Genomic DNA, 57,671 nt, shown 5'->3' on the forward strand with positions numbered 1-57,671 from the left:
CTGGCGCAGCCAGGACCGGACGAGGCGAGCACCACCCTGCCTGGGCCGCCACCCCCGCGCCTTAAGAACGCATATCATGCCACCAGCATTGGCGACGGCCATTGGCCCCCCACCCTCGCCTCTTAAGAACACGGATGAACACGGATAGTCGCGATAAGACAGCCCCCTAGGCAACCACCTCTACAAAAGCCTACAAAAGAAACCCCCGCCGACTACACACCCTCGACGATATACATGGTCATGACGGCGGCGCCCTCGCGCACATTGCGGGCGCGGCGATACTGGGCCGAGTTGTAGAACGTTCTGGCCGCGGCAATGGAAGGAAATTCCAGCACTACCGTGCGGCTGGGAGTGTCGCCTTCCAGCCCTTCTGTTTTCCCGCCGCGCACCAGAACCTTGGCGTTGTGCGCCTGCATCGCAAGCGACGAAAAACGCTTGTATTCTTCGTATTTCTCGGGCTTGGTGACATGGATATTGGCGATAAGATAGGCAGTCATGTGTGTCTCATGGAATATGATTGAACCAGGCCTGGGCGGTGCGCAAGCACGCGCGACCCGGCGCTGCGATGCCTATATTCTAACGGGTCTCGTCGACACCCTGCGTTCGGCGCCGGCAGGCTGCTTCAATTGAACTGATCTTCAATAAACCCGTTCTGTTTGACGCTGCGATCTATTTGAATCAGGGATTCCAGCAATGCCGCCATATGATGCAGAGGCACGGCATTGGGGCCATCGGACAAGGCCTCGTCGGGCCTGGGATGCGTTTCCATGAACACACCCGCCACACCCACCGCCACGGCGGCGCGCGCCAGCACCGGTACGAACTCGCGCTGTCCGCCCGACGAAGTGCCTTGCCCGCCCGGCAACTGCACCGAATGAGTCGCGTCGAAAACGACCGGGCAACCGGTTTCGCGCATGATAGCCAGCGAGCGCATATCGGACACCAGATTGTTGTAGCCGAACGATGCGCCCCGCTCGCACGCCATGATCGTATTGCCGTCGCCGCCGGCCGCGATGGCCGCCGCGCGCGCCTTGGCCACTACCTGCACCATATCGTGCGGGGCCAGAAACTGGCCCTTCTTGATGTTGACCGGCTTCAGGCTGGCAGCGCAAGCCTGAATGAAATCGGTCTGGCGACACAGGAAAGCGGGCGTCTGCAATACATCGACCACGGCAGCCACCTCGGGCACCTGCCCGATATCATGCACATCGGTCAGTATGGGCACGCCCAGTTCGGCGCGCACATCGGCAAGAATCTTCAAGCCTTCGTCCATGCCGGGGCCGCGGTACGAACGGCCCGAGCTGCGATTGGCCTTGTCGAACGAGCTTTTGTATATAAACGGAATACCCAGCTTGTGCGTGATTTCCTTCAGTTGCCCCGCCGTGTCGAAAGCCATTTGACGAGACTCGATCACGCAAGGGCCCGCTATCAGGAAAAAGGGCTGATCGAGGCCGACTTCAAAGCTGCATAGTTTCATACCGATGCCTTTGTGCAATGCCGCCCCCGGTGCTGAATGGCCAGCGGGCGGGGCTAATGAGGATTAAGGCCAGGGCCCGGCGTATGCCCTTCTGTTCCAGGGGGCTCCGGACGTCAAGCGCCGGAATGCTCGACGCGCTGTTCCTGGTGTTTGATCGCCGCTTGAATATAGCTCGAAAACAGAGGGTGCCCATCGCGGGGGGTCGAGGTGAACTCGGGATGGAACTGCACCCCCATGAACCAGGGATGGCCGGGCAGCTCCATGATTTCCGGCAGATTCTCGGTCGGCGTGCGGGCGCTGATCACCAGGCCGGCCTCTTCGAGGCGCGACACATACACGTTATTGACTTCGTAGCGATGGCGGTGGCGTTCGTTGACCTCGCTGCCATAGATTTCATAGGCGCGCGTCCCCGGCTTGACCGGGCAGCGCTGCGCACCCTTGCGCATTGTGCCGCCCAGATCGGAAGACGAATCGCGCTTTTCGATTTTGCCTTCACGATCCTGCCATTCGGTAATCAGCGCAACGACCGGATGAGGCGCCGCCGGATCGAATTCGGTGCTGTTGGCCCCGCCCAGCATGGCCACATCGCGTGAGAATTCGATAACGGCCAACTGCATTCCCAGGCAAATACCCAGATACGGAATGCCATTTTCGCGTGCGTAGCGGATAGCGGCAATCTTGCCTTCGATGCCACGCTTGCCGAAGCCCCCCGGCACCAAAATGGCATCGAGGGATTTCAGGCAATCGGTGCCTTCGGTTTCAATGGTTTCGGAATCCAGGTATTCAATCGTCACGTGCGAATGGGTATGAATGCCAGCATGCACCAGCGCTTCGCTCAGGGACTTGTATGATTCGGTCAGGTCCACATACTTGCCGACCATCCCGATGCGAACCTCGTGTTTGGGGTGCTCGATGGCTTCGACCAGACGATCCCACATGGTCAGATCGGCGGGCGGCGGAGTAATGGCCAGCGCATCGCAAACCAGATTGTCCAGGCCCTGCTTGTGCAGCATGGACGGGATCTTGTAGATCGAATCGGAATCCCAGACCGAAATCACCGCGTCGAGCGGCACATTGGAAAACAGCGAGATTTTGGCGCGCTCGTCGTCGGGGATGGGCCGATCGGCGCGGCACAACAAGGCGTTGGGGTAAATGCCGATTTCGCGCAATTTTTGCACCGAGTGCTGGGTAGGCTTGGTTTTGAGTTCGCCCGCCGTGGCAATGAACGGCACCAGCGTCAGATGCACGAATGCGGCATTATTGCGCCCCAGGCGCAGGCTCATTTGGCGCGCCGCCTCAAGAAACGGCAAGGACTCGATATCGCCCACGGTGCCGCCGATTTCAACAATGGCCACATCGGTGGAGCCGTTCCATGCCGAGGTGGCGCCGCGCGCGATGAAGTCCTGGATTTCGTTGGTAATGTGTGGGATCACCTGTACGGTTTTACCCAGATAATCGCCGCGGCGCTCTTTGCGCAGCACCGATTCGTAGATCTGGCCCGTGGTGAAGTTGTTGACCTTGCGCATGCGGGGCGAAATGAAACGCTCGTAGTGGCCCAGGTCAAGATCGGTTTCGGCGCCGTCTTCGGTCACGAAAACCTCGCCATGCTGAAACGGGCTCATGGTGCCCGGATCGACGTTAATGTAGGGATCCAGCTTAAGAAGTGTGACGCGCAAACCGCGAGATTCAAGAATCGCAGCCAGCGAAGCAGCAGCAATGCCCTTACCCAGGGAGGACACTACCCCACCTGTAACAAACACATATTTGGTCATTGTAATTCGCGCCCGGGGCCGCCGGGCATGAGCAGGAAATTTGGATTATAGCCGCAGGCCAGGACTTGTTTCCGGCCAGCCGCCGAAATCCGCCGCGGAATTCTGTCCATATCCAGACAGGGCGGCGTTTTGGCGGGATTATTTTTTTCGGCGGCCGTTGTTTTTTAACCGCTCCTACAATGCCTGGGTGCGACGCAGCAGCCAGGCTTGGGCATCGCCCTGGACTCGCGGCAGCAAGCGTTGCCGAACCTCGGCATGATAGGCGTTCAACCAGGCGGTCTCGGTTTCGGTCAACAAGCCACGCTCGATGCAGCGCGTATCGATGGGGCACAAGGTGAGCGTTTCAAATTTCAGGAATTCGCCGAATTCGGTCGTCATGGCCGCACGATTGACCACCAGGTTCTCAATGCGGATCCCCCAGCGCCCGGGCCGATACAAGCCAGGCTCGTTGGAAGTGATCATGCCGGGTTCCATACCCATATTGGGATTGATCGGGGTACGGTAGGAAATGGCTTGCGGCCCTTCATGCACATTCAGAAAATAGCCCACACCGTGGCCCGTGCCGTGCCCGTACTCGACGCCGGCCTGCCAGATCGGCAGGCGGGCAATGGCATCCAGTGAAGGCGCAGCCGTGCCGCGCGGGAACACCGCCTGCGAAAGCGCCACCATGCCCTTGAGCACGGCCGTGTAATCGCGCCGCTGCTCAACACTGGGCTGGCCCACCGGCACCACGCGGGTAATGTCGGTGGTGCCGCCATAGTATTGCCCACCCGAATCGATCAGCAAAAGGCCGTCGCCCTGGATCAGGGCATGCGATTGTTCGGTGGCATGGTAATGCGGCATGGCGCCATTGGCGTTGAACGCGGCAATCGTGCCAAAGCTGGGAGAAACGAAATCTTTCTGGCGGGCGCGCGCCGCGCATATTTTTTCATCCACCGTGATCTCGGTCACGGTTTCCCGGCCTTGCGCCGACTCGAACCAGGCAAAGAACTCGCACAAGGCCGCGCCGTCCTGTTCCATGGCAAGCCGGACGTGAGCCAGCTCGGCGTCGGTCTTGCGGGACTTGAGCAAGTGCGAAGGGTTGACCGCCTCGACCTTCTCGACATAGGCCGCGGCGGCCAGCACACCCACCGTGGTGCGTGCCGGGTCGATGAGCAGAGTCTGCCCTTGCGCCAGGGCTGCCAGGGCGGCGCCCGCCGCATCGTAGGGTTCGATCTGGATACCGTCGCGCTGCAGCCTCGCGCGCAGCGCGGCATCAATTTTTTCGGGGGCGACAAACAAACGCACCGAATCGCGGCCTATGAGGGCATGCGCCAGGAATACCGGGTTGTACGAAACATCGTTGCCGCGCAGATTGAAAATCCAGGCGATGTCATCGAGCGACGATACCCAGTGCCAGTCGGCCTTGTGCAAGGCCATGCCCGCCCGGATCGCGGCCAGATTTTCCGCCCGGGTACGGCACGCGAACGGCACGGTGTGCTCGTAGACGGCCTCTGCAGGCAGCGGGCTGCGGCCGGCCCAGACGGCGCCGGGCAGGTCGAGATCCCCAGCCAGGCTTATGTCCCGCTTGCCGAGCACCGCCTGCCATTGCCGATATGACTGCACATTCACAACCTGGCCGTCGACCCCGACCCGGCTGCCCTTGGGCAGCTCCGCGGCCAGCCAATCGATAAAGCTCGGTACCCCATCGGCGCCGGCGCGCATGGTCTGTATGCCCGTTCCGTCCAGATCGTGTTCGGCCTGCACCCAATAGCGGCTGTCGGTCCACAGGCCGGCAAATTGCGCCGTCACGACCAGCGTTCCCGCCGAACCTTCGAAGCCGCTCAGCCAGCTGCGCGCCTGCCAATGCCCGGGCAGGTATTCGGACAAATGCGGGTCCGACGACAACACCACGCAGGCATCGATTTTGTGCGTGGACATGGCTGCCCGCAAGGCCCCGATACGTTCGGCATAAACGGAATTACCCACAACGATTCCTTATAAAAAAACTGTGCCATCCCGTACAGGAGTGGCACAGCCATGATACAACGATCCGAGGGCCGTTACGCGACGGCGGAGACGTCGAGCCGAGCCTTGGTTTTGGCTTGTACTTCGGCGACCGTGACGCCGGGGGCGACCTCGGTCAGCTTCAAGCCATTCTCGGTGACTTCCATCACCCCCAGATCGGTAATGATCAGGTCGACCACACCCACCCCGGTCAGGGGCAGATTGCATTCGGGCAGCAGCTTGATATCTTCGGTGCCGTCTTTTTTACGCGCCACATGTTCCATGAGCACGACCACCTTGCCGACTCCCGCGACCAGATCCATGGCGCCTCCCATGCCCTTGATCATTTTCCCCGGAATCATCCAGTTGGCCAGATCGCCCTTCTCGGACACCTGCATGGCGCCCAGAATGGCCAGGTTGATCTTGCCGCCCCGTATCATCGCAAAGGAGTCGGCCGAGGCAAAAATCGACGATCCCGGCAAAGTCGTAATCGTTTGCTTGCCGGCGTTGATCAGATCAGCGTCGATTTGGTCGTCGGTGGGAAACGGGCCTATGCCCAGCAAGCCGTTTTCAGACTGCAGCCAGACCTCGACGCCTTTGGGCACATGGTTGGCCACCAGCGTGGGCAGGCCTATGCCCAGATTCACATAAAACCCATCCTGCAATTCACGAGCGGCGCGCGCCGCCATTTCATCACGATTCCAAGCCATTATTCATCTCCTCACGCTTTGCTGACGGTACGTTGTTCGATACGCTTCTCGGGATGGGCATTGACCACAATCCGGTGTACGTAGATTCCCGGCAAGTGCACGGCATCGGGATCGAAGGTTCCCGTGTCGACCAGTTTTTCGACTTCGACGATGGTGATTTTGCCAGCCATGGCCACATTGGGGTTGAAATTGCGGGCCGTCTTGCGGAAAACCAGGTTGCCGCTGCGATCGGCCATATAGGCCTTGACCAGCGACACGTCGGGCGTGAGCGAACGTTCCATGACATATTTGACGCCGTCGAATTCGCGAATTTCCTTGCCATCGGCAACCACCGTGCCGACACCCGTTTTAGTGAAAAACGCGGGAATCCCGGCGCCGCCGGCACGCAACTTTTCAGCCAGAGTGCCTTGCGGCGTGAATTCGAGCTCGAGTTCGCCCGCCAGGAACTGGCGCTCGAACTCCTTGTTTTCGCCCACGTAGGACGCGATCATTTTCTTGACCTGGCGAGTATTGAGCAACTGGCCCAAACCGAAACCGTCGACCCCGGCGTTATTGCTGATGCAGGTCAGGTTTTGCACGCCTGAATCGCGCAAGGCAGCGATCAATGCTTCGGGAATGCCGCAAAGCCCGAAGCCTCCTACGGCAATGGTCTGATCGTTGGCAACGACGCCTTTAAGTGCTTCTGCGGCACTTGCATAGACTTTATCCATTACTCCATCCTTCTGATTAAAAATAAAAAGAATTCACTTGAAACAGCATCGACTAAATTCCGGTTCATGCCACAAAGCATAGTGCAAACCCCGCCAGCTCGTCGGGCGTCCAGGCCAGGGACTTGCCCGTGGCCGAATCGGTTCCGACCATGACATTCCTGCCTTTGGCATACACCACCCCGGGGTCTTCCCGGCATTCGACCAGTACTTCGAATTCCATGCTCGAACGCCCCAGGCGGGTGAGGACCAGACTGATCACCACGGTGGCGGGGTAAAGCAGGGGCTTGAGAAAATCGAAGGAAGCGTGCGCCAGCACGCCCACTCGAGCCGACGGCAGGACAATTCCAGCGGCGGCAAACAGATGAATACGCGCCTCTTCGGCATAGCGAAAATAAAGCGTATTGTTGACATGGTTCAAGGCATCGAGATCACCCCAGCGCAAGGGCATGACACAAGAAAAGACGCCGCCAATACGCGGCAGTCCCGATTGATCCGCAACCTGCATGTGCTCCGTGCCTCCTGCTTGGTTTTATTCGATGTCGAGCACCAAGTATAACGGTAACAAATAGGATCGGCGCGCCGCCGCGGCGGCGGGTTACACAATCGCCCCACCACATATTGTCAGGCCGGCCGCAGACTGCAATACAATCCGGATTAATAAATCCAGAGCCATCCACGGCGAATCGCTTCAACACAAATACATTACAGGGAGAACTTTATAAATGGCTGAGCGCGAATCGATGGAATACGATGTAGTCGTTGTCGGCGGAGGGCCGGGAGGCCTGGCTACGGCAATTCGCCTGAAACAACTGGCCGCCGAGCGTAACCAGGAAGTCAGTGTCTGTGTCCTGGAAAAAGGCGCCGAGTTGGGCGCTCATATTCTATCGGGCGCCGTCATGGATCCGCAGGCGCTTACCGAGCTGATTCCCGACTGGAAAGAAAAAGGCGCTCCGCTGGAAACTCCGGTCACCGAAGACAAATTCCTTTTCCTGACGAAAAAAAGCGCGCGCGCCACGCCAAACTGGCTACTGCCCCAATGCTTCCAAAACCACGGCAACTACATAGTGCGCCTGGGCGACTTCGTACGCTGGCTGGGTGAACAGGCCGAGGCCCTGGGCGTGGAAATATTTCCCGGCTTCGCCGCCGGTGAAATCCTGTATACCGATTCAGGAGCCGTCAAAGGCGTAGCCACCGGCGACATGGGGGTTGCGCGCGACGGCTCGCATACATCCCATTACCAGCCTGGCATGGAACTATTGGCCCGCTACACCATCTTTGCCGAAGGCTCGCGCGGCCAATTGGGGCGCCAACTGATCGAACACTACAAACTGGACGCCGGCCGCGACCCGCAAAGCTATGCCATCGGCATCAAGGAATTGTGGGAGGTCGACCCGGCTCAATCGCAACCCGGCCTGGTCATGCACACTTCCGGCTGGCCTCTCGACGCCGATACCTATGGCGGCTCGTTCCTGTACCACCTGAACCACAACCTGGTCGCGGTCGGGCTGGTGGTGGGCCTGGACTACGCCAACCCCTGGCTCTCTCCCTTTGAAGAATTCCAGCGCTATAAAACACATCCGGCCATACGCCCCATCTTCGAGGGCGGCAAGCGCATCGCCTACGGGGCTCGCGCCTTGACGGCCGGCGGCCTGTTGTCGCTGCCCAAACTCTGTTTCCCGGGCGGGGCCATAGTCGGTTGCGAGGCGGGTTTCCTGAATGCCTCGCGCATCAAGGGTAGCCACTCGGCCATCAAAACCGGCGCGCTGGCCGCCGAAGCGGCTTTCGACGCACTGCAGGCCGATCGCCGCCACGACGAACTGCTTGCCTACCCGGCCGCTTTCGAGAAATCCTGGCTGTATGCCGAGCTGAACAAATCGCGCAATTTCAAGCAATGGTTCAAGAAGGGCCGCACCATGGGTACGCTCATGACCGGCATCGAACAGTGGCTGTTCAAAGGGAAAATGCCCTGGACGCTGCACCACAGCAAGCCCGACCACGCCAGCCTGCAGCCTGCGGCCGAATGCGCGCGCATCGATTACCCCAAACCCGACGGCAAGCTCACCTTCGATCGCCTCAGTTCGGTATTTATTTCAAATACCAACCACGACGAAAACGAACCCGTGCACCTGACGCTGAAAGACGCTTCGATTCCCGTCTCGGTCAATCTGGCCAAGTACGGCGGCCCGGAAACGCGCTATTGTCCGGCCGGAGTCTATGAGTTCGTCAAAACCGATACCGGCGACGACCGCCTGCAAATCAACGCACAGAACTGCGTGCATTGCAAAACCTGCGATATCAAAGATCCCACCCAGAACATCGTCTGGGTGGCGCCACAAGGCGGCGAAGGCCCTGTCTACAGCGGCATGTAGGCGACTTCAGCAGCGCTGCCCCTCCGTACGGAGGGGCATAAGGCCCACCCTTACGTCTGTCTGCGCGCCGGTGCGATGGTTACGACGACCAGGCCGGCAAGCATGAAGGCAACGCCGACAAGTTCAAGAGGCGTGGGCCGCTCGCTCAGCAAGAGCCAGGCAAGAAGGATCGTCAATACCGGTACGCCCAGGCTGGACATGCCGGCGATGGTGGCGCTTACCCGGCGCACCACCATCATCCACATGACCCAGCCCAGCGCCGAAGCCATGACGCCCATGTAAAGCACCCCCAGCACCAGATGCGTCCCCCATTGAATATTCATCTGGGGCACTGCCATGGACAGCGGCAAGGTAAACAACGCGCCCAGGAGCATCTGCCAGGTCGTTACGTTCAGGACATTGACCGAATGGCGCTGGAACAGCATTTTGGCCAGCACCACGCCCAGCCCCCAGCTCGCCCCACCGGCCAAAGCCAGCAAAGAACTGAGCACGCCGCCCAAACCCTCCCAGGGCGCAATCACGGCCAGCAGGCCCAATGCCGCCAGCGCAAAGCCCAGCGCATGACGGCTCGTGGGCCGGTCACCCAGCAACAGCCACGCGAATATCAACACCCAGAACGGCATGGTATAGGACAGCATCACCACATGCCCCGCCCCCCCGGCCACCAACGCGAACTGCGCCAGGCACTGGAAAGCGGTTGTCTGAAACAAGGCGATTCCGATGGTCAGCCAGAACGGCGGGAAGCGCAGCGATTGCCGCGATCCCAGCAGTATGACGAACAAGGCCAGGAATCCAGTCGCGTAGCGCAGGGCCACCAGATCGAACGGACCAATATAGTGCGACAGATCTTTCATGACGATCCAGCTGAAACCCCACAAAAGCACCGTCAGCGCCATCAACAGGAAAGCACCGCGATCCGGCTGGTTCGTTTTCAAGAAAAGGCTCCACAAAAGAAATGGCACCCGCCAGGGGGTGCCGCTGCAACCCGGGAAAACGGGCTGGCACACAGTAATTTACACCGCCGCCGCGATTCCCGTCGCCATGACGACACCTGGCGCCATGGCGATTCATTGTCCCCGCTACACCGACTGCGACAACTGATCGAGGATTTGCGGGTTTTCAAGAGTCGATACATCCTGCGTCACTTTTTCGCCCTTGGCCACCACGCGCAGCAAGCGGCGCATGATTTTACCGGAACGGGTTTTGGGCAGGTTCTCGCCGAATCGAATGTCTTTCGGCTTGGCGATGGGTCCGATTTCCTTGGCCACCCAGTCGCGCAACTGCTTGGCAATAGCCACCGCTTCGGCACCTTCGGGCAAGGAGCGCTTCAGTACCACAAACGCCACCACGGCTTCGCCGGTAGTGGCGTCCGGGCGCCCAACCACCGCGGCTTCGGCCACCAGCTCGTGCGACACCAGCGCCGACTCGACTTCCATCGTGCCCAGACGATGGCCCGAGACGTTCAGGACATCGTCGATACGGCCCATGATCCAGAAATAGCCGTCGCTGTCGCACTGCGCGCCATCGCCGGCCAGGTAATAGCCTTTCAGTTCGGGAGGGAAATAGCTCTTTTTGAAACGTTCCGGATCACCCCATATGGTGCGCACCATGGCGGGCCAGGGCCGTTTCATGACCAGGAACCCGCCCTTGCCACGTTCGACCTCTTCGCCGACTTCGTCGACGACTGCGGCGGCGATGCCCGGCAGAGGCAAGGTGCACGACCCCGGCTTGAGCGGCGTGACGCCGGGCAAGGGGGTAATCATGTGGGCACCCGTCTCGGTTTGCCACCAGGTATCCAGCACGGGGCAGCGCTCGCGGCCCACATTGGTGTAGTACCACATCCAGGCCTCGGGATTGATGGGTTCGCCCACCGAACCTATGATGCGCAGACTGTCCAGATTGTATTGACGCGGATGATACTCAGGCGCGGCCTCGGCCGCCTTGGTCAGGGAACGGATGGCCGTGGGCGCGGTGTAGAACACGCTGACCTTGTGGCGCTGGATCATGTCCCAGAAACGGCCCACGTTCGGATAAGTAGGAATCCCTTCGAACATCACTTGGGTCAGGCCCGCCGCCAGCGGCCCGTATGCGATATAGGTATGGCCCGTGACCCAGCCCACATCGGCCGTGCACCAATACACATCGGTATCCTTGGCATCGAAGGTCCACTTCATGGTCAGCAGTGACCACAACAGGAATCCCGCCGTGGCATGCTGCACGCCTTTGGGTTTGCCGGTGGAGCCGGAGGTGTAAAGAATGAACAGCGGATGCTCGCCGCTCAGGGAAACCGGCTCGCAGGTGCTGGCCTGCTTGGCCGAAACGTCGTGCATCCACAGGTCGCGGCCCGCCTGCCAGGCGATTGAGCCGCCAGTGCGCTTGTACACAATGACCTTGCCGACCGCCTCGCACCCGCCCATGGTCAGGGCCTCGTCGACGGCGGGCTTGAGCGGAATCTTTTTACCGCCGCGCACCTGCTCGTCGGCCGTGATGACCAGCGCCGCACCCACATCGACAATCCGTTCGTGCAGGCTTTTCGAGGAGAACCCGCCGAACACCACTGAATGAATAATGCCCAGCCGTGCGCAGGCCTGCATGGCCACGACGGCCTCGACGGCCATGGGCATGTAGATAATCGCCCGATCGCCCGCCTTGTATCCGAGGGCCTTGATACCATTGGCAAACTGGCAGACCCGGGCATGCAGCTGCTGATAGCTGACCTGCTCAACCCGGCCATCGTCGGCTTCGAAAATAATCGCTGTTTTTTGGGCCGTGGCGGTGTTCAGATGCCGATCGAGGCAATTGGCCGACACATTCAGCTTGCCATCGCCGAACCAGCGATAAAACGGCGCATTCGATTCATCGAGCACCTCGGTGAAAGGCGTGTCCCAAACCAGATTTTCGCGCGCCAGGCGCCCCCAGAAATCCCGGGGAGAACGTTCGGCTTCGTCGCACAACGCCTGATAAGCGTCCATGCCGGAAATATTGGCTTCTTTGACCAGGTTGGCGAATGGCGGAAAGACGCGATTTTCCACTAAAACCGATTCGATCTCTGCAGACATGACATAGGCTCCTTATATATTTTGATGAACAGATGTTATTCAGACTTTGCTTGCTAACCGTAACCAATCAGGCTTACTAAGGGCTGACAAAACCGATAAAACGGCAAATCTCCTTGGCCTGGGCGTTCAGGACATAGTATCGCGCTGCCGCAGGCCACGCGCAAAATCCACACGTGCCAGCGCCACCAGGCCGGCCACGAAAAACACGCCGGTAAACAGCAGGGCCATGCGATGATTGCCCCCGGTCACCCAGGTAACCAGGCCATAGCACAAGGGCCCGACCACGGCCGCCAATTGCAGGGCGAACGTCCAGAGCGAATAGAATTCGGCCAGGCGCTGCTGGGGGGCCAGAGCGCCCACCATGGCCCGTCCCGCGCTTTGGCTGGTACCCATGCACAAGCCGGCCAGTACCGCCGCAATCCAGAATACCCACACCTGCACCGCCACGTAGGCCACCGCGATCATCAGGATCCAGCCGCACAGGGTAATGGCCAGTGCCCGTTTGTGGCCAATGCGGTCCTGCACATGTCCAAACGAAAAAGCGCCGGCCGCCGCGCCGATATTGACGGTGAATACCAGCATCATGGTCTGGGCCATGGTAAAGCCCATGGCTTCGGTGGCATACACCGCCGACAAGGTAATGACCACGGCGATGCCGGCCTGATAGCAGGCACCGCAAAACAGCAGGCGACGGAAATCGGGGAAATTTTTACCTGTTTCGCGCCAGGCCGCCAGGAGCCGGCCAAACAGCCCCTCGGCCGGTTTGTGAGTGGCCGCCGAGCGCTCGCGCAAGAGCATGAAAGACGGTATCGCCGCCAAAGCGAAAATAAGCGCCGTCAGCACCATGACTTGCGGTACATACTGGCTGGCGCCCTCGCCCCGGCCCGCGGCCCAGGATACCAGCGCCAGTGCCAGGCCCAGGCTCAGCATGCCGCCGCAATAGCCGAAGCTCCATCCCCAGCCCGAAACACGGCCCAGCGCTTCCGGCCTGGCGATTTCCGGCAAAAAGGCGGCAATGATCGATTCGCCCACGCAATAACAATAATTCGATAGCGCCAGTATGATCAGCCCCCAGGCAATGTCGCCCGGACCAATCAGCGCCAGCAGCAGGGTTCCGGCAACACAGCCGACCGTGCTGGAAAACAGCAGGCGCCGCTTGGCCGCATTGGCATCGGCGCGAGCGCCCAGGGTCGGCATGGTCAGCATGACCATCAGGTAAGAAAACGACAGGGCGGCCGTGAATGCCAGCGTACCCCAGGTCTTCTGGGCGGCGACCACCCCAACGAAATACGCACTGAAAACCGTGGTGAGAACCACGGTTGTATACCCCGAATTGGCGAAATCGTACATGGCCCAGGCCCAGACCTCGCGCTTCGCAACCCCCGGATTCAGGGTATCGCGGAACCCTGCCGATCCAGTAGGGGAACCGGGCGCGGCAGTATCCTGCCCTGAAGGAACATTGCTCGTCATGGATTCAGGGCGGCTATCCCCGCGCGAGCAATATTCACGTCGTCGGAGGACTTCACCCCCGAAACGCCCACGGCGCCCACCACGTCTCCCTGCACCACAATCGGCACCCCGCCTTCGAGCATGCCCTCGAGGGTGGGCGCCGACAAAAACGAATAACGGCCCTGGTTGATGGTATCTTCATAGCCCTTGGATTCGCGACGGCCCAAGGCCGCTGTGCGCGCCTTGGCCGGAGAAATATGGGCCGAAACAGGAGCCGCTCCGTCCAGACGCACCAAGCCCAGCAAGTGCCCCCCGTCATCCACAACCGAAATGGTCACGGCCCATTGATGCTCAATAGCATGTTGCTCGGCAGCGGCCAATATGGTTTTGACGTCGGAAGCACTCAATACAGGTTTGGTTTTCATAAAGAATCCTTGATTTGTTCCAGGGCAGTGGGATCTTCAATCGTGGTCAGGTCGCCCGGATCCCGCCCCTCGCATAATGCCACAATCGCACGCCGCAAGACCTTGCCCGAACGGGTTTTCGGCAAGGCTCCCACAAAACGGATCCGGGCGGGTCGGGCCACCGCGCCGATACGCTCTTCGATGACGCGCTTGATATCGTTTTCCAAGTCGGCCACCGCCTGCTCGCTCAACGCAGCGGGATCCTTCAGGACGGCAAACCCCATGGCGACCTGACCTTTGACGGTGTCGGCCACCCCGACGACCGCCGATTCGGCAACGGCGGGATGGCTGTTCAGGGATTCCTCGATTTCGCGCGTGCCCAGCCTATGGCCGGCCACATTGATGACATCGTCGGTGCGCCCCAAAATAAACCAGTAGCCGTCCTGGTCGTAGAGCCCCCAATCGAAGGTCGAATACAGCATGCGATTCGGAAAGGACGAGAAATAAGTGCGGACGAAGCGTTCGTCGTCGCCCCAGATCGTGGACATGGCGCCCGGCGGCAAAGGCGGAGCAATCGCCACCACGCCTTTCTGATTCGGCCCCAGGTCTTCGCCGGTGCTTTCGCTGACCACGCGCACGTCATAGCCATAGACCGGAAACGAGGGGCTGCCGAACTTGGTCGGCACTTCCTCGACCCCCGGTTGGGCCGATAAAATAGGCCAGCCCGTTTCGGTTTGCCAGTAATTGTCGATGATGGGTTTGTCCAGGCCCTCGGAAATCCAGGTAGCCGTCGGCTCGTCCAGCGGCTCGCCCGCCAGATAAACGGTTTTAAGACTCGACAAATCGTGTTTTTTCAACAGCGCCGGATCGTGCTTTTTGAGAACCCGGATGGCCGTGGGCGCCGAAAACATGGCATTGGCCCGGTATTTTTCAACCATTTTCCACAGAATCGCGCCGTCGGGACGAGTCGGCAGGCCCTCGTACATAATGGTGGCCTGGCCATTGAGCAAAGGCCCGTACACAACATAAGAGTGCCCTACCGCCCAACCGATATCGCTGGTACACAGGTAGGTATCGCCGGGCTTGCCGCCAAAGACATAGTGCATCGAAGCCGCCATCGCCACCGCATACCCCCCGGTGTCGCGCTGCACGCCCTTGGGATTGCCCGTCGTACCCGAGGTATAGAGAATATAGCTGGGTTCGGACGACTCCAGCCACTCGACCGGCGCCTGGACTCCATCGTGGCGGGCGCGCAGGCTTGCATAGTCGATATCCCGGCCCGCCACGGGCTCAAACCCGATCAGGCCGCGATCGACCAGCAAAACAGTCTCGGGAGGATAGCTTGCCGCGCCCATCGCTTTGTCCAGCAGGGGCTTATAGGCAATTGCCTTGCCTGCGCGCGAGCCGGCATCGGCCGACACCACCAGCTTGGGCCGGGCATCGTCGATGCGCTGCGCCAGGTTGTGCGAGGCGAAGCCGCCGAACACCACCGAATGAATCGCCCCGATACGCGCGCAAGCCAGCATGATGAACGCCGCCTCGGGAATCATCGGCAGGTATACCAGCACGCGATCGCCCTTGCCTACCCCCAGGCTGCGCAGCATGGCGGCCACCGTGTTCACCTCGCGCGCCAGATCCGCCCAGGTGTATATCACCTCTTGATCGACTTCCGTCGACACCCAGATCAGCGCGGGCTTGTCGGCCTGCGTTGCCAGCCAGCGATCCACCGCGTTGTAGCAGAGATTGGTTCTGCCGCCCACAAACCAACGGGCAAAAGGAGGATTGGAATAATCCAGTACCTCGGTAAATGGCGTTTCCCAATGGACACGCTGCGATTCTCGTCGCCAGAACTCCTCGCGCTGTTCTATCGACTGACGATGAAACTCGCGGATTTTCTGCATTTTCTGTCTCCTGGTAGGCGGGTAGTTGTGATCGGCCGCGGCTGTTCTTTGCATCCGCGGCAGACGAATTTATTTGTATCAATTTATTTCAAAAACAAGAGTTTCAATCACCGATTTGTCTTTCGCCATAGGAGCGCTAGGCCCTATAGGGTAGATCTATACCGAATCTCTGTAAACGTTACAAGCGCTTTACGTGTTAAGCAAGATTAGTTAAACTCGGCCTGCTTACACCAAAATTACTCGTCAAATTTGCGCCAAGTTCAGGGTTGAATGTTTACATTTCGTTAATATTAACGTTATAAAACGCTGGGCGAAGCGCGGTCATCCGAATTGAAGACTATGCCGCCCCATCGACTCCCGATACGACTATATTCATGCATAAATAACAAGACTCTCTGGCGCGCGGCCAAGTGTGCGATACTCGCCACCACAATAGCCCTCGCGGGCTGCGCCACCAACGCTCAAAGCAAATTTGCCGACTCCAGCTCGCGCAATCTTCGCGACAACTACCTTTCACGTACCCAATCCGATCCGCTCGGCGCCTATCTTGCCGACGGCAGCCCGAACGACGACAGCTTCAACAGCAGCAGTTCCACAGTACACCCCGCCGCCACCAAGGCCCTGGCCTCGACCGCACTGAACTTCCTGGGCATCAAATACCGCTATGGCGGCGGCACCCCAAAAAGCGGCTTCGATTGCAGCGGCCTGGTTGCCTACGCCGCCGAAAAATCCCTGGGGCTCAAACTACCGCGCCGCGCCGCCGACATGGCGCACGAAGGCAAATGGATTTCGCTTGGCGATCTCAAAAAAGGCGATCTGGTCTTTTTCAATACCCTCGGGCACCGCTTTTCGCACGTCGGCATCTACCTCGGCGATCACAAGTTCGTTCATGCGCCACGCAGAGGCCAGGTAGTCCGTGTCGAAAACATGGACCAGAGCTACTGGAAAAAACGCTATAACGGCGCGCGCCGTCTGGCTGCCAACGACTCGTCCGCAAAACTGGCCAGCGAGGCCCTCAAGCAGCACTAAGCCGGCCCACCGTTCTTGCATATTGAAACGGGCACCTCTCTCGGGTGCCCGTTTTGTTTGCCGCAGGCCTGCATGCCGGGGCCGGCCCTCAGCGTGTTCTGCCGCCCGCCTTCTGTTTCAGGGGCGGGATAAACTGCACGGTCTGCTCTGCCCCGGATTTGTCCTTCGGGCAGGACTCGCAGTACCCACACTGATTCAAAGCCTGCTTCATGCTGCAGACTGAACGGCGGCACGCCACAACGCGCACTCCCGAGCGCTGGGCGGCGGCCCGGAATGTCTTCATGACGTTATGACCCAGAAAATCGGTCAGCAAAATAAGCAGATCCGTGCCCGACGGCAATTGCAGGGTTCTTTTTTGGTGGGCGGGATCGCGTCCGCTGATGTGGTGCCTGATGGCAATATTGTGCCCTTTCAGCAGATCGGGAATATTGCCCAGGCGATCGGCGCCCACGACAATAGCACTGACAAATCCAGACATAGTGGCTCCATAGGCTAATATTTAGGTAATGATAATAATTCCTATTATCATAGTCAATAAAATAATCAGCCCGGGAAAAAATAAGATGGCTCCCAGTATGAAAAATTAAATAATTAAAAATTAACGGCTTATGAAATTTCAAGAAGTGCCGGAAATTGGCGGCCATCCCGAGCACAGCCGCAGAACCGCTTTCGAAAACAGAGCTTTTAAGGCAAAAAAAAGCTGACAAAGTGTAAGCAATTCAGTTTGCCGTAAAGCGATATAGGGAGAATAAAGATATCTTTAAAGGAGGTATCGAATAATGATTTCCAAATCTTTACACGCAATACCCTTCGCTCTTGGCACACTCGCCATGGCGCTATCCCTGTCAACCGTGCAGGCCGCAGAACCCACCATTGTTCTAGGTGCGTCGGTGCAATTGACCGGATCGAGTGCCAATACCGGGCGCTATTATCGGGACGCGTATCAACTGGCGATCGATAAAATCAACGAAAAAGGCGGCGTCAAGGTAGATGGCAAGTCGTACAAATTGGCCCTCAAAATCTACGATAATCAATCCGACGTCAACCTGAGCGTGCGCCAATACACACAACTTGTCTCCCAAGACAAAATCCATCTGCTGCTCGGGCCCTTCGCCAGTAATTTTGCATTGGCCGACTCGGCGGTTTCGGAAAAATACCAGGTCCCCATGGTCCAGGGCGGCGGCGCCTCGGATCAGATTTTCGCGCGTAATTTCAAATACATCTTCGGCACCCTGGCCCCTGCCAGCAATTACTTCGGCAGCACCATAGCCATGCTGAAACAGGTCAAGCCGGTTCCCGCATCGGTGGCGTTGCTGTACGCCGACGATTCCTTCGACGTATCGGTGGCCAACGGCACACGGCCCCAGCTCAAAAAAGCCGGACTGAACATCGTCATGGACGAACGCTACAGCACCAACGCCAGCGACTTCAACTCCTTGCTGTCGCAAATCAAATCCAAGAAAGTCGACGCGGTACTTGTCGCCGGCCATGAAACCGAGATTCTCAATTTTGTCCGCCAGGCGAAGAGCCTGAACGTGGCACCGAAAATGTATTCGTTTACGGTCGGCGTGCCCAGCGAAGACTTCCGCAAGGCTTTGGGCAAAGATGCCGATTACGCTTTCGGCATGACCGCCTGGCTGCCGGGCCCGACGCTTAAAGACAAGTGGTTTGGCGATGCGGAGCAATTTGCCGCCGCCTACAAGGCCAAATACGGCTACGAGCCCGACTACCATGCGGCTTCGGGCGCTTCCGATGTCGAAGCCTTGGTTGTCGCTCTTGAAAAAGCCAATTCGCTGGACCCCAAGAAAGTCCGCGATGCCATCGCCGCAAGCAATTTTGACAGCCTCTACGGCAAAATCGCTTTTGGCAAGAACGGGCAGATCGACCTCGACCAAACCGTGGTCCAAGTCCAGGACGGCGCGCTGAAACCTGTGTTTGACGGCAAAGCCTTCATCAACCAGGCCAAATATCCCATGCCATCCTGGTCTGGTCGTTAAATAGTGCGTCTTTAAGGAGTTAACGTGGATTTACTTTTACAAATCCTCGTCAACGGAATCCTGCAAGGGGGGTTGTACGCCATCATGGCGCTCGGCCTCGCCCTTGTCTGGGGTGTGTTGAATATTGTGAACTTGGCCCATGGGGCCTTTATTATGCTGGGAGCCTATATCTCCTGGTACTTATTTACTTACGTGGGCATCGATCCGTTTCTTGGCTTGCCCATCACCGCTTGCGTCATGTTCGCGGTGGGTTATGGCATACAGCGCGGCCTGCTCAACCTGATCGCCCGCGCGCCGATGTTCAACACCTTGCTGATTACTTTCGGGCTTGAAGTGGTTTTGACCTATATGGCGCAATTGATCTTTTCCGCCGACTTCAGAACCATCAACCCCGTTTATGCCGGCAGCAGCTTTACCCTGGGCCATCTCACCATCCCCGCCGTCAGGCTGGCCGCGTTCGGCGTGGCCATGGTATTGACACTGGCCATGTGGTATTTCCTGCTGCGCTCCCGTCTGGGGCGCGCCATCCGGGCAACCGCCCAGAACCTGGTTGCCGCGCGCCTTTACGGCGTGGAGCCCAGGCACTTGTATGCCGTGACTTTCGGCCTGGGGCTGGCCCTGGCCGGCGCGGCCGGCGGCCTGTACGGGACCGTCTCGCAAATCAACCCCTATATCGGAGCCACGCTCACCGCCAAATCCTTTGCCATAGCGATTATCGGCGGCCTGGACAACCCTCTGGGAGTAATCGTAGGCGGCCTGTTCCTGGGGCTTATCGAAGCACTGACCGCACTCTATATCGGCCCAACCTTCTCCGATGTCGCAAGTTTCGGTGTGCTGGTCCTGGTTCTGATTGTGCGGCCTAGCGGCCTGCTCGGGAGAACCGCATGAAAACAATGCGCGCAATCCTGCTCGTGGCAGTCATCATCGCCTTGGTGCTGCTGCCCAAATACGGCTCCGACGTGGTGATTCAATTCGGAATCAGCACCTTGCTGCTGGCGGTTCTGGCCCAAGGCTGGAATATCATCGGCGGATACACAGGCTACGCCTCGTTCGGCAACTCGGTCTTCTACGGACTGGGCAGCTACGGGGTCGGCATAGCCATGGTTCAGTGGCACCTGCCATTTGCCTTCGGCATGGCGTTCGGGGTGATCCTGGCCGTGATATTCGCCCTGTGCCTCGGGCTTCCGGTGTTGCGGCTCAAGGGCCACTACTTCGCCATCGCCACCCTGGCGCTCGCCCAGGTCATGATCGCCATCGTTTCCAACGTCAAGATCGCCGGCCAGAACATCGGCCTGGTGTTGCCGCCGCTGAATAACGACCCCCTGTTCTATGAACTCTCTCTAGGGCTGCTGATACTCGTCACCTTGACGATCTATTGGCTGACGCGCAGCCGCTTCGGCTTTGGCCTGATCGCGATACGCGAAAACGAAGAAGGCGCCGTGGTCATGGGCGTCGACACCACGCGCTACAAGATCATGGCGTTCGCACTGGCGGGGATCTTCAGCGCCCTGGCCGGCGGCATCCATGCCTACTGGATCACCTTCCTGGACCCCGAAAGCGCCTTCGACATCACGCTTAACGTCAAGATGATCATCATGGCGGTGTTCGGCGGGCCAGGCACAATCCTGGGACCTATCGTCGGCTCGTTCATCCTGTCGGCCATCTCGGAAGTGTTGTCCAGCGAAGTCACCAGCATCGCAGGCCTGTTCTTTGGCGCGGTGATCGTCGTTGCCGTAGTCCTGATGCCGCGCGGCCTGGCTGACGTCATACGGCGCTTTCACCGCTCGGGCTGGCGCTATTTTGTGGAAAATATTCGGGCCAATCGCTTATGACACCCATTTTAGAAGCACGCCATCTGACACGCCGCTTTTCCGGCCTGCTGGCCGTCAACAACGTCAGTTTCACGCTCAACCAAGGTGAGATCCTGGGCTTCATCGGCCCCAATGGAGCCGGCAAGACCACGCTGATCAGCCTGATCAGCGGCACCCTGCCTCCCACCGAAGGCGAGGTTTTTTTCCAGGACCGCCCCATCAACTCGGTGCCCGCCTATCAGCGCGCGCGGCTGGGCATAGGCCGGACCTTCCAGATCATGCGCCCCTTCCCCGGCCTGTCGGTGCTGGACAATGTGGCCGTAGGCGCACTGTTCGGACGCGGCGGCGGCGAAAAAAAGCTCAGCGTCGCCCGGGAAAAAGCCCGTGAATGCCTGACATTCGTGGGCCTGGGCAAACATGTGGATCATCGCGCCGAAGAACTGGGCGGCCCCGACCGCAAGCGTCTTGAACTGGCCAAGGCCCTGGCCATGCAGCCTCGCGTTCTGCTTTGCGACGAAGTGATGGCCGGCCTGAACCTGGTCGAAATCGATGAAGTCATCGAAGTCATACGCAAGGTTCGCAGCGAAGGCATCAGCATTATCGTCATCGAGCACGTCATCAAAGCCATCAAGACACTGTCGGACCGGATCATGGTGCTGCACCACGGCGAGAAGATTGCCGACGGAGTACCCGATGAGGTTCTTGCAAACTCGACCGTGATCGAAGCTTATTTAGGAAAAAAACGAACATGAATCCCAGCCCTGGCGCCTCCCCCCTGCTGCAGCTGAACGGCGTGTCGGCAGGCTACGGAGAAATGTCGGTCATCAACGATATAAATCTCGACATTTTTCCATCCGAGATCGTCGCCCTGGTGGGCAGCAACGGTGCAGGCAAGACAACGCTGTTGCGCGTCTTGTCCCGCCTGCTGCACTGCAAAGGCGATATCCGCTTCAACGGCACGCTCATTACCGAATACACACCCGACCAGGTTTTTGAACTGGGCATGGTGCAAGTCCCCGAAGGCAGGCAACTGTTCGACCGCATGTCGGTGCAGGACAATCTGCTGATGGGAGCCTATCACCGCCCCAGCCGCGCTGAAGTCGCCCAGGATCTGGAAAAGATCTACGCGCTCTTCCCACGCATGGCCGAACGGCGCAAACAACTGGCCGGCAGCATGTCCGGCGGCGAACAGCAAATGTGCGCCATGGCGCGCGCCATGATGGCCAGGCCGGTGCTGCTGATGGTCGATGAGATGAGCCTGGGCCTGGCCCCGATCATTGTCGACCAGCTCATGGATGTGCTCGTCAGCATCCGGGGCCAAGGTGTCACTGTCCTGCTGGTCGAACAGGATATTCACCTGGCCCTGGCCGCAGCCGATCGCGGCTACGTAGTGGAAACCGGCAAAATCGTACGCCAGGGTCCCGCCAAGGAATTGATAGACGACCCCGCCCTGCAACGCGCCTACCTGGGACTTTGACTCCCGTCGGGCCCTGTGAGCCACTCGTCGGAGATGCACCGACGGCGGCTCACAAGCCCTGCCCCAGCTTCCGAACAGGACAACTTATTCCTCAGCAGGCGCGGCACCGTCGACAGCACGCTGAACCACTTCACGGGTCAGGTTGGACGCCAGCATTTCGAGCAGCACAAAAACATAATCACGCAGAAATACGCCCGACTTGACCGCAACCCGGGTCACATGCGTGCCGAACAGATGGCCCGCCGGCAAGCCCACCAGGCCCTTGTCGCGGCGCGGATCAAAGGCCATGCCCGCGATAATGCCTATACCCATGCCCACATCCACATAGGTCTTGATCACATCGGCATCAATCGCCTCGAGCACGATATCCGGTGTCACGTTGCTTGCGGCAAAAACCTCGTCAATCGTGCAGCGGCCCGAAAATGCCCTGTCGTACGTCACAATCGGATATTGCGCCAATTGCTCGAGTGTCAGTTTTTTAGCCTCGCTCGAGGTGAGCTCGGCCAAGGGATGATCGGGGCGCACCACAATGACATGCTCCCACGAATAGACCGGCAAGGCGGCCAGGCCCGCCGTCATGCTCAGCGTTTCGGTCGCGATCGCCACATCGGCCTGTTCGTGCAGCACCATTTGGGCCAGTTGCGGAGGATTGCCCTCGGCCAGCGACAAGCGCACTTTGGGGAATTTTTCGCGAAAAGCCGGAATGACCCGCGGGAGAATGTACCGGGCCTGCGCATGCGTGCAGGCAATCACCAGGCCGCCTTCGTCGCGGCGCGCGAACTCATCGCTGACTTTTTTCAGATTATCGACTTCGCGCATAATGCGGTCGATTACGTGCGACACAACCGCGCCCGGCTTGGTCAGGCCCTTGATGCGCTTGCCATGCCGCTCGAAAATCTTGATGCCCAATTCGTCTTCGAATTCGATAATGGCCTTGGACACCCCCGGTTGCGAGGTAAAAAGCGTGCGTGCGGCCTCCGTCAAATTGAAATTGCGCCGTATGGTTTCACGCACAAAACGAAATTGCTGGAGATTCATAAAAAATAGCCCTTTAGGAAGGGCTATTGTATGTTATATAAGAATAAATATTAATTATTTTTAGTTATAAGCTTACTTCATGGAGATGGTTGTATTGACCCCTGTATGGTGCGCCGACCAGCGTGCCGTCACGGTCTTGGTCTGCGTCCAGAACTGAACGGCCTGCTTGCCGTTGGGCCCGAGGTCGCCCAACTTGGAAGCGCGCGAGCCTGTAAAGCTGAACCAGGCGACGGGAACAGGAATCGGAATATTGATACCGATCTGGCCGACGTCGATATTATTCTGGAAGTAGCGCGCCGAACCGCCGTCCTGCGTAAACACCGACACCCCATTGCCGTTCGGATTCTGGTTGATGAACTCAACGGCCTCTTCGAGCGTTTCGGCGCCTACCACGCACAACACCGGCCCGAACACTTCCTCCTGGTAAATCGACATATCGGCCTTGACGTCCTTGAACACCGTAGGGCCGACGAAATTGCCCTTGGCGTAGCCCGATACCTCAATATTGCGGCCATCGAGCACCAGCGCGGCACCCTCATCGGCACCTTTCTGAATCAGGCTCTCGACCCGTTTACGGGCATTGGGCGATACCAGCGGGCCCAGGTCGGCCTTGCGATCCAGCCCGGCATTGACCTTGAGCTTTTTGGCGCGTTCGATGAAATCGGGCAGCCAATCGCGGGCCTCGCCCACCAGCACTGCCACCGAAATCGCCATGCAGCGCTGGCCGGCCGCTCCAAAAGCCGCGCCCAGAAGTTGATTCAAGGCCGCTTCGCGATCGGCATCGGGCAAAATGACGCAATGATTCTTGGCGCCCATCATGGCCTGGCAGCGCTTGCCGGCTTCAGACGCGCGACGATAGATGTGCGACCCGACATGCGTGGAACCGATGAAGGAAATAGCCTTGATATCGGGATGATCGCACAAACCATTGGCAATCTCGGGTCCGCCATGCACCACGTTCAGCACGCCCGGGGGCAGGCCCGCCTCGAGAGCCAGCTGAGCCAGCAGCAAAGACGAGCTGGGGTCTTGCTCCGATGGCTTCAATATGAACGAGTTGCCTGCCGTCACCGCTATCGGGAACATGAAACAAGGCAGCATGATGGGAAAATTGAAGGCGGTAATCCCGGCGCAAACACCCAGGGGCTGAATCAAGGTATAGACATCGATACCCGTGGCGGCGTTTTCAGCGTATTCGCCCAATTGCAGGCTGGCCATGGAGCAGGCATGTTCGATGACTTCCAGGCCGCGACCGACTTCGCCCTCGGCATCAGGCAGGGTCTTGCCATGCTCCAGAGTAATCAGCTCGGCCAGTTTTGTGGTGTTGTCCCGCACCAGCTTCTGCAAATTCAGCATGATGCGCATGCGGGCGCCCTGACTCGTATTGCGCCAGGTCTGGAATGCCTTTTTCGAGTCGGCGACAGCCAGGTCGAGTTCGTCCTTGGTCGCAAACGGCACTTGCGCCACGACTTCCTGGGTTGCGGGATTGATCACGTCGCGCCACTCGGTGGTTTTCGACTGGACCAATTTGCCTCCGATAAGCAGAGGGATACGGGGTACGGCACTCATTAAGGTCTCCTTGGCGCATGCCATCATGCGCGCTGTGTGATGGATTGGCGATGGCTATCGGGCTTTCTACCCGGCTTATTTCTTGACCAGGGGGCAGGTCGATTTGGACAATGGCTGGAACGCGTCTTTGGCCGGGATGGTCGCCACCAGCCTGGAGTAGTCCCAGGGGCTTTTCGATTCCGCCGGCGTCTTGACTTCATACAAATACATATCGTGTATCACGCGACCATCGGGGCGTATGGAGGCATTGTGCATGATCGGATCCTTGATGGGCAACTTGCGCATTTCGGCGGCCACCACATCGCCCTGAGTCGAGCCCGATGCCGCAACGGCCTTCAAGTAATGCAACACACTCGAATATACGCCTGCCTGCGTCATGGTGGGCTTGAGATCTTTGTAAGCCTTGGCGAAACGCGCCGACCACTTGCGCGATGCATCGTCAAAGTCCCAGTAAAAGCCATCGACATAGGTCAGGCCCTGGGCATTGCTCAAGCCCAGCGCGCGCAAGTCGGACAGGAACACCAGCAGGGCCACCAGCCGCTGGCCGCCTTTGACGATCCCGAACTCGCGGGCCTGCTTGATGGCATTGACCGTGTCCTGGCCGCCGTTGGCCAGAGCCACAACCTGTGCCTTGGAACTTTGCGCCTGCAAAAGATAGGAAGCGAAATCGGCGGTATTCAGCGGATGCAGCACGGATCCGACTACCGTGCCGCCCAGTTCCTTGACCATATCTTCGGAACCTTTTTGCAAGGAATGGCCGAACGCATAATCCACGGTAATGAAAAACCAGGATTTGCCGCCTTTATTGACGGTCGCCTTTACCCCGCCGACCGACTGCGAATAAGTATCGAACATCCAGTGAAAGCCAACCGGCGAACAATTGGCGTTGATCAAGGCCGTCGTGGCCGGGCCTGAAAACAAGGCAATTTTGTTCTTTTCCTTGGCGACAGCCTGCACAGCCAGCGCCACGCCCGAATTGGTCAGATCCGCTATGGCAGTCACGCCATCGCGATCGAACCATTCACGCGCCTTGGCGGCGCCCACGTCGGCCTTGTTTTGATTATCGGCCGACAGCAGATCGATGCTCATGCCCTTGCATTCCGCTTTCAGGCAGTCGTCGATGGCCATTTTCGCCGCCACAACGGAGCCGGAACCTCCCATCGAGGCGTAGGGGCCGGACATATCGGTCAAGACGCCGATCTTGACCGGCGGCGTCTTGGCTTGCGCGCCAAACGTCAGTCCCAGGCAAAGGCTGGCCATCAGGGTCAGGGAAAAGTTTTTCATTGTCGTCTCCGTTTTCATCTTTCTTTATTTATATGATTGGGCGTGCCGGGGCACTTATGCAGTGTAGTTGTGTAAAAAACTTATTACTATCACAATATTTGCACATTCATTGCTAAAAAATGCACAACGCGCCAGGGGCTCGGGCGCCCATGATTTCAGGGGACTTCAATGCTGGATTGGGATGGTTTGCGTTATTTTCTGGAAGTGGCCCGCACCCAGCGCGTCAGCGCCGCGGCACTGCGCCTTGGAGTTCAGCACAGCACCGTTTCGCGGCGCATCCAGACTCTGGAACAGGAACTGGACACTGTCTTGTTCGACAAGTCCAAAACCACCGGCTTTACCCTCACCGAGGATGGCCTGCGGTTTTTTGCCCATGCGGAACAGATTGAAGGCTCGCTGTTTTCGGCGCGCGAGGAGCTTTCGGGCGTAGGTCAAACCCTGTCGGGTCATTTGCGGGTCGGATCGACCGAGGGCTTCGGCAATTATGTGCTGACGCCGCTCATGGTGGATTTTCAACGCCGCTTTCCCGCAACGACTCTGGACATCATGCCGGTGCCGCGGTTTATCAGCCTGTCCAAGCGCGAAGCCGATATTGCCATTTCTCTGGAACGGCCGCAGCGCGGCCCGTACATGTGCACCAAGCTGATCGACTACTCGCTCAAACTTTACGGCAGCACCGCCTATTTGGCGCGCTCGGCTCCCATCCTCAGCCAGGGCGACCTGGCCGGACATACGTTCATAGGCTATGTTGAGGAATTGCTGTTCAGCGACCGCTTGCGCTATCTTGAAGACATTTTGCCGAGCAGCCGGGTCATTTTCAAGAGCACCAGTGTGATTGCGCAGTACCAGGCCGCGCTGCAGGGGCAGTCGCTGGCCATCCTGCCTTGTTTCATGGCGGCCCAGGACCCGCGGCTGCAGCCTGTGCTGGACAACGATATCTCGGTCACACGCAGCTTCTGGATGTACTGCCATGAAGATCTGCGCCGTTCGAAGCGGGTCATGGCCTTGTGGGATTATCTGAAAAAGACGGTGCAGTTGAACGAGCCTCTGCTGCAGGGCCGATCGGACCGATTGCGCTACTTGCCGGAACCGGGAAGCCAGCTCGGGTTGGGCGAATGATCTGGCGCATTTTTGATTTACGTGTTTACGGGAGTGGGCGCGTTTCAGTGACTTTTGTTTTGAGCTGCCTGTACTGGCTGGGGCGATGGTTTTGGACTGAGCGTTGCTGTGTGGGCGGCGGTTAATTCTATAAAGACGCCGCAGGGTGGGCGGTGCTGTGCAGTCCGGCACGTCCAGCGGTCGTGGTGCTACGCACCCCGACTGCCCGGGTCTGCCTCGTCCAGGCGGGCGTCGGGCCAACTCGCAGTGCCTCGCGCGCGAGGCACTGCTCAAACAGGGCCCGCCGAAAGCCCCCGCCTTCCCTTCGTCAGCACCCGGCGCTGGACTACCGCCGGACTGCACAGCACCGCCCACCCTGCGGCTTGCGTTGAGGTCATGCATCGAGGTATACGTTGAGGCCGGCAAACTCATTCCAGGCATGCCATTACGCGAGCCGTCTATCGGGGCTTGGGGTCAGGACCGGCGTAAGGCGTGCGCCGGAGGCTACCGTAGGGAAGGCGGGGGCTTTCGGCGGGCGCTGTCTGAGCCCAGCCTCGCGAGGCTGGGCGAGTTCGCCCGACGCCCGCCTGGACGAGGTAGATCCGGATCAAGCACGCCGTGCCGGCCCTGACCCCAAGCCCCGATAGACGGCGTCTTTATATACCCATCAATCGAAGAACGCCATAAACACTCAACCCAAAAATACACTAACTCGCAGCCGGCCGGGCTTCCACCTTGGGCGGTTTAGGCGCTTTGACACGCAATTTACGCCACATCATGTACATCATCAGAAGCGAAAATACCCCATGCACCAACCATACGCCCAAGCCAAAGCTCAGCTTGCCGTTACCGATCCAGCCGCGCGAAAGATTGATCAGGTTCATGTAAAGCAAACCGACCAGGCCCGCGATCAGCACGTCGCCGGAACGTCCCAGCCGGGGATTGACCGCCCCCAGGGGAATGGCCAGCAAGGCCAGATTCAGCGCCGCCAGGGGCAAGGATATTCGCCACATCATTTGCGAGCGGGAGTTATTGGTGTTGTCGCCCACCAGTTGCTCGGTAGGCCGCGCCTTGAGCTGGCGCTCGGCCATTTCGCGTGCAACTTTTATTGAACCCGCGTCGTTCTTGCTTTCCAGCCGGAATCCGTAGCGGTTGAAATCGAACATGCGGAACTCGGGCGTACCCGGCTTCAAATCGTAGCGATGCCCCTGGCTAAGCACCAGGAAGCGGTCGCCGTTGGGCTCGGTCTGGACCCGGGCGCTGTCGGCCGACACCACCGTCAGCCAGTCGGGTTCGATCACACGGGCAATCACATTGCCCAGCTGGTCTCCCGGCTTGGTCGGATCTTCGGCGAAAAACACCCTGGCTCCGTCTTCGGTTTCAATGAACTGGCCCGCGGTGACTTTGGATAAGTCGGAACGCTGCTCGTAGCGCTGGCGATATTCCGCAATCTGCCGATATGCCCAGGGCGATGCCACCAGGGTCAACACGGCAATCACGATGGCAACCGGCACCGCGCAACGCAACACCGGCCGAACCCAATCCTTCAGCGACAAACCGCTGGCGAACCACACCACCATTTCCGATTCCCTGAAATTCCGCGTCACTGTCGTGAGCACGGCTATAAACAGGGAGACCGACAAAATGACCGGCAAGGCGGTGATGCTTGAAAACGCCGCCAGGCCCAACACGACATCGGCGCCTATCGTTCCGTTGGCCGCTTCGCCGAGCAAACGCACCAGCAGCACACTAAGCCATACAATAAGCAGCGTGGAGAACACGACACCCGCATGGCTAGAGATTTCGGCTACTACAGAACGTTTGAATAGTGACATGAGAAAATATGCGAGATAATCGTAAGCATCCTACAGACACTTTGGGAAATTCGAATGGAATTTAGCACACAGACCACAGCTTCCTTGCATCAAATTAAAACAGCGGCGCTTGCTGTGGGCGTTTTCGCCGACGGAATGCTGAGTCCGGCAGCCGACATTATCGATCATGCCAGCAATGGCGCCCTGCGTGAAGTACTTAAATCGGAATTCCTGGCCAAAGCCGGCACTCATCTGGCCTTGCGCCGCCTGACCGGCGTGGTCGCGGCACGAATCATTTTAATCGGCCTGGGCAAGCAAGACAGTTATAACGCGGCAACGCATGCCAATGCCGAATTCGTTTTCGCCAATTACTGCGTGCAGGCGCATCTGTCCGAAGGGGTTTCCACCCTGGCGGCCATCGAATGCCCCAACTCCACGATGCGCAGCCGTGCGCAGGCTGCGGCCGTGGCCGCGGGCCGGGCCACCTACTATTACGATGCCACTTTCGGCAAACGCGAGCACAACGCCGCACCGAAACTCAAGAAAATCATCTTGTCGGTCGCCCGCAACCAGGCCGGCCAGGCGCAGCAGGGCTTGTCCAGCGGCGGCGCAATCGCCGCCGGCATGAATCTGGCACGCGAGCTGGGCAATCTTCCCGGCAATATCTGCACCCCCACCTACCTGGGCCAGGCCGCCAAAAAACTGGCCAAGGAATTCAAAAGCCTCAAGGCCGAAGTACTCGAGCGCAAGCAGATCGAAGCACTCAAGATGGGTTCGTTTTTATCCGTGGCCCGAGGCTCGTACGAAGCGCCGGCGTTCATTATTCTCAGACACTCTCCCGCTTCGGCCAAAACAGCGGGTAAAACGCGCAAGGCTCCCATTGTCCTGGTAGGCAAGGGCATCACCTTCGACGCCGGCGGTATTTCGATCAAGCCGGCCGGCAATATGGATGAAATGAAATACGATATGTGCGGGGCCGCCAGCGTGCTGGGCGCATTGCGTGCCGTCGCCGAAATCGGACTCGATCGGGAAATCATAGGCCTGATTCCAAGCTGCGAAAACCTGCCCAGCGGCCGTGCCAACAAACCGGGCGACGTCGTCACCAGCATGTCCGGGCAAACCATAGAAATTCTCAATACCGACGCCGAAGGCCGCCTGGTCCTGTGCGACGCCCTTACCTACGCGGAACGTTTCAAGCCGGCGGCGGTCATCGATATCGCCACCCTGACTGGCGCCTGCATCGTGGCGCTTGGCCATGTCAACTCGGGCCTGTTCAGCAAAGACGACGCCTTGGCCGAAAGCCTTTTGCGGGCCGGCCGCGATACCAACGACACGGCATGGCGCCTGCCCCTGGAAGATGCCTACCAGGAACAGCTCCATTCCAATTTTGCCGATATTGCCAATATAGGCGGCCCACCGGCCGGTGCTGTCACTGCGGCCTGCTTTCTTTCGCGCTTCACCAAAAGCTATCCCTGGGCTCATCTGGACATAGCCGGGACTGCCTGGCGCAGCGGCAAGGAAAAAGGCGCAACCGGCCGCCCTGTTCCCTTGCTGGTGCAATACCTGCTCGACCAGGCCTAGGCGGTCGATGACCCGCATCGATTTCGCCTTTGGCGCCTCCGACCGTCTGCAAATGGCGTGCGACGTTGCACGCAAGCACTATCTGTCGGGGCGCAGCCTGATCGTATACAGCGGGGATGCCGAAATGCTGGCCCGCTTCGATCACCTGCTATGGAGCTTCGACGCCACGGCGTTTGTGCCTCATGTAACGGCCGGCGACCCGCTTGCCGTCCACACGCCGGTCTGGCTCACTTCCAATGCCCCGCGGCCGCCTGCGAATGCGGCGCAGCCCGCCTGGCTGGTCAATCTGGACACGCAGTGCCCGCCAGGCATCGAGCATTTCGAACGGGTGCTGGAAATCGTGTCTGACCAGCCCGAAGACAAGCAGGCCGCGCGCCAGCGCTGGCGCCAATACCAGGCCGATGGGCACACGCTGCATGCCCATGACGTATCCAGCCGATAAATGCCTTAGAATGAGTCTTCGGAACCAAGCGGCCCAGCACCGCTCCAATATAGGTCAAGCATACTGATACTTGCCCAGCCGGATACCGGACTTACTTGCAGATTCAGCTATTTGTCAGTTATTCTGCTCCATGTACAAGGCTTGACTGGCAGCGCCCGATCGCTACCTAGCGCCCGGTCTATTGATATTAAAGGATTCACCATGAGCGATTTCCCGCAATCTCCGCTTTCGCCCCACGACGGTTATGCCGCCGCTCCGGGCGAAGTCGTACGCAACCGCGTGTTGCGCAACACCTACTGGCTGCTGACCCTGTCCTTGATCCCCACGGTACTTGGAGCGCTGGTAGGTCTGTACACGGGCGTGAACCAGGCCATGGGAGCCAGTCCCGGCACCAGCACCATCATTTTCCTGGTTGGCGCCTTCGGCCTCATGTTCCTGATCGAACGCAACAAGAACAATTCCCTGGGCGTCGCCCTGCTGCTGGGCTTCACGTTCTTCATGGGCATCATGCTGTCGCGCCTGCTTGGGCACATCATGGGCCTGGGCAATGGCTCGCAGCTCATCATGCTGGCGTTCGGCGGCACAGCCGTCGTCTTCGGCGCCATGGCCAGCATTGCCACCACCACCAAGCGTGATTTCTCGCATCTGCAAAAATTCCTGTTTATCGGCGTAATCGTGCTGATCGTGGCCTCGCTGGCCAATATCTTTTTGCATTTGCCGGCCCTCATGCTGACCATCTCCGTCATGGCCATCGTGATTTTCTCGGCCTTTTTGCTGGTCGACCTGCAACGCGTCATCAACGGCGGCGAAACCAATTACGTTTCGGCCACCCTGGCCATTTATCTGGACCTCTACAACGTATTCGTCAACCTGCTCATGCTGCTGGGCATCTTCGGCGGCAACTCCAATAAGTAGGGACGGGGGCCTGGTGCCCCCCGTTCTGGAAATCAACAGGCGGTGACGGCAGGGGCGGCCTTTGTGGCCGCCCGTCTTGGGCGGTGCATCAACGCCGCCCGGCCCTACGCGCCGACACAGATCCGGTACGCCCGCGGACCTCTTTGTTCCACAGCCACAGGCCTTCGCCGGCCATCAACAGCACCGCAAGCCAGATGGGAAGATACGCCCACCAGGCGCTGGCTGTCATGTTTTCACCCAGAAACAGGAACGCAACCCAGAACAGCAGCACCGGTTCGACATAACCCAGAATCCCGAACAGGCTCAACGGCAGCAGGCGGCTGGCCGATAAATATCCGATCAAGGCGGCCGAACTGATCACGCCCAGCAAAGGCACCAGGGCAAGCAGAGACGGGCGACCGGTAAACTGGGCCATCAGGCCGGGGCTTTGAAACAGCACAATCGCCAGCGCGATCGGGGCAAGCAACAGCATGTCGAACCACAGGCCGGCCAGGGAGCGCAGGCGCATCGCGCGGCGCAACATGAAGTACGGCGGATAGCCGCACATCACCAAAGCCGTCGCCCAGGAAAACGAGCCTGCCCGAATGAATTCATGCGCCACGCCCACGACAGCCACACCGACGGCCAGCCATTGCACCCTGCTGAGGCGCTCGTCATAAAAGAAACGCCCCACGACCACCATCGACAAAGGCAGCAGAAAATAGCCCAAGGACACATCCAGGGCCCTCTGATGCAGCGGCGCCCACATGAACAGCCAAAGCTGTACGCCGATCAGTGCGGCACTGGCAAGAAAAAGCGGCCACTCGCTGCGCAAGCGCCTGTTTGCCAGACCAATTTCGCTCCAGGAGCGCTCGCGGGAAATCAATATGGCCAGGACGGGCAGCGCCAGGATAACGCGCCAGGCAAAAATTTCACTCCCGGTCAAGGGATGAAGCACCGTCGAATAGTAATAAAGCGCGGCAAACAATCCGGACGATAAAACCGATAACGCTATGCCTTGCTTCACGATACCTCTTGTTTTTTTATGTGCTTGGCCCAGGAACCGCCAGGCCGCGGACAAATATCAAGCCGCACATCCGATCGCGGGGGCGCTGGCCTTGCTCAGCCGGAACAGACGCTCGCGCCGCAGAATTTCAACTATCGGTTCGTCGGCCCTGCCAGCCTCCCGCAGATCGGCCGGAATACATGCCAGCGCAGCCAGTACCGGCCCGGCATGCTGCAGCCAGCACTGTAGCAAGAACTGGTCAGGGTCGTACAGCGTCAAGCCAAGCCCGCGCAACTCGCTGCGATTGAAGTCTTTGATATTGCGAGTCAGGATCGCTACCGCGGCAGAGGGGGCCTTGGCCCGTGCCGCACGCGCGGCCGCAATCACGTGCCAGTCCTTGGGGTCGCTGCGGAGCAAACCGTTCTTGAACGGCTCTATATCGCCCTGGTCGGCATCGGGGAATTCATGCTGCAAGGTATCCCACTGCGTCTGCATTTCCGCCGCGGCGACATCCCACAACCGCCCCGCATTGCGCCGCCATTCGTCGCCAATGATCGCGCTCCACGCCAGCCTGAAGCACCCCTGCTGCGCCAGCCGCAGCAACATGCGGCGCAAGATATTGGAAATCAACACACAAGTATCGACAACCACGACGTCCGGTAAATCAACCGCCATTGTGCCTCGCCTTGCAAAACCCAAAGCCGCTGTTCATTTGCCCCGACCCCGATAGCGTCATCAACATGGCACACTCATTAATATCGTTGCAATTCCATCAGGACCTTGCGAGTCAATAAAGGCCGCCCAACCAGCAACTCGTCCAGCCGCTCACGCAGGAACGATCGCAGCTCAGGCTCAAGCCGCGCGTCCTCAAAATCGGGGGTCGGCTGATCCACTCCGTATCCGGTTTCATTGAGCAGGGTCCATTCGAAGCGCCGCAGCGCACCCGCCGCGGACGAGCCCTGGGCCAGTTGCAGCAAGGCGGCATCGTACGCATCGAACAAAATGGCATGGGGGTCTTCGCGCGGCAACAAACGCAGCAGCAGTTCGTTCATATACCAGGCCGACATGTGAGCCCGGCCGGTCAAAGGCCTGATGCCGGCACATTCGGCACGGGTCAGGGTCTTGACTTCGCCCCCGCCGCTCCAGGACAGATCGAGCGGCTGAAACATCGACAGCACCGGACGCAAGGTTGAAAAAGGCCGCTTGGCCCCCTTGGCCACCAGCGCCACATTGCCGTGATCGCGCGTAAAGGCCTGGATGATCAGCGAAGTTTCCCGCCACGGCGCGGCATGCAACAAATAGGCGATCGCCTCATGTACACGCTGCCCTCGTTTACTCATACCCTAATTCGCGCAAGGCCCCTTCGCGATCCGACCAGCCTTTGCGCACCTTGATATACACATCCAGATAAACCGTTTTGTCGAGCAACTTGGCCATGTCCTGGCGGGCCTCGGAGGCAATGCGCTTCATGTGCACGCCCCCGGTTCCCAGCAATATGGGCTTATGGCTTTCGCGTTCCACGATCACACAGGCCCCAATCCTTACGCCCTTCTCGTTTTCTTCCCATTGCTCGATAACGACCGTGCACCCATATGGCAGTTCATCGCCCACCAGGCGGAAGATCTTTTCACGCACCAGTTCGGCGACGATGAAACGCACCGGGCGATCGGTCAGCGTGTCGGCCTCGAACATGGGTTCGCCTTCGGGCAGGAAAGCCCGGATCTCGGTCAGGAGGTTCTCGAGCTGCACGCCGCGCAAGGCGCTGACCGGGACCACCGCCGTATACGGGAACTGCGCCATGATTTTGCCGACATACGCGAACATTTCGTTTTTGTCGGCCAGGGCGTCGATCTTGTTGACGGCCAGGATGGTGTGGCCATCCCTGGGCAGCAACGGAACAAGCTGGGCGTCGCCGGCCGACCACTTGCCCGCTTCAACCACATGGACTACGGCGTCGACGTCGGCCAGGGCCTGGGTTACAACGCGATTCATCATGCGATTCATGGCTCCGCCATGGCGCGTTTGAAACCCGGGAGTGTCGACAAACACAAACTGCTCGCGCTCGCGCGTCAGCACTCCGTGTATGCGGTGGCGCGTTGTCTGCGCCTTGCGAGACACGATCGATATCTTGCTGCCGATCAGTGCGTTGGCCAATGTGGATTTGCCCACATTGGGCCGACCCACTATCGCCACAAAACCGCAACGGAAAGCTTCGCTCATTTGTTCTCTTGGGGCACAGCCACCGGTAAGGATAATTGCGTCGCCTTGCGTGCGCGCGAAACGGCGCGGGCGCCTTTGCCCGGCGCCAGCGCTTCGACGGCCGCAATGGCAAGTGTGGCGGCGGATTGTTCGGCCGCTCGGCGGCTCGCCCCCCCCGCGGTCACCGTGATTTCCAGCTTGGGAATGCCGCACTCGACCTCAAAGAGCTGATTGTGAGCCGCACCATGCGTGGCGATGACGGTATACACCGGCAAGGCGATCTTGCGACTCTGCAATAGCTCTTGAAGCAGAGTTTTAGGGTCTTTACCCAGTGTTTTAGGGTCTATATTGACGAATATGGGCGCATAAAGCCGTGCTATCACCTTCTGTGCCGAATCGAAGCCCGAATCGAGAAACACCGATCCGAAAACAGCTTCGAGCGCATCCGCCAGAATCGAAGGACGGCGAAACCCGCCGCTTTTCAATTCGCCCTCGCCCAGGCGCAGATACTGGGACAAGGACAGCTTTTGCGCAATCTCGGCCAGGGAGGCCTGCTTGACAAGATTGGCGCGCGAACGCGATAAATCGCCTTCGTCGATTTTGGAAAAACGCTTGAACAGCAGCGCGGCTACGACAAAATTGAGGACCGAATCCCCCAGGAACTCGAGGCGTTCATTATGGTGCGCACTATGGCTGCGATGGGTGACAGCCTGCTCAAGCAGGGTAATATCGCGAAACTGATAGTCGAGGGCCGATTCTAGAGAGGCGAGACTGATCATTAGTGGAACCGGCCTATACGGCTGGGCTCGCTGAAATTCATCCAGATGAAAAAGGCGCGTCCCACAATGTTCTGGTCGGGCACAAAGCCCCAATAACGGCTATCCAGGCTATTGTCGCGGTTATCACCCATCATGAAATAGTGATCGGGCGGAACTGTGCAACGCACGCCGTTGCTCAGGTATTCGCAGTTCTTGCGGTAAGGATAATCCGAAATAGGCATAAAGTCTTGAGGAGCCTGCTTGTTCAGCAAAATGCTGTGCTGCACCGCCCCCAATTGTTCGGTGTAGCGCCCGACGTATGCGGAACGGTCAGGCTCGAAATAATCGCCGTCGCGCATATGAGCCACTTCCTTGCCATTGATGGATAGCGTTTTATCCTGGTACAAGACCACGTCGCCGGGCAAGCCAACCACGCGTTTGATGTAATCGACGCTGGGATCCACCGGATAACGAAAAACCATGACATCGCCGCGGTTGGGCGATCCGATCTTGATGATTTTCTTGTCGATGATGGGCAGGCGTATGCCATATTGAAATTTGTTCACCAGAATCAGATCGCCATTTTCCAGGGTGGGCAGCATGGAACCCGATGGAATCCGGAACGGTTCGATCACAAACGAACGCAAGGCAAACACGAACAGGATGACGGGAAAGAAGCTGACACAGTATTCCACCCACCACGGGGCACGGTTCACCTTGTCGTAGGCCTCCTGGCGCAGGCGCGCCGCCTCCTGGGCATCGACCCCTGCCAAGGCATAGTCGGAGTTGGCCACGGCCGCTTGCGCCGCCGCTCGGCGCCGGGCTCGCAAAACGAAGAAATCCAGACACCAGACCAGGCCGGTAATTACCAACAGCACAAACAAAATCAGTGCAAAGTCCCAACTCATACCAAACATACCTTTCTCGCTCTCATCTTGAGTTCTTATTTATCCTCGACCTGCAGAATTGCCAGGAACGCTTCTTGGGGAATTTCAACATTGCCAACCTGTTTCATGCGTTTCTTGCCGGCTTTTTGTTTTTCAAGCAGTTTTTTCTTGCGGGAAATATCGCCCCCGTAACACTTCGCCAACACATTCTTGCGCAAGGCCTTGACGTTTTCGCGGGCTATCACCTCGGCACCGATGGCCGCCTGGATAGCAATATCGAACATCTGGCGCGGAATCAGCGCGCGCATCTTCGAGACGACTTCACGGCCTCGATAGCGGGCATTGGCGCGGTGCACAATCATGGACAGCGCATCCACGCGGTCGCCATTGATCAGCAAATCGACCCGCACCACATCCGAGGCCCGGTATTCCTTGAACTCGTAATCCATGGACGCATAACCGCGGGAAACAGACTTGAGCTTGTCGAAAAAGTCGAGCACGATTTCAGCCAGGGGGATTTCGTACACCAGGTGCACTTGCCGGCCATGATACGACATATTGATTTGAGCGCCGCGCTTGACCGTGCACAAAGTCATTACCGGCCCGACATATTCCTGCGGCATGAACAAGGTAACTGTGACGATGGGCTCACGAACCTCGACGATATTGCCCACTTCCGGCATGCGCGAAGGGCTTTCGATGGATATGACCGAACCGTCGCGCTGCTCGATCTGGTATACCACCGACGGCGCCGTGGTAATGATATCCATGTCGAATTCGCGTTCCAGGCGTTCCTGCACGATTTCCATGTGCAGCAAGCCGAGAAAGCCGCAGCGAAAGCCAAACCCCAAGGCCTGGGAAACCTCGGGCTCGAACATAAGCGAGGAATCGTTCAGCTTCAGTTTTTCGAGCGAGTCGCGCAGTTGATCGTACTCGCTGCTTTCAACCGGATACAGCCCGGCAAACACCTGTGGCTTGACCTCTTTGAAACCGGGCAGCGCCCCGGCAGCGGCACGTCCGGCCAGCGTGACGGTATCGCCGACCTTGGCGTCCTCCAGCTGTTTGATTCCGGCAATCACAAAACCGACCTCGCCGGCAGACAGTTCTTTGCGCGTCTCGGATTTGGGGGTAAAGACACCGACCTGCTCGCACAGATGCGTTGCGCCGGAAGCCATGAGCAATAACTTGTCTTTGGGCTTCAAGATCCCATTGACAATCCGGACCAGCATGACAACGCCCACATAATTATCGAACCATGAATCGATAATCAGGGCTTGCAAAGGCTGGCCAGGGTCTCCCTTGGGAGAGGGCACCCGGGCGACAATCTGTTCCAGGATCTCGTCGATGCCCATGCCTGTCTTGGCACTGGCCAGAACCGCCTCGGAGGCATCGATGCCGATCACATCCTCGACCTCCTGTCGCGCTCCGTCGGGGTCGGCCGAAGGCAAATCCATTTTATTCAGGACGGGAATGACCTCGACACCCAGTTCGATGGCCGTATAGCAATTGGCAACGGTCTGGGCCTCGACGCCCTGCGTTGCGTCAACCACCAGCAACGCGCCTTCGCACGCCGACAAAGAGCGACTCACCTCGTACGAAAAATCGACGTGCCCCGGCGTGTCGATAAGATTCAGGGCATAGGTCCGGCCGTCTTGCGCCTTGTAGTGCAAGGCCACGGTCTGCGCCTTGATGGTAATGCCTCGCTCACGCTCGATATCCATGGAATCAAGCACTTGGGAAGACATTTCGCGATCCGCCAAGCCCCCGCAACGATGAATCAGGCGATCGGCAAGGGTAGACTTGCCATGGTCGATGTGGGCAATAATAGAAAAGTTGCGGATATGATCCATACACCAGACAAACCCGCCAGGCGGGAAATAAATGTTACAGGAGGCCAGACAAAAAAAGGAGCGCATAGTAGCGCTCCTTGCGGCTATCTTGCCATTTTAGCTGTTTCTAAGGATTATTTTCCGGGAGTGACGGTAACCCACTGAGTTTCATTGCCCCGCAGAATCAGCAGTGCCGAGGCCTGCGTTTTGGGCAGCTGCGAAACCAGCTTGGCAAATTGCTCGGGGCCGGTTACATCGACGGCATTGACGGTAAGGATCACATCGCCCACATTGATGCCTGCCGTCGCCGCCGGTTCTTCGACTTCAGTCACCTGCACGCCGCCGTTCAGTTTTTCCTTTTTGCGGACGTCGGCAGGAACCTCGGTAACCTTCAGGCCCAGGGCATCGGTAGGCGTTGCCTTGGGTGCCTGTTGCTCATCGGGGCCGGATTTGCTCGCCGCCGCCGTCAGCTCGGCGACCTTGACGTTGAGCGACACCGTCTTGCCCTTGCGCCAGACTTCCATGGATACCTTGCTGTCGGGCCGGGTTGCACCCACGATGCGCGGCAAATCGGTCCAGTGGGCGATGTTCTTGCCATTGAACTTGGTGATCACATCGCCGGGCTTGACACCGGCTTCCGCCGCCGGACCGCCACTTTCGACATTGCTGACCATGGCGCCCTGCGCCTTGCTCAGGCCTATGGCCTTGGCAACGTCGTCGCTCACCTGGCCGATCTGTACGCCGATACGTCCACGCGTTACCTTGCCGTGAGATTTCAATTGGTCGACCACTCGCATGACTTCGTCGATAGGAATGGCCAGGGAAATGCCCATGAAGCCGCCACTTTGCGAAATAATCTGCGAATTGATACCTATTACCTGGCCAGCCAGATTGATCAACGGGCCGCCGGAATTGCCGGGATTGACCGCCACATCGGTTTGAATGAAGGGCAAGTAATCGCCGGTATCGCGATTGATGGCACTGACAATACCCGCCGTGACGGTGGAGTCGAGCCCGAATGGCGAACCAATGGCCAGTACCCATTGACCCTTCTTGATCTGGTTGGAGTCCCCGATAGGCAGCGGCGGCATGTTTTTGGCGTCGATCTTGATCAGGGCCACGTCGGTACGCGGATCCGTGCCTATGACCTTGGCCTTGTACTCCTTGCCGTCGGTCAGCGTCACAAAAATACCATTGGAATCGGCCACCACATGGTTATTGGTGAGAATGTAACCATCCGAGGATATGAAGAAACCGGAACCCACGCCACGGGGCACGGTACGTTCCTTGCCCTTGGGTGCCGGGGTATTCCGATGACGCGCCGAAGGAGGCGCCCCCGGCATCTGAAAATCGGGGCCAAAGAACCAGCGGAACATATCGTAGGGATCGTTGCTGTTGGGCCCCACACCTTGCGCCCGTATGGGGACGGCTTCGGTTGTGCGGATATTGACCACAGATCCTTCGGTTTTGGAAACCACCGAGGTAAAGTCGGGCAGCCCCATCGTTGGGACGGCCGTTTCGGCATGGGCTCCGCCTAACGCAGCAAACGCAAGTAATACGCTCACCGATGCCGATGCCATGATTCGTCTAATTTTGCTGTCGGCTACAAGTGTTGAAAACATCGTAAAACTCCTTTGACAAAATCTGAAATTACCGAGGGGCAATCAACGGCACATATTCGGCATGTTGCGCAATATCGCGCAGCGTGTCGACCGGTACTTCACCAATGGCGGTAAGCCAGTGATCACCGATTCTTGTGCCAAAAATATTCATTGCTCCCTTATGTACAGCCCCTTTGGGCGGGGCTATCTTGTGCGCACGATCCATAGGCTCGATAAATACTGAAATAGCCGACAAACCATCCGACAAAACCAATTGATTCACTTGCCTGTCCGCCTTCATGAGGCGAGACACCTGCGTCACTGTCTGAAAACCCGCGGGCGCGGGAATACGCCAGCCCATTTTTTTCAAGTCTATGGAAACCATAGGCGCTTCCAGCACACGCCAATCCTGGGTTTTCCAGCGAGAGGCCAGTTGGTCGGCGGAAATCCCCGGGCCAATGAGCAAGGATGTAAACGAAACCTGATCAACCACTTGATGATGCAAGCCCAGCGTCTGGGCCTTGAGCAATAAATTGCTTGCCGTATCGATGCAGAATCGAAAGCCGTAACGCACTTTGTCCTTGGGAACCAGTTCGAGCATCGTGCATTCGCGGCCGGCAACGCGATTCGGATCCTTGCCCACCCTGGCCTCGTAGTGCGCAGGAATTTCCTTGCCATCGCCCAATAACAAGCCCGGGAAACGATCGCCACGCCGGCGCTGAAGAATAACCAATTTCTTTTCGGGGATCAGGCACTGTACGGTATCGTTGTGCCTGACGAACTCGCGCGCGGGTCCGTCGAGCATATCCAGCAGCTCACGCTCGCCGGTGCCGTCGATCACATGGACCACTCGCGTGGATTGCATCACGGAACCCTGCTGGTAAGTGAATACGCCCGAGTAATCATTTTCACGGGCCGCAGTCTGCACTTTTTGCAGCAGGGTCACGATCGGGTCGGCAGCGGGTGAGGTTTCGGCCCAGGCGGGTTGCGCCAGGGCACATGCGGCCGCCATTAGAAATCCTGAAATCCGGCCCATGGCGGCCGCTCTGGGGACGCGCCCTTCGCTCAGGGCGGCGGCAAGATGAACCGCTGTGCCCATTACTGCTGGTCTCCGGCGTCGAACGAAACCTGCCGCACCGGGCTGACCCCGGCAATTTGACGATGTGCTTCGAGATAGTCACGCAAGCCCGCATCGTCGCCCGCGCTGGCAAGCACTTGCGTCGCGCCTTGGCTCGAGGCGGAACCGGTACCCGAAAAGTAAGGCAGGGCAACCCATGCGACCGACACAACCGCCGCCGCAACAGCCAGGCCAGACAGCCCCAGCCGCATCGAGGAGAATTTTCGGCGATACGGCGCCACTATGGGAGGCTCCGCATCAATAGCCTTGGAGAGCCGGGCGTAAAAGAAATCGGAGGGCTTCAACGCCAGGTCTTCACTACGCAACACATCGCCGATAAGGTGGTAGGTATCCCACACTTGGCGTCCGTAAGGGGATTCGAGATCTTCGGGGCGGATATCGCTGCCTTCACCGTCGATCCATACCGAAACGGAAGACTCCCAGGAAAGCTGCTCCGGGTCCTGCCTGTTTGTAGCCGCTACTTGCATTTTTCTCTCCTTACCAGCGACGTTCGGCGTCGGTGCCCAAAACAGGGCGCAACTGCGTTGCAATCGCCTCTCGGGCACGAAATATGCGCGAACGCACAGTCCCGATGGGACAATTCATGCTTTGGGCGATATCTTCGTAGCTCATGCCTTCTATTTCACGCAAAACGATAGCCGTACGCAATTCCTCGGGCAAGGCATCGATCGCAGCATTGACTGTCTCGACGATCTGACGGCTTGCCATCATGGATTCTGGTGTACTGATATCGGTTAGGTTGTCGATTTGACTAAAAGTTTCACCATCTTCCGTTTCAATTGCATTTGGGGTGCTTGGGCGGCGTCCATTGGCCACCTGCCAATTGCGCGCGGTATTGATGGCAATGCGATAAAGCCAGGTGTAAAACGCACTGTCGCCGCGAAACTGCGGCAAGGCGCGATAAGCCTTGATAAAAGCTTCCTGGGCCACATCTTCGACCTCAGACGAGTCGCGTATCATGCGCGACAAAAGTCGCATGATTTTGCGTTGGTACTTCAAGACCAGCAAATCGAATGCGCGTTTATCGCCCTGTTGCACACGGGCAACCAGCTCAGCGTCGACGTCGCGTTCGCTCATCGCGGCTCCTGTATCGCCAACGGTTCGGGCATCGCCGTTTGCCTGGCTACCAGCACACACAGCTGGCGCCACGCCTCGGGCGATACACTCGATTTCCAAACGGTTAACTCCAGCATGGTTTCCTTTGGATTGGCAGCCCCCGGGTCATTGAAACGCAAACTCATCCACGCGAAAGCCGGCCAGGCATGCGCCAGATGCAAAAGCCTTTGCGCGCCAGCCTTGTCGAGCAGCCAGCCCTGGCTGTCGTCCAGCCGCAATTGCGCATCTGGCGGACAAGACCGGGATGAATAATTGAAACAGAACATCCACCCGCCGACCATCGCCAGGGGCGCCATGAAGAACAAGGCCAGGCTATGCGCCAGGCCCAGCGCGGCAGCCAGGATGACTCCCGCAGCAATCACGGCTACCCAGCGAGGGCGCCGCTGGGCCGGCCATTGCCTGATGCGGGCCATGATGCGCTCCGGCCTACAGTCGTCGAACCACCATCGATCCGTTCGTTCCACCAAAACCAAAGGAATTCGACAAAGCCACGTCGATCTTGAGATCGCGCGCCTGATTGGCGCAGTAATCCAGATCGCAAGCCGGGTCCTGGTTGAAGATATTGATCGTTGGAGGTGAAATTTGATGATAAACCGCCAGGGTCGTGAAGACCGCCTCAATACCGCCCGCCGCGCCCAGCAAATGGCCGGTCATGGATTTGGTGGAGTTGACGACCAGCTTCTTGGCATAGTCGCCAAAGGCCAGCTTGAGCGCCTCGGTTTCGTTTTTGTCGCCCAGCGGCGTCGATGTGCCATGCGCATTGACGTAATCGACCTGGTCGGGGTTGATCCCCCCGTTGCGCAAGGCATTGACAATGCCACGACGCGGGCCATCGCGATCAGGCGAAGTAATGTGATGGGCATCGGAGCTCATGCCATAGCCGGCGAATTCGCCATAAATGCGTGCGCCGCGCTTGCGCGCATGCTCGTACTCTTCGAGCACCAGCACGCCCGCCCCTTCGCCCAGCACAAAACCGTCGCGGTCGACGTCCCAGGGGCGGGAGGCGGTGGTGGGATCATCGTTGCGCGTGGACAAGGCCCGCATTGCCGCAAAGCCGCCTATACCCAAAGGTGAAACCGTCGATTCGGCCCCGCCGGCCAGCATGACATCGGCATCGCCATACTCGATCAGACGGGCCGCATCGCCTATGGAATGCAGACCGGTCGTGCAGGCGGAGACCACGGCATAGCTCGGCCCTTTCATGCCCAGCATGATCGACAACTGGCCGGAAATCAGATTGATGAGGGAAGCCGGCACGAAGAAAGGCGAAATCCGGCGAGGGCCGCGCTCGAGGTATTCAGTCTGGGTTTCTTCAATGCGCTGCAAACCGCCAATGCCCGAGCCGACGATCACGCCTATGCGTTCGGCATTCGCCTCGGTGACTTCCAGGCCGGAATCGCGCCAGGCTTGGGTTCCCGCAGCCACGCCATAATGGATAAACGTATCCATTTGCTTGGCCTCTTTGGAGGACATGACCTGCGTAACGTCGAAATCTTTGACTTCACCCGCTATCTGGGCAGTGAACGCCGACGGATCAAAACGCGAAATACGCTGTATGCCCGAGCGCCCGTTGACGATATTGTCCCAGGCATTATCAACATCGTTGCCGACCGGCGAAATAATGCCAAGTCCAGTGATGACGACACGTCGTTTCAAGGATGGCTCCTCATATAAAGACAAAGGCGGCTCAAAGCGGATACACCACCGCCTGCGCCAGGATTTGGCGCCGCGGCAGGGATACCCTCTAGAAACCGCCCTGGCGTGGTTCGATCAAGTATCGAACCCGCGCCACGAAAGTTAAAACTATTGCTTGCTATGCGACGAAATATAGTCAACAGCTTGCTGGACCGTCGTGATTTTTTCGGCCTCTTCGTCCGGAATTTCGGTTTCGAACTCATCTTCAAGTGCCATCACGAGCTCGACCATATCGAGCGAATCGGCACCGAGGTCGTCAAGGAAGGAAGATTCGTTTTTGATCTCGGCTTCGTTGACGCCAAGTTGTTCAGCGACGATCTTCTTGACGCGCTGTTCGATGCTTTCCATGCAGATCTCCAAGTTGGGAAAATTCCCGCGAATTATAGCCAAACGAAAAATTTATAGTTGCTGGCCATGATAAAAAAACGGCATTCCCGGATAAAAAAGGTATTTGGCCGTGTACCGCCCAAGCTACCCCATCGGCAATACCTCTCGATTGAACGGATTTTACCCCGTTCAGCTGATTACATATACATACCGCCATTGACATGCAGCGTAGTACCGGTGATATACCCCGCTTGCGGGCTGGCCAAAAAAGCCACCGCATTGGCAATATCGCTGGACGCCCCCAGGCGGCCCAACGGTATTTGTGACAATATGGCCGCGGTTTGCGTCTCGTTCAACGCCCGGGTCATGTCGGTTTCGATAAAACCGGGGGCGACGCAGTTGACGGTAATATTGCGGCTGCCCAATTCGCGTGCCAAAGCACGCGCCATGCCCGCTACCCCGGCCTTGGCCGCCGCATAGTTGGCTTGCCCCGGATTGCCGCTGGAGCCGACTACCGACGTTATATTGATGATACGCCCCCAGCGGGCCTTCATCATGCTTTTCATGACGGCGCGCGACAAACGGAATACCGCCGAAAGATTTGTATCGAGAACGGCGTTCCAGTCATCGTCTTTCATGCGCATGGCCAGGTTATCGCGAGTAATTCCGGCATTGTTCACCAGGATATGAGGGCCGCCGCCATCCTGCTTGCCCAACTCGTCGATCAAGGCTTCGCACGCGGACGGCTCGGTCACATTGAGCACCACGCCGCGTCCGCCCGTCGCCGCCAGCATCTCGGAAATGGATTCAGCGCCCGCCGCCGAAGTCGCCGTGCCTACGACGCATGCGCCGCGGGCGGCCAATTCAAGGGCAATCGCCTTGCCTATGCCACGCGTGGCGCCCGTTACCAGGGCCAGCTTGCCCTCGAGTTGTTTGTCTTGCATAGCCCCTTACCCCTGTAAAATTTCCAAAGCGGCCTGCAGAGACGCCGGGTCCGTAATGGCCAGGCCCGTCAGGTCGCGGTCGATCCGCTTGGTCAAGCCGTTAAGCACCTTGCCGGGGCCGCACTCGACGATATGTGTAACTCCCTGCGCCTTCATGGCCTGTATGGTCTCAACCCATCGCACCGCATGCCACGCCTGGCGCACCAGCGCATCTTTGACGGCGTCCGGATCGGCAGGGCTCGCGACATCAACGTTGTTGAGCAGCGGGATTTCCGGCGCAGACAGGTCAAAGCCGGCCAGGGCCTGCTGCAACACAGCGGCGGCAGGCTTCAACAGGCTGGAATGGAATGGCGCGGAAACGGGCAATACCAGGGCGCGCTTGGCGCCTTCGGCCCTGGCCAGTTCGCAAGCCCGCTCGACAGCCGCTTTGTGCCCGGCGATGACCACTTGCGCCGGCGCATTGAAATTGACGGCCTCCACCACTTCGCCCTGAGCCGCCCGGGCACACAACGACCTGACCGCATCATCATCCAGCCCGAGCACGGCAGCCATGCCGCCGGTGCCGACAGGCACCGCCGCCTGCATGGCATCGGCGCGAATGCGCACTATCCGGACAGCGTCTTCGAGCGCCAGGGCGCCGGCGGCGGTGAGGGCCGAGTATTCGCCCAGGCTATGGCCAGCCACCATGGCCGGAGCGGCCCCGCCCGCCGCAATCCACGCCCGGTACACCGCAACTGCGGCGGCCAGCATGACCGGCTGGGTATTCGTGGTGAGATTCAGCTGTTCGGCAGGCCCCTGGGCGATCAATGCCGCCAAATCCTGGCCCAGCGCCGCCGAAGCGTGCTCAAGAGTATCTGCAACGGCGGCATTGCCGGCCCAGGCATCAAGCATGCCGACCGACTGCGATCCTTGCCCGGGAAAGACAAAAGCGATTTTCATAAGCGGTAGAAGAAAGAGAATTCGAAATCCGAAGACGGCCGGTCAGCCGCCAAAAACGCCATTTTACATTCTGGCCAGCACGGAACCCCAGGTAAAACCGCCCCCGACGCCCTGCATCATGACCAAGTCGCCCGATTTGATGCGGCCGTCGCGACGCGCGGCATCGAGCGCCAAAGGCACGCTGGCCGCCGAGGTATTAGCGTGCTTATCAACGGTAATGATTACTTTTTCGTCGGGGATGCCGAGTTTTCGGCTCAGGAAATTCAAGATTCGCACATTCGCCTGATGCGGCACCAGCCAGTCTATGTCGGCCAGATCGATCCCGGCCTGCTGGCAAACGTCTTTGGCCGAGCGTGCCAAGGCAGTCACGGCCAGCTTGAACACGGCCTGGCCATCCATGCGCAGAAATGGATCGCCCACCACCTTGCCATGCATCACATTGCCGGCGGCGCAGAGGATCTTCATTTGGCTGCCGTCGGCGTTCAACTGGGCGGCAAGAACACCCGGCTCTTCGGAAGCCTTCAATACGACGGCGCCGGCGCCGTCGCCGAACAGCACACAGGTGCCGCGGTCGCTCCAGTCGAGAATACTGGAAAAGACTTCCGCTCCGATAACCAGGGCCACCCGGGAGCGGCCCGCCTGGATGAAGGCATCGGCCGTAGCCAGGGCGTAGACAAAACCGCTGCAAACAGCCTGAACATCGAAGGCCGCCCCGCCCTTGGCACCCAGATTGGCCTGCACCAGGCACGCCGTACTGGGAAAAATGAAATCGGGGGTCGATGTCGCCACGATGATCAGGTCGACTTCGGCGGCCGTGACACCTGCGTCGTCCAGAGCCAGCTGTGCCGCTTTGGTCGCCAGCATGCTGGTGGTAACGTCGGGGGCGGCGATATGGCGCTGCCGGATACCCGTGCGTTCGACAATCCAGGTATCCGAGGTTGCAATCTGACGCGTCGCCAGCTCGGCGGCAAGTTCATCGTTGGAGACGATCCGCGGTGGCAGATAACCACCCGACCCCACTATTTTGGCATAGGACATACTAGATTCCATCAGACGCTTGGCTACAGCACAGGTTTCGGCACGCCGTTCGAGAGTTCCACAGACTGGGCCGCGGCGGCCTGCAAACTTTGACGCAAATGATCGATCGCGCTCGTGGTTCCGTGCAACAGGCCATTATGCACGGCTTCACGTGCCCGTTGCAGTGCGCAATCAAAAGCATAAATATCGGCCGAGCCATGGCTTTTGATGACAATACCGCGCAAACCCAGCAAAGCGGCACCGTTATAGCGCCGATTATCGACCCGGCCGCGAAAACGGTTCAGCACCGGTGTAGCCAGCAAACCCGCCGTCATCGACAAAGGATCGCGCTTGAATTCCTGGCGCATCATGTAGGCAACCATCTTGGCCAGCCCTTCGAGCGACTTGAGCACGACATTCCCCACAAAGCCATCGCAGACAACCACGTCGACCGTACCTTTGCAGATATCGTCGCCCTCGACATTGCCATAAAAATTCAAGCCGCTGGTGCGCAAAAGCTCGGCGGCCTGCTTCACGACCTCGTTGCCCTTGATAATTTCTTCACCGATATTGAGCAGGCCTATGGTCGGATTCTCGCGGCGATCCACCGTCTTGGCCAGGGCCGCGCCCATGATTGCAAATTGCAGCAGATGTTCGGCCGTGCAATCCACATTCGCGCCCAGATCGAGCATGGTGGTTGCGCCGCCGGTCTGGTTGGGAATGGACGTGGCAATCGCCGGCCGATCGATGCCATCGAGGGTTTTCAGCACATAACGGGTAATGGCCATCCATGCGCCGGTGTTCCCGGCGGAAATGCAAGCATCGGCCAGGCCGTCCTTGACGGCTTGAGCGGCCACGCGCATGGACGAGTCTTTTTTACGGCGCAGGGCCACCTCGACCGAATCGTCCATGCTGACGACTTCGGACGCGGGCAAGACTTCATACCAGTCGCCACCGTCGCTACCCAGTTCTTTGAGCTTGGCCCCGATAGCCGCCTCGTTGCCGACCAGCAAGAACCTGGTATCGGGATGTTTGCGCGCAAACTGACAGGCGGCCGGAACCGTGACCGGAAGGCCGATATCCCCACCCATGCAATCAATAGCGATTCGAATCACAGCTGCCGACATCGAACGCGTAACTTACAGTCCAGGCTGCACAAACAACGCAGTTATTCGTCGTTCTTGGTTTTCAGAACTTTGCGGCCGCGGTAAATGCCGTTGGGGCTGATATGGTGACGCAAATGCAATTCACCGGTAGTAGGCTCGACTGCCGAAGGCGGCGTGGTCAGAAAATCGTGCGAACGATGCATCCCGCGCTTAGACGAGCTCTTTTTGTTTTGTTGAACGGCCATAATGACTCCTGGAAAACGGGTCGCAATTGTACGCGATGAATCCCGCAAGTTAATTTGAACAAACCTAATCTTTCTTCAACTGACCCAACACCGCAAACGGTGAAGGCCGGCTTTCGTCCGCGTCGGGCCCATCGCTCGGGGCAATGGATTCCGGCACCGACGGACAAACATCGTGCTTGGGCACATAAGGCACGCTCAGGATGATTTCATCCTCGACCAGCGCCAGCACATCGAGGCGTCGCGAGCCCACAATGCGCTCGATGAAATCGTCGGGCTTATCGTCGTCGATGACAGCATCGTCTTCAAGAGCCGCCTCGGTATTGACCACCTGCAAACGATTCTCGACGTCGATCGGCCATGCAAGGGGTGCCAGACAGCGTTGGCATTCAAGTACTGGGCTGGCTTTGACGCGCAGGTGTAAAAAACACCGCCCGAGCGAATCTTTCTCGCCCCGCATCGACCATTGCGCAATACCATCGCCCTGTTCGGGCAAATCGTCGATCAGGCGCTCCAAATGAAGCAAAGGCGTTTGGCCGCTGATTTCCAGGCCCAAACGCGTAAGCTCGAACGTGTCAACATACTTTGCCGTATCCACGCCATCCCTTTATACGCAACACCGCATTTCCACGCATTTTCAAAATACCGCAGACCCAAATACTTTTCCCAATGCCTTGCCCACAATACTTCACAAGCCGCACAAAGGGCGTTTTTAAATCCGCCCTTTTCTTAAACAGGGAAAACATTAGATAATAACGCTTTCGGCTATTTTCAGTCAAACCAGACACCATAAAAGCCCTCCATGCGTCTCATTCTGGCCTCAAGTTCCCTTTATCGCCAAACCATGCTGGCACGTCTGCGTGTGCCCTATACCGCGATTTCCCCGAATATCGACGAAACGCCCCTGCCCGGCGAAACTCCCTCCGAACTCGCCTTGCGGCTTTCCATTGCCAAAGCGCAAGCCGTGGCTGGCCAGTATCCCGACGCCCTGATTATCGGCTCGGACCAAGTGGCCACCATCGACGGCACCCCCATAGGCAAGGCGGGCAACTTTGAACGAGCGCAGGCGCAACTCAGGCAGCTCAGCGGCCAAACCGTGGAATTCCACAGCGCCTTGTGCGTGAGCAACGGCAGCCGCCACGAAAGCGCCGATGTCGTCACTTATTGCCAATTCCGGAAACTGGGCCACGACGAAATCGACGCCTACCTGCGGCTCGAACAACCCTACGATACCGCGGGCAGCGCCAAGGCTGAAACCCTGGGCATCGCGCTCATGGAAAGCATGCGCTCCGACGACCCGACCGCCATTATAGGCTTGCCGCTGATTACCCTGAGCCGCATGCTGCGCTCATTCGGGCTTAACCCTCTAACCTTCGCCGAGACATCGTGAAAACAACCGGAACCCTGCATCTGATACCCGTGGGCCTGGGAGAGGCGGCGCCGGCAACATGGCTGCCGCAGGCCGTGCACGAGCTGGCCTCCCGGCTTACCGTCTATATCGCCGAGAACGCCAAAACGGCGCGCGCCTTCCTGAAACTCATGGGCACCGCGGCGCCGCTCCAGGAAATCACCATCCACACCCTCGACAGCAAAGTCGACGCCGCGCAAATGAAAGCCTGGTTAAAACCCCTGCTGACAGGCGGAGAAATCGGCCTGGTATCCGAAGCCGGCTGCCCCGCTGTGGCAGACCCCGGAGCCAAAGTCGTAGCCGTCGCGCATGGCATGGGCTTGCGGGTCCGCCCCTGGGTTGGCCCCTCGTCGATCCTGCTTGGCCTGATGGCCAGCGGCCTGGATGGCCAGCGTTTCGCCTTCCACGGTTATGCGCCCGTCGACGCCACCGAGCGCGCCAAACAGCTCAAATCATGGGAAGCGCTCTCGCAAAAACAAGAGCAGACTCAAATACTGATCGAAACTCCCTACCGCAACAGCGCCATGTTCGACACGCTGAAACAGGCGCTCAAAGCCGGCACGCGTCTATGCGTAGCGCGGTCCCTGACCACCGGGGACGAATGGATACAGACCCATACCATTGCCGAATGGAAAGCCCTGCCCGCGCCCGAGCTGAACAAAATGCCCACCCTGTTTCTGTTTCTGGCGGCCCGTTAAGGTCGATCATGCAAAAGATCTCCGCCCTATGGCACGGGCTTCTCGGCTTGTCGAGGCCAGCCCGCCGATCCGGGCCGCGATGCCTGCTGGCCGCCTGCGCAACCGTCGTTCTGGCCGCCTGCAGCAGCTATGCTCCGGGTGGCCTGGCGATCGATCGCAGTATTCAGGCCAGGAGCCAGGATAGCCGGGTGGACGTGATCGTCCTGCACTATACCGCGGCCGATAACGCCACGTCCCTGAAAATCCTGTCCCAAAAAGATGTCAGCAGCCATTATCTGATCAGCGACGACCCTGTCCCTCATGTTTACCAACTGGTGGATGAAAGCCGTCGCGCCTGGCACGCGGGGGCAAGCGAATGGTACGGCCGCAACCACCTGAACTCGAGCTCGATCGGCATCGAAATCGTCAATGCCGGCCCGCAAGGCTCCCATTGGGCGCCCTACACGCCTGCGCAAATCGCGACTCTCACCGTTTTGCTCAAAGGCATTATCGAGCGCCACCAGATCAAACCCTTCAATATCGTGGGCCATAGCGATATCGCCCCGCAGCGCAAGACCGATCCCGGCCCGATGTTCCCCTGGAAGCAGCTTGCCCAGGCCGGTATCGGACGCTGGTATGACGAGGCTCAGGCGCGCAAATTCCAGCGCCGCTTCAGGCGGCACGGCCTGCCCAATATGCACTGGGTCCAGAAGCAGCTGAGGCGCGTGGGCTACCAGGTGCCAAACAGCGGCGTGCCGGACCGCGCCACCAAAAATGTCATCGCGGCCTTCCAGATGCACTATCGCCCAAGGCGCCACAACGGCGTGCCCGATGCCGAAACACTCGCCATATTGAAAGCCTTGCCTTGACCGCCTATCGCGTTTGTAAACAGTCTCGACTGTTCGCCTCCTCAAGCTCCGCGGCCGCTCGAACCAGGCCTGAGCTACGAGCAGTCCTGGAACATTTTTGGTTCAAGTTGTTTACGGGATTCGGTGGATTGGTATTTGAAGACGCCGTCTATCGGGGATAAGGTCAGGACCGGCACGGCGTGCTTCATCCGGATTTAGCTCGGCAAGGCGGGCGTCGGTCGAACTCACTGCGCCTCGCACGCGAGGCTCCGTTCAGACAGCGCCCGACGACTGCCCCCGCCTTGCCGAGCTAAATCCGGCGCACGCCTTACGCCGGTCCTGACCTTATCCCCGATAGACGGCTCGCGTAATGGCATGCCTGGAATGACGTTACGGGAAGCCTGGCATTAACGTGCCCGCACCCATGCCTCGATCACGTGGCCATGTATACCTCAATGCATGACCTCAATGCTTCTCTCTATGCATTCCCGTAACGCAGCCGCAGGGTGGGCGGTGCTGTGTAGTCCGGCGGTAGTCCAGCGCCGGGTGCTGACGAAGGGAAGGCGGGGGCTTTCGGCGGGCCCTGTTTGAGTGACGCCCCGCAGCGCGGGGCGGCGCGAGTTGGCCCGACGCCCGCCTGGACGAGGCAGACCCGGGCAGTCGGGGCGCGCAAGCGCCACGACCGCTGGACGTGCCGGACTGCACTGCACCGCCCACCCTGCGGCGTCTTAAGAACACAAATCAACCCAAGCGACCACAATAGCCTCCCTTACCCCCATCAAGACCTTTGATTCTTAATAAAATAACCCAGGCGAACCAGCAGCAGCACCGCCAGGATCACCCCATAGGCATAAGGCTCGAAGAAATTGTTCTTGCCGGCCCGTATCAGCCAAAAATGCCATACCGACAAAGCCGCTATCGCGTAGATGCTGCGATGCAAAAATTGCCAGCGGCGCCCCAGGCGCCGCATCCAACCCTGCGTGGATGTAAAAGCCAGCGCCAGCATAGGTATGAACGCCAGCATGCCTATCGTGATAAAAGTGCGCTGCACCACATCGTCCCACATCGAAACCAGCGACCAGCCTCGTTCCCACAAGGCCCAGCCCAGCAAATGCAAGACCGTATAGAAAAAGGCAAACAGGCCCAGCATCCGGCGGCACCGTATCAGCGCCGGCTGGCCAATGAGCCGGCGCAACGGCGTAACAGCCAAAGTCAGGCACAGGGCGACCAGCGCCCACACACCCGATGAACGGATCAGGAATTCCGGAGGATTTGCCGTGAGTCCATCGTTCAGGCCCAGAACCACCCATCGGAACACGGGATAAAGCATCAACAGGAAAATCAGCGGCTTGACGCGCCCCACTTGCGCCGCCGTCCAGTTCGGGGCGCGGCTCGCCGCCGCGCGGCCTTCGGATTTGGGCGCCGGCCTGGCGGACGCCAGATCGAGCTCGGCGCGCGCAGGGGCGGCATTGACGGAATCGGAAAGAGTAGATGGCATCGATGGCAGCCCGGGTATGTGCTGGAGTAAAGGTGGAGCTGGATCAAAAATGATTACAAGCTAAAAGTAACGCTTCAGATCCATGCCCTGGTAGAGTGAAGCCACCTGCTCGCCATAACCGTTGAACATCAGGGTTTGCGTCCGTGGAGCAAACAGGCCGCTGCCAATACGCCGTTCGGTGGCCTGGCTCCAGCGCGGATGAGGCACGCCAGGGTTGACGTTGCCGTAGAAACCGTACTCGGTCGGCGCAATCTTCGCCCAACTGGTATCAGGCTGCTGTTCGGTCAAACGGATCTTTACAATGGATTTACCCGACTTGAAACCATATTTCCAGGGAATGGCCACCCGCATGGGCGCGCCGTTCTGGTTGGGCAGCGTCTTGCCGTAAACCCCGAATACCAGCATGGTCAGCGGATTCATGGCCTCATCGATGCGCAGTCCCTCGACATAGGGCCAATCGATAATGCGATCGCCCAGGCCAGGCATGGCATCCGGCTGCACATCTGTTACAAACTCCACGTACTTAGCCTTGCTGGTGGGCTCAACCTGTTTGAGCAGGGTGGCCAAGGAATAACCCTCCCAGGGGATCACCATGGACCACGCCTCTACGCAGCGCATCCGATACACCCGCTCTTCCATGGCCGCGAGCTTGCGCAGATCGTCGATATCGAAGGTACGAGGTTTGGCCACCTCTCCCTCGACAAGCACCTTCCACGGGCTGGTCTTCATTGCGCCAGCATATTCGGCGGGATCGCTTTTGCCGGTGCCGAACTCGTAGAAATTATTGTAAGAACTGACATCTTTTTCGGACGTAAGCTTTTCCATAAGCTGGTACTTGGGGTTTGGCGTCCCGGCAAAGGCGCCGGCTGCCGTTCCCGAACCGGCCGCCATGGCTGGCAACAATCCCTCGGCACCCAGGGCCAGGGCGCCCAGGCCAAGCTGGCGCATCCAGTGGCGGCGCGCCAGCCAGACCGACTCCGGAGTTATTTCGGAGGATGTTATTGAGGGGATTTTGAATCTGGGCATGATATTCCTCGTGAAACGCAGTGCTGGATCCTGATTGGATGCGCCGCGGCGGTGGAAGTTCACCGCGATCGGGACGAGGATTCAGGCTGGAGCACTGCCCGCTCATCAACCGTTTGCGACGCAACGGACACCCTGTATACGCACTTATGCAGACGATTATTCCTTGCGGCGCGTGTTTTGAATACCTTTTTCGGCATTCCATACCAGATATACGTCCGACAGCACCATTTGGATGCAAAACTGTGCCGTCTTAGACCCGATCCATGAGCCAGGCCTGCATTTCCCTGACGCCGGGGACCAAAACCGTGGGTTCGGCCGCGACAAGCGTCTGCTTGTCGTGGGCGCCATAAGTGACGGCCATGCTGTCGACTCCGGCATTGCTTGCCATCTGGATATCGTGAATGGTGTCGCCCACCATAATAAGCTGTTCGGGCTTGAGGTCGAGCTCGTCCATGATTTCCAGCAGCATGCCAGGGTGCGGCTTGCTGCTGGACTCGTCGGCGCAGCGCGTAGCCGCGAACTGCTCGCGCAGATTCATGCTGTTCAGGGCACGATCCAGCCCTACCCGGCTTTTGCCCGTGGCGACCGCCAGCCGCACCTGGCGCTCCCGCAGGCTCGAAAACAAACCGAGAATGCCATCGAACAATTTGATATCCGGATCGCGCGTCAGGAAATGCACCCGATATCGCTGCAAAAACAAAGGCATCTGTTCATGGGTCAAGGTTGGAACGGCGCGATAAAGTGCGCTTTCCAGGGAAAGGCCGATTACCCAACTGGCATCGGCGGAAGCCGGCACCGGCAGCCCAAGGTCGATGCAGGCGGCCTGCATGGCCGCCACGATGCTATGAGTGGAATCCATGACGGTTCCATCCCAATCGAAGACTACAGCCGCATAACGCTTCACGAATTTTGCTCCAGGCCGGCCAGAATCTGTTCACAGGCCGGCGGCAAGCCAGCTTCGAAGACCAGTTCTTCACCGGTCAAAGGGTGAGGAATTTCCAGACGACAGGCGTGCAGGAACATGCGATTAAACCCCAAGCGGCTGAATTTTGCTCGAACCTCGTCAGGGCCGTATTTGTCGTCGCCGACGATCGGGTAGCCCGCCGCAGCCAGGTGCACGCGTATCTGGTGGGTGCGCCCGGTGCGCAGTTCGGCTCCCAGCAGGCTGAAGCGCCCGAAACGCTTTTGCAGCGTAATAATAGTATGGGCTGCCTTGCCCTCGGCATCGACCTTGACGCGCCGTTCGCCCGAGGCGGTCAGCCATTTGAGCAAGGGCTGGCGCAAATGCTGCTTGTCGTTGACCCAGTCGCCGACCACCAGCGCCAGGTAATGCTTGCGCCCCCGCCCCTCGCGCATCATCTGGTGCAACGCCACCAGCGCGGAGCGTTTCTTGGCGATCATCAGCAGGCCCGATGTTTCCCGATCCAGACGATGGGCCAGTTCCAGAAACGGCGCATCGGGCCGCGCGGCGCGCATCTGTTCGATGACCCCGAATGCCACTCCGCTGCCGCCATGAACCGCGACCCCCGCTGGCTTGTTGACAAGGATCAGGGCTTCGTCTTCGAAAACAACGGGAAATGCGGCCGGCGGAACGGCTTTGGCTTCCCCGGCCTGCGGCAGACGCAAAGGGGGTATGCGCACGGTATCGCCCAGTTCAAGGCGATAGTCGGCCGAAATGCGCCCTTTGTTGACCCTCACTTCGCCGTGGCGCAGCGCCTTGTACAAGTGGCTTTTGGGCACGCCTTTGCACAAGCGCAGCAGAAAATTATCGATTCGCTGCCCGGCCTGTTCGGTGTCGATTTCGACAAAACGCACTATAGGAGTGGAGTCTTTATGATTTTCGGGTTTGCGCATAGGGAAAAGCGGCATATAATCCACATCAGCCTATAGAAGCTGAAAAATTGCTGACGTAGAGATGCAATGGATGCGTCTCCGTTAAGCAAACAAGGCCATATTGTACTGCCTGAGTTTCAGCTTCTGGGTCATTAGGTCGCCGGGCTAGTCCTGGTCTGCTCGACAGTGGTGTGGCACATGTGCCCGCTGGCAATACAGATCGACTATCAACCGCGTGCGGCGCTGAAGCTCTTGCAAGTAAAGTCATTGTTTAATGCACCAGCCGCGAACTTACACACGCGTCTGCCGTTCCAGCATCTTTTTTGTCAACCACAATTGTGAACCTGACCCTCCTGCTGACCGAACTGCGTGCCCTGAGGCATGCCGTGCCTACCTGACCTGAAGGTGGGTACTACCTGACGTCGTCAGCCTAGCCCTCCTGTACTGCTCGATTAAGCGCCACACACCGAGTGACCCGCGGTCGTGCGCCGATAAACGGTGCGCCATGACTACGGAGAAAAACACTCATGAAACGAATGTTGTTTAATGCAACGCACCAAGAAGAACTACGCGTTGCGATTGTCGATGGTCAAAAACTCATAGACCTCGACATCGAAGCCGCTGGCCGCGAGCAGCGCAAGGGCAATATATACAAGGGGGTCATTACCCGCATCGAACCGGGCCTCGAAGCCTGCTTCGTCAACTACGGCGAAGACCGCCACGGTTTTCTGCCCTTCAAGGAAATTGCCCGCACCTACTTCAAGGAAGGTGTCGACGTACGTACCGTACGCATACAAGACGCCCTGAGCGAAGGCCAGGAACTGATCATCCAGGTGGAAAAGGAAGAGCGCGGCAACAAGGGCGCGGCGCTTACCACTTTTATTTCGCTGGCCGGCCGCTACCTGGTATTGATGCCCAACAATCCGCGCGGCGGCGGCGTCTCGCGCCGCGTCGAGGGCGAAGACCGCCAGGAATTGCGCGAAACCATGGAGCGGCTCGATATCCCCAGCGGCATGAGCATCATTGCCCGTACCGCCGGCATAGGCCGCAATGTCGAAGAACTGCAATGGGACTTGTCCTACCTGATGCAGCTCTGGAGCGCGATCGATACCGCTGCCCGCGACAATGCCGCCCCCATCCTGATTTACCTCGAATCCAGCCTGGTCATTCGGGCCATACGCGACTACTACTCGCCTGAAATTGGCGAAATTCTCATCGATACCGACGACATCGCCGAGCAGGCCACCGCCTTCATGAGCGTGGTCATGCCCGACAATGTCCAGCGCGTCAAAGTCTATCGCGACGACGTTCCGCTGTTTTCACGGTTCCAGATCGAACACCAGATCGAAACAGCCTATTCGCGTACCGTAGAACTGCCTTCGGGCGGCTCGGTCGTCATCGATCATACCGAAGCACTGGTTGCGGTCGACGTGAACTCGGCACGCTCGACCCGCGGCGCCGACATTGAAGAAACCGCGCTGCGCACCAACCTCGAAGCCGCCGACGAAGTGGCTCGCCAATTGCGCCTGCGCGACCTGGGCGGCCTGATCGTCATCGATTTCATCGATATGGAAGAAGGCAAAAACCAGCGCGCCGTCGAACAGCGCCTGCGCGACGCCCTGCATTTCGATCGGGCTCGTGTCCAGATGGGCAAGATTTCCCGCTTCGGCCTAATGGAATTGTCACGCCAGCGTCTGCGGCCGGCCCTG

Annotated in this window: 56 protein-coding genes (1 of these 56 running past the window's edge); 15 read left to right on the forward strand and 41 right to left on the reverse strand. The window is 58.8% G+C overall.

What is annotated here, in order from left to right; genetic code table 11:
• Positions 1-212 precede the first annotated feature (212 nt).
• The 7 genes from ACYVIS_RS17470 to ACYVIS_RS17500 form a co-directional block, all read right to left on the reverse strand.
• Positions 213-497, reverse strand: a complete 285-nt coding sequence (locus tag ACYVIS_RS17470) for a DUF1330 domain-containing protein (protein WP_232743844.1) — start codon at positions 495-497, stop codon at positions 213-215.
• 125 nt (positions 498-622) lie between these two features.
• Positions 623-1,477 (reverse strand): 3-deoxy-8-phosphooctulonate synthase, encoded by an 855-nt coding sequence (gene kdsA / locus ACYVIS_RS17475; RefSeq protein ID WP_232743845.1) that lies wholly within the window; start codon positions 1,475-1,477, stop codon positions 623-625.
• 113 nt (positions 1,478-1,590) lie between these two features.
• Positions 1,591-3,249: a CTP synthase gene (locus tag ACYVIS_RS17480; RefSeq protein WP_232743846.1), complete on the reverse strand. Its 1,659-nt coding sequence runs from the start codon at positions 3,247-3,249 to the stop codon at positions 1,591-1,593.
• 174 nt (positions 3,250-3,423) lie between these two features.
• Complete coding sequence (locus tag ACYVIS_RS17485) at positions 3,424-5,217, reverse strand: aminopeptidase P family protein (protein ID WP_460874594.1); 1,794 nt, start codon at positions 5,215-5,217, stop codon at positions 3,424-3,426.
• A 74-nt stretch (positions 5,218-5,291) separates the two neighbouring features.
• Positions 5,292-5,945, reverse strand: a complete 654-nt coding sequence (locus ACYVIS_RS17490; protein ID WP_232743847.1) for a 3-oxoacid CoA-transferase subunit B — start codon at positions 5,943-5,945, stop codon at positions 5,292-5,294.
• 11 nt (positions 5,946-5,956) lie between these two features.
• Complete coding sequence (locus ACYVIS_RS17495; protein WP_460874595.1) at positions 5,957-6,655, reverse strand: CoA transferase subunit A; 699 nt, start codon at positions 6,653-6,655, stop codon at positions 5,957-5,959.
• A gap of 64 nt (positions 6,656-6,719) precedes the next feature.
• Positions 6,720-7,160, reverse strand: a complete 441-nt coding sequence (locus ACYVIS_RS17500; protein WP_460874596.1) for an acyl-CoA thioesterase — start codon at positions 7,158-7,160, stop codon at positions 6,720-6,722.
• 217 nt (positions 7,161-7,377) lie between these two features.
• Here ACYVIS_RS17500 and ACYVIS_RS17505 point away from each other — a divergent pair, with 217 nt between their 5' ends.
• The gene (locus ACYVIS_RS17505; protein WP_460874597.1) at positions 7,378-9,024 is read left to right on the forward strand and encodes an electron transfer flavoprotein-ubiquinone oxidoreductase; all 1,647 of its coding nucleotides are present in this window, start codon (positions 7,378-7,380) and stop codon (positions 9,022-9,024) included.
• Between the two features lie 50 nt (positions 9,025-9,074).
• On the opposite strand, the gene ACYVIS_RS17510 is transcribed toward ACYVIS_RS17505, so the two are convergent.
• The 5 genes from ACYVIS_RS17510 to ACYVIS_RS17530 form a co-directional block, all read right to left on the reverse strand.
• Complete coding sequence (locus tag ACYVIS_RS17510; protein WP_370635962.1) at positions 9,075-9,959, reverse strand: DMT family transporter; 885 nt, start codon at positions 9,957-9,959, stop codon at positions 9,075-9,077.
• A gap of 144 nt (positions 9,960-10,103) precedes the next feature.
• A complete protein-coding gene (acs, locus tag ACYVIS_RS17515) occupies positions 10,104-12,083 on the reverse strand; it encodes an acetate--CoA ligase (RefSeq protein ID WP_460874598.1) in 1,980 nt (659 codons plus the stop codon).
• A 126-nt stretch (positions 12,084-12,209) separates the two neighbouring features.
• On the reverse strand, positions 12,210-13,553 hold the full coding sequence (locus ACYVIS_RS17520) for an MFS transporter (RefSeq protein ID WP_460874599.1): 1,344 nt from the start codon (positions 13,551-13,553) through the stop codon (positions 12,210-12,212).
• Positions 13,550-13,957: a heme-binding protein gene (locus tag ACYVIS_RS17525; protein ID WP_232743852.1), complete on the reverse strand. Its 408-nt coding sequence runs from the start codon at positions 13,955-13,957 to the stop codon at positions 13,550-13,552. Before ACYVIS_RS17525 ends, ACYVIS_RS17520 begins: the two co-directional genes overlap by 4 nt.
• Positions 13,954-15,891 (reverse strand): propionate--CoA ligase, encoded by a 1,938-nt coding sequence (locus ACYVIS_RS17530; RefSeq protein ID WP_460874600.1) that lies wholly within the window; start codon positions 15,889-15,891, stop codon positions 13,954-13,956. Before ACYVIS_RS17530 ends, ACYVIS_RS17525 begins: the two co-directional genes overlap by 4 nt.
• A 285-nt stretch (positions 15,892-16,176) precedes the next feature.
• On the opposite strand from ACYVIS_RS17530, the gene ACYVIS_RS17535 reads away from it, so the two are divergent.
• Positions 16,177-16,866 carry a C40 family peptidase gene (locus ACYVIS_RS17535; protein WP_232743854.1) on the forward strand — a complete coding sequence of 230 codons (690 nt, stop codon included), beginning with the start codon at positions 16,177-16,179 and terminating at the stop codon, positions 16,864-16,866.
• 88 nt (positions 16,867-16,954) lie between these two features.
• On the opposite strand, the gene ACYVIS_RS17540 is transcribed toward ACYVIS_RS17535, so the two are convergent.
• Entirely contained in the window at positions 16,955-17,344 is a 390-nt protein-coding gene (locus tag ACYVIS_RS17540) for a DUF2325 domain-containing protein (protein ID WP_232743855.1), read from the reverse strand.
• A 301-nt stretch (positions 17,345-17,645) separates the two neighbouring features.
• Between ACYVIS_RS17540 and ACYVIS_RS17545 the strand changes: the two genes are divergently transcribed.
• From ACYVIS_RS17545 to ACYVIS_RS17565, 5 genes are read left to right on the forward strand one after another with little or no spacing between them, the layout of a single operon-like run.
• On the forward strand, positions 17,646-18,863 hold the full coding sequence (locus ACYVIS_RS17545; RefSeq protein ID WP_232743856.1) for an amino acid ABC transporter substrate-binding protein: 1,218 nt from the start codon (positions 17,646-17,648) through the stop codon (positions 18,861-18,863).
• A 24-nt stretch (positions 18,864-18,887) separates the two neighbouring features.
• Positions 18,888-19,751, forward strand: a complete 864-nt coding sequence (locus tag ACYVIS_RS17550) for a branched-chain amino acid ABC transporter permease (RefSeq protein ID WP_232743857.1) — start codon at positions 18,888-18,890, stop codon at positions 19,749-19,751.
• Positions 19,748-20,695 carry a branched-chain amino acid ABC transporter permease gene (locus ACYVIS_RS17555; protein ID WP_232743858.1) on the forward strand — a complete coding sequence of 316 codons (948 nt, stop codon included), beginning with the start codon at positions 19,748-19,750 and terminating at the stop codon, positions 20,693-20,695. Before ACYVIS_RS17550 ends, ACYVIS_RS17555 begins: the two co-directional genes overlap by 4 nt.
• Positions 20,692-21,426, forward strand: a complete 735-nt coding sequence (locus tag ACYVIS_RS17560; RefSeq protein ID WP_232743859.1) for an ABC transporter ATP-binding protein — start codon at positions 20,692-20,694, stop codon at positions 21,424-21,426. The genes ACYVIS_RS17555 and ACYVIS_RS17560 overlap by 4 nt, the downstream gene beginning before the upstream one ends.
• Positions 21,423-22,151, forward strand: a complete 729-nt coding sequence (locus ACYVIS_RS17565; protein WP_232743860.1) for an ABC transporter ATP-binding protein — start codon at positions 21,423-21,425, stop codon at positions 22,149-22,151. Before ACYVIS_RS17560 ends, ACYVIS_RS17565 begins: the two co-directional genes overlap by 4 nt.
• An 84-nt stretch (positions 22,152-22,235) precedes the next feature.
• Here the strand turns inward: ACYVIS_RS17565 and ACYVIS_RS17570 are convergent, their stop codons facing one another.
• The 3 genes from ACYVIS_RS17570 to ACYVIS_RS17580 form a co-directional block, all read right to left on the reverse strand.
• Positions 22,236-23,189: a CysB family HTH-type transcriptional regulator gene (locus ACYVIS_RS17570; RefSeq protein WP_232743861.1), complete on the reverse strand. Its 954-nt coding sequence runs from the start codon at positions 23,187-23,189 to the stop codon at positions 22,236-22,238.
• Between the two features lie 72 nt (positions 23,190-23,261).
• Complete coding sequence (locus tag ACYVIS_RS17575; protein ID WP_232743862.1) at positions 23,262-24,755, reverse strand: CoA-acylating methylmalonate-semialdehyde dehydrogenase; 1,494 nt, start codon at positions 24,753-24,755, stop codon at positions 23,262-23,264.
• 75 nt (positions 24,756-24,830) lie between these two features.
• Positions 24,831-26,039 (reverse strand): ABC transporter substrate-binding protein, encoded by a 1,209-nt coding sequence (locus ACYVIS_RS17580; RefSeq protein WP_460874601.1) that lies wholly within the window; start codon positions 26,037-26,039, stop codon positions 24,831-24,833.
• 168 nt (positions 26,040-26,207) lie between these two features.
• Here ACYVIS_RS17580 and ACYVIS_RS17585 point away from each other — a divergent pair, with 168 nt between their 5' ends.
• Positions 26,208-27,158, forward strand: a complete 951-nt coding sequence (locus ACYVIS_RS17585; RefSeq protein WP_232743863.1) for a LysR family transcriptional regulator — start codon at positions 26,208-26,210, stop codon at positions 27,156-27,158.
• Positions 27,159-27,844: 686 nt separating this feature from the next.
• On the opposite strand, the gene lptF is transcribed toward ACYVIS_RS17585, so the two are convergent.
• Positions 27,845-28,972, reverse strand: a complete 1,128-nt coding sequence (lptF, locus tag ACYVIS_RS17590) for an LPS export ABC transporter permease LptF (protein ID WP_460874602.1) — start codon at positions 28,970-28,972, stop codon at positions 27,845-27,847.
• A gap of 54 nt (positions 28,973-29,026) precedes the next feature.
• Here lptF and ACYVIS_RS17595 point away from each other — a divergent pair, with 54 nt between their 5' ends.
• From ACYVIS_RS17595 to ACYVIS_RS17605, 3 genes are all read left to right on the forward strand, one after another.
• Positions 29,027-30,532 carry a leucyl aminopeptidase gene (locus ACYVIS_RS17595; RefSeq protein ID WP_460874603.1) on the forward strand — a complete coding sequence of 502 codons (1,506 nt, stop codon included), beginning with the start codon at positions 29,027-29,029 and terminating at the stop codon, positions 30,530-30,532.
• 7 nt (positions 30,533-30,539) lie between these two features.
• Positions 30,540-30,974 carry a DNA polymerase III subunit chi gene (locus ACYVIS_RS17600; protein WP_460874604.1) on the forward strand — a complete coding sequence of 145 codons (435 nt, stop codon included), beginning with the start codon at positions 30,540-30,542 and terminating at the stop codon, positions 30,972-30,974.
• Positions 30,975-31,175: 201 nt separating this feature from the next.
• Positions 31,176-31,889 (forward strand): Bax inhibitor-1/YccA family protein, encoded by a 714-nt coding sequence (locus ACYVIS_RS17605; RefSeq protein ID WP_232743867.1) that lies wholly within the window; start codon positions 31,176-31,178, stop codon positions 31,887-31,889.
• Positions 31,890-31,977: 88 nt separating this feature from the next.
• On the opposite strand, the gene rarD is transcribed toward ACYVIS_RS17605, so the two are convergent.
• From rarD to ACYVIS_RS17705, 20 genes are all read right to left on the reverse strand, one after another.
• Positions 31,978-32,895: an EamA family transporter RarD gene (gene rarD, locus ACYVIS_RS17610; RefSeq protein WP_460874605.1), complete on the reverse strand. Its 918-nt coding sequence runs from the start codon at positions 32,893-32,895 to the stop codon at positions 31,978-31,980.
• A 57-nt stretch (positions 32,896-32,952) separates the two neighbouring features.
• The gene (locus ACYVIS_RS17615) at positions 32,953-33,549 is read right to left on the reverse strand and encodes a PIN domain-containing protein (protein ID WP_460874606.1); all 597 of its coding nucleotides are present in this window, start codon (positions 33,547-33,549) and stop codon (positions 32,953-32,955) included.
• Between the two features lie 77 nt (positions 33,550-33,626).
• Entirely contained in the window at positions 33,627-34,214 is a 588-nt protein-coding gene (gene recO / locus ACYVIS_RS17620) for a DNA repair protein RecO (RefSeq protein WP_460874607.1), read from the reverse strand.
• Complete coding sequence (era, locus tag ACYVIS_RS17625) at positions 34,207-35,094, reverse strand: GTPase Era (RefSeq protein ID WP_460874608.1); 888 nt, start codon at positions 35,092-35,094, stop codon at positions 34,207-34,209. The genes recO and era overlap by 8 nt, the downstream gene beginning before the upstream one ends.
• Positions 35,091-35,849, reverse strand: a complete 759-nt coding sequence (rnc, locus tag ACYVIS_RS17630) for a ribonuclease III (protein ID WP_232744591.1) — start codon at positions 35,847-35,849, stop codon at positions 35,091-35,093. Before rnc ends, era begins: the two co-directional genes overlap by 4 nt.
• Before the next feature lie 2 nt (positions 35,850-35,851).
• On the reverse strand, positions 35,852-36,739 hold the full coding sequence (lepB, locus tag ACYVIS_RS17635) for a signal peptidase I (RefSeq protein WP_232743872.1): 888 nt from the start codon (positions 36,737-36,739) through the stop codon (positions 35,852-35,854).
• 35 nt (positions 36,740-36,774) lie between these two features.
• On the reverse strand, positions 36,775-38,568 hold the full coding sequence (gene lepA / locus ACYVIS_RS17640) for a translation elongation factor 4 (protein ID WP_460874609.1): 1,794 nt from the start codon (positions 38,566-38,568) through the stop codon (positions 36,775-36,777).
• Between the two features lie 113 nt (positions 38,569-38,681).
• Positions 38,682-40,169 carry a Do family serine endopeptidase gene (locus tag ACYVIS_RS17645; protein ID WP_232743874.1) on the reverse strand — a complete coding sequence of 496 codons (1,488 nt, stop codon included), beginning with the start codon at positions 40,167-40,169 and terminating at the stop codon, positions 38,682-38,684.
• A gap of 28 nt (positions 40,170-40,197) precedes the next feature.
• Positions 40,198-41,247, reverse strand: coding sequence for a MucB/RseB C-terminal domain-containing protein (locus ACYVIS_RS17650; protein WP_460874610.1), 1,050 nt, complete (start codon positions 41,245-41,247; stop codon positions 40,198-40,200).
• Positions 41,247-41,753 (reverse strand): sigma-E factor negative regulatory protein, encoded by a 507-nt coding sequence (locus ACYVIS_RS17655; RefSeq protein ID WP_460874611.1) that lies wholly within the window; start codon positions 41,751-41,753, stop codon positions 41,247-41,249. Before ACYVIS_RS17655 ends, ACYVIS_RS17650 begins: the two co-directional genes overlap by 1 nt.
• A 10-nt stretch (positions 41,754-41,763) precedes the next feature.
• Positions 41,764-42,363: an RNA polymerase sigma factor RpoE gene (gene rpoE, locus ACYVIS_RS17660; RefSeq protein ID WP_232743877.1), complete on the reverse strand. Its 600-nt coding sequence runs from the start codon at positions 42,361-42,363 to the stop codon at positions 41,764-41,766.
• Positions 42,360-42,815 (reverse strand): hypothetical protein, encoded by a 456-nt coding sequence (locus ACYVIS_RS17665; RefSeq protein ID WP_460874612.1) that lies wholly within the window; start codon positions 42,813-42,815, stop codon positions 42,360-42,362. Before ACYVIS_RS17665 ends, rpoE begins: the two co-directional genes overlap by 4 nt.
• 13 nt (positions 42,816-42,828) lie before the next feature.
• Entirely contained in the window at positions 42,829-44,058 is a 1,230-nt protein-coding gene (gene fabF / locus ACYVIS_RS17670) for a beta-ketoacyl-ACP synthase II (RefSeq protein ID WP_232743879.1), read from the reverse strand.
• Positions 44,059-44,205: 147 nt separating this feature from the next.
• Positions 44,206-44,445: an acyl carrier protein gene (gene acpP / locus ACYVIS_RS17675; protein ID WP_013742768.1), complete on the reverse strand. Its 240-nt coding sequence runs from the start codon at positions 44,443-44,445 to the stop codon at positions 44,206-44,208.
• Between the two features lie 176 nt (positions 44,446-44,621).
• On the reverse strand, positions 44,622-45,368 hold the full coding sequence (fabG, locus tag ACYVIS_RS17680; protein WP_232743880.1) for a 3-oxoacyl-ACP reductase FabG: 747 nt from the start codon (positions 45,366-45,368) through the stop codon (positions 44,622-44,624).
• A 6-nt stretch (positions 45,369-45,374) separates the two neighbouring features.
• Positions 45,375-46,307, reverse strand: coding sequence for an ACP S-malonyltransferase (fabD, locus tag ACYVIS_RS17685; protein WP_460874613.1), 933 nt, complete (start codon positions 46,305-46,307; stop codon positions 45,375-45,377).
• Positions 46,308-46,370: 63 nt separating this feature from the next.
• Positions 46,371-47,357: a beta-ketoacyl-ACP synthase III gene (locus tag ACYVIS_RS17690; protein ID WP_460874614.1), complete on the reverse strand. Its 987-nt coding sequence runs from the start codon at positions 47,355-47,357 to the stop codon at positions 46,371-46,373.
• Between the two features lie 11 nt (positions 47,358-47,368).
• The gene (gene plsX / locus ACYVIS_RS17695; protein ID WP_460874622.1) at positions 47,369-48,439 is read right to left on the reverse strand and encodes a phosphate acyltransferase PlsX; all 1,071 of its coding nucleotides are present in this window, start codon (positions 48,437-48,439) and stop codon (positions 47,369-47,371) included.
• A gap of 53 nt (positions 48,440-48,492) precedes the next feature.
• Positions 48,493-48,675: a 50S ribosomal protein L32 gene (rpmF, locus tag ACYVIS_RS17700; RefSeq protein WP_232743883.1), complete on the reverse strand. Its 183-nt coding sequence runs from the start codon at positions 48,673-48,675 to the stop codon at positions 48,493-48,495.
• Positions 48,676-48,739: 64 nt separating this feature from the next.
• Complete coding sequence (locus tag ACYVIS_RS17705; protein WP_232743884.1) at positions 48,740-49,270, reverse strand: YceD family protein; 531 nt, start codon at positions 49,268-49,270, stop codon at positions 48,740-48,742.
• A gap of 204 nt (positions 49,271-49,474) precedes the next feature.
• Here ACYVIS_RS17705 and ACYVIS_RS17710 point away from each other — a divergent pair, with 204 nt between their 5' ends.
• Genes ACYVIS_RS17710 through ACYVIS_RS17720 form a run of 3 tightly spaced genes read left to right on the forward strand, consistent with a single transcriptional unit; the run spans position 49,475 to position 51,626 of the window.
• Positions 49,475-50,062 carry a Maf family nucleotide pyrophosphatase gene (locus ACYVIS_RS17710; RefSeq protein ID WP_460874615.1) on the forward strand — a complete coding sequence of 196 codons (588 nt, stop codon included), beginning with the start codon at positions 49,475-49,477 and terminating at the stop codon, positions 50,060-50,062.
• Positions 50,059-50,778 (forward strand): SAM-dependent methyltransferase, encoded by a 720-nt coding sequence (locus ACYVIS_RS17715; protein ID WP_460874616.1) that lies wholly within the window; start codon positions 50,059-50,061, stop codon positions 50,776-50,778. Before ACYVIS_RS17710 ends, ACYVIS_RS17715 begins: the two co-directional genes overlap by 4 nt.
• Positions 50,779-50,825: 47 nt before the next feature.
• The gene (locus ACYVIS_RS17720; RefSeq protein ID WP_460874623.1) at positions 50,826-51,626 is read left to right on the forward strand and encodes an N-acetylmuramoyl-L-alanine amidase; all 801 of its coding nucleotides are present in this window, start codon (positions 50,826-50,828) and stop codon (positions 51,624-51,626) included.
• A gap of 757 nt (positions 51,627-52,383) precedes the next feature.
• On the opposite strand, the gene ACYVIS_RS17725 is transcribed toward ACYVIS_RS17720, so the two are convergent.
• The 4 genes from ACYVIS_RS17725 to ACYVIS_RS17740 all read right to left on the reverse strand — a co-directional run bounded on the left by ACYVIS_RS17725 (position 52,384) and on the right by ACYVIS_RS17740 (position 55,998).
• Positions 52,384-53,103 carry a protein-methionine-sulfoxide reductase heme-binding subunit MsrQ gene (locus ACYVIS_RS17725; protein WP_460874617.1) on the reverse strand — a complete coding sequence of 240 codons (720 nt, stop codon included), beginning with the start codon at positions 53,101-53,103 and terminating at the stop codon, positions 52,384-52,386.
• A gap of 60 nt (positions 53,104-53,163) precedes the next feature.
• Positions 53,164-54,129, reverse strand: coding sequence for a protein-methionine-sulfoxide reductase catalytic subunit MsrP (gene msrP, locus ACYVIS_RS17730; protein WP_460874618.1), 966 nt, complete (start codon positions 54,127-54,129; stop codon positions 53,164-53,166).
• Between the two features lie 250 nt (positions 54,130-54,379).
• On the reverse strand, positions 54,380-55,033 hold the full coding sequence (locus ACYVIS_RS17735) for an HAD-IA family hydrolase (protein WP_255696650.1): 654 nt from the start codon (positions 55,031-55,033) through the stop codon (positions 54,380-54,382).
• A complete protein-coding gene (locus ACYVIS_RS17740) occupies positions 55,030-55,998 on the reverse strand; it encodes an RluA family pseudouridine synthase (RefSeq protein ID WP_370635966.1) in 969 nt (322 codons plus the stop codon). The genes ACYVIS_RS17735 and ACYVIS_RS17740 overlap by 4 nt, the downstream gene beginning before the upstream one ends.
• A 491-nt stretch (positions 55,999-56,489) precedes the next feature.
• Between ACYVIS_RS17740 and ACYVIS_RS17745 the strand changes: the two genes are divergently transcribed.
• On the forward strand, positions 56,490-57,671 hold the beginning of the coding sequence (locus tag ACYVIS_RS17745; RefSeq protein ID WP_460874619.1) for an Rne/Rng family ribonuclease. 1,728 nt of this gene lie beyond the right edge of the window; the window shows 1,182 of its 2,910 coding nt (coding positions 1-1,182); its start codon is at positions 56,490-56,492; its stop codon lies beyond the right edge, outside the window.

It is taken from the genome of Paralcaligenes ginsengisoli, from assembly GCF_054781135.1.

Bases quoted from the DNA above. Each gene is read 5' to 3' on its own strand.
- ACYVIS_RS17470 (WP_232743844.1), bottom strand. From the start codon at position 497: ATGACTGCCTATCTTATCGCCAATATCCATGTCACCAAGCCCGAGAAA.
- kdsA (WP_232743845.1), bottom strand. From the start codon at position 1,477: ATGAAACTATGCAGCTTTGAAGTCGGCCTCGATCAGCCCTTTTTCCTG.
- ACYVIS_RS17480 (WP_232743846.1), bottom strand. From the start codon at position 3,249: ATGACCAAATATGTGTTTGTTACAGGTGGGGTAGTGTCCTCCCTGGGT.
- ACYVIS_RS17490 (WP_232743847.1), bottom strand. From the start codon at position 5,945: ATGGCTTGGAATCGTGATGAAATGGCGGCGCGCGCCGCTCGTGAATTG.
- ACYVIS_RS17495 (WP_460874595.1), bottom strand. From the start codon at position 6,655: ATGGATAAAGTCTATGCAAGTGCCGCAGAAGCACTTAAAGGCGTCGTT.
- ACYVIS_RS17500 (WP_460874596.1), bottom strand. From the start codon at position 7,160: ATGCAGGTTGCGGATCAATCGGGACTGCCGCGTATTGGCGGCGTCTTT.
- ACYVIS_RS17505 (WP_460874597.1), top strand. From the start codon at position 7,378: ATGGCTGAGCGCGAATCGATGGAATACGATGTAGTCGTTGTCGGCGGA.
- acs (WP_460874598.1), bottom strand. From the start codon at position 12,083: ATGTCTGCAGAGATCGAATCGGTTTTAGTGGAAAATCGCGTCTTTCCG.
- ACYVIS_RS17520 (WP_460874599.1), bottom strand. From the start codon at position 13,553: ATGACGAGCAATGTTCCTTCAGGGCAGGATACTGCCGCGCCCGGTTCC.
- ACYVIS_RS17525 (WP_232743852.1), bottom strand. From the start codon at position 13,957: ATGAAAACCAAACCTGTATTGAGTGCTTCCGACGTCAAAACCATATTG.
- ACYVIS_RS17530 (WP_460874600.1), bottom strand. From the start codon at position 15,891: ATGCAAAGAACAGCCGCGGCCGATCACAACTACCCGCCTACCAGGAGA.
- ACYVIS_RS17535 (WP_232743854.1), top strand. From the start codon at position 16,177: ATGCCGCCCCATCGACTCCCGATACGACTATATTCATGCATAAATAAC.
- ACYVIS_RS17540 (WP_232743855.1), bottom strand. From the start codon at position 17,344: ATGTCTGGATTTGTCAGTGCTATTGTCGTGGGCGCCGATCGCCTGGGC.
- ACYVIS_RS17545 (WP_232743856.1), top strand. From the start codon at position 17,646: ATGATTTCCAAATCTTTACACGCAATACCCTTCGCTCTTGGCACACTC.
- ACYVIS_RS17555 (WP_232743858.1), top strand. From the start codon at position 19,748: ATGAAAACAATGCGCGCAATCCTGCTCGTGGCAGTCATCATCGCCTTG.
- ACYVIS_RS17560 (WP_232743859.1), top strand. From the start codon at position 20,692: ATGACACCCATTTTAGAAGCACGCCATCTGACACGCCGCTTTTCCGGC.
- ACYVIS_RS17565 (WP_232743860.1), top strand. From the start codon at position 21,423: ATGAATCCCAGCCCTGGCGCCTCCCCCCTGCTGCAGCTGAACGGCGTG.
- ACYVIS_RS17570 (WP_232743861.1), bottom strand. From the start codon at position 23,189: ATGAATCTCCAGCAATTTCGTTTTGTGCGTGAAACCATACGGCGCAAT.
- ACYVIS_RS17575 (WP_232743862.1), bottom strand. From the start codon at position 24,755: ATGAGTGCCGTACCCCGTATCCCTCTGCTTATCGGAGGCAAATTGGTC.
- ACYVIS_RS17580 (WP_460874601.1), bottom strand. From the start codon at position 26,039: ATGAAAAACTTTTCCCTGACCCTGATGGCCAGCCTTTGCCTGGGACTG.
- ACYVIS_RS17585 (WP_232743863.1), top strand. From the start codon at position 26,208: ATGCTGGATTGGGATGGTTTGCGTTATTTTCTGGAAGTGGCCCGCACC.
- lptF (WP_460874602.1), bottom strand. From the start codon at position 28,972: ATGTCACTATTCAAACGTTCTGTAGTAGCCGAAATCTCTAGCCATGCG.
- ACYVIS_RS17595 (WP_460874603.1), top strand. From the start codon at position 29,027: ATGGAATTTAGCACACAGACCACAGCTTCCTTGCATCAAATTAAAACA.
- ACYVIS_RS17600 (WP_460874604.1), top strand. From the start codon at position 30,540: ATGACCCGCATCGATTTCGCCTTTGGCGCCTCCGACCGTCTGCAAATG.
- ACYVIS_RS17605 (WP_232743867.1), top strand. From the start codon at position 31,176: ATGAGCGATTTCCCGCAATCTCCGCTTTCGCCCCACGACGGTTATGCC.
- ACYVIS_RS17615 (WP_460874606.1), bottom strand. From the start codon at position 33,549: ATGGCGGTTGATTTACCGGACGTCGTGGTTGTCGATACTTGTGTGTTG.
- recO (WP_460874607.1), bottom strand. From the start codon at position 34,214: ATGAGTAAACGAGGGCAGCGTGTACATGAGGCGATCGCCTATTTGTTG.
- era (WP_460874608.1), bottom strand. From the start codon at position 35,094: ATGAGCGAAGCTTTCCGTTGCGGTTTTGTGGCGATAGTGGGTCGGCCC.
- lepB (WP_232743872.1), bottom strand. From the start codon at position 36,739: ATGAGTTGGGACTTTGCACTGATTTTGTTTGTGCTGTTGGTAATTACC.
- lepA (WP_460874609.1), bottom strand. From the start codon at position 38,568: ATGGATCATATCCGCAACTTTTCTATTATTGCCCACATCGACCATGGC.
- ACYVIS_RS17645 (WP_232743874.1), bottom strand. From the start codon at position 40,169: ATGTTTTCAACACTTGTAGCCGACAGCAAAATTAGACGAATCATGGCA.
- ACYVIS_RS17650 (WP_460874610.1), bottom strand. From the start codon at position 41,247: ATGGGCACAGCGGTTCATCTTGCCGCCGCCCTGAGCGAAGGGCGCGTC.
- ACYVIS_RS17655 (WP_460874611.1), bottom strand. From the start codon at position 41,753: ATGCAAGTAGCGGCTACAAACAGGCAGGACCCGGAGCAGCTTTCCTGG.
- rpoE (WP_232743877.1), bottom strand. From the start codon at position 42,363: ATGAGCGAACGCGACGTCGACGCTGAGCTGGTTGCCCGTGTGCAACAG.
- ACYVIS_RS17665 (WP_460874612.1), bottom strand. From the start codon at position 42,815: ATGGCCCGCATCAGGCAATGGCCGGCCCAGCGGCGCCCTCGCTGGGTA.
- acpP (WP_013742768.1), bottom strand. From the start codon at position 44,445: ATGGAAAGCATCGAACAGCGCGTCAAGAAGATCGTCGCTGAACAACTT.
- fabG (WP_232743880.1), bottom strand. From the start codon at position 45,368: ATGCAAGACAAACAACTCGAGGGCAAGCTGGCCCTGGTAACGGGCGCC.
- fabD (WP_460874613.1), bottom strand. From the start codon at position 46,307: ATGAAAATCGCTTTTGTCTTTCCCGGGCAAGGATCGCAGTCGGTCGGC.
- ACYVIS_RS17690 (WP_460874614.1), bottom strand. From the start codon at position 47,357: ATGGAATCTAGTATGTCCTATGCCAAAATAGTGGGGTCGGGTGGTTAT.
- rpmF (WP_232743883.1), bottom strand. From the start codon at position 48,675: ATGGCCGTTCAACAAAACAAAAAGAGCTCGTCTAAGCGCGGGATGCAT.
- ACYVIS_RS17710 (WP_460874615.1), top strand. From the start codon at position 49,475: ATGCGTCTCATTCTGGCCTCAAGTTCCCTTTATCGCCAAACCATGCTG.
- ACYVIS_RS17725 (WP_460874617.1), bottom strand. From the start codon at position 53,103: ATGCCATCTACTCTTTCCGATTCCGTCAATGCCGCCCCTGCGCGCGCC.
- msrP (WP_460874618.1), bottom strand. From the start codon at position 54,129: ATGCCCAGATTCAAAATCCCCTCAATAACATCCTCCGAAATAACTCCG.
- ACYVIS_RS17740 (WP_370635966.1), bottom strand. From the start codon at position 55,998: ATGCCGCTTTTCCCTATGCGCAAACCCGAAAATCATAAAGACTCCACT.